The sequence below is a fragment of the Streptomyces sp. NPDC001002 genome, from assembly GCF_053599215.1.
In genome coordinates, this window is record NZ_JBSFLV010000014.1 from 1 (window position 1) to 55,735 (window position 55,735).

55 protein-coding genes (1 of these 55 cut by a window edge) are annotated in these 55,735 nt (G+C 71.0%); 28 read left to right on the top strand and 27 right to left on the bottom strand.

All coding sequences use genetic code 11. From position 1 onward, the window contains the following. Both ACWDR3_RS09430 and ACWDR3_RS09435 read right to left on the bottom strand, forming a co-directional pair. A partial coding sequence (locus ACWDR3_RS09430; RefSeq protein WP_450351964.1) for a VWA domain-containing protein occupies positions 1–1,017 on the bottom strand: 1,017 nt, incomplete at its 3' end. 59 nt (positions 1,018–1,076) lie between these two features. Beyond that, the gene (locus tag ACWDR3_RS09435) at positions 1,077–1,934 is read right to left on the bottom strand and encodes an AAA family ATPase (protein WP_450351965.1); all 858 of its coding nucleotides are present in this window, start codon (positions 1,932–1,934) and stop codon (positions 1,077–1,079) included. Between the two features lie 181 nt (positions 1,935–2,115). Here ACWDR3_RS09435 and ACWDR3_RS09440 point away from each other — a divergent pair, with 181 nt between their 5' ends. Next, on the top strand, positions 2,116–2,685 hold the full coding sequence (locus ACWDR3_RS09440) for a TetR/AcrR family transcriptional regulator (protein WP_450351966.1): 570 nt from the start codon (positions 2,116–2,118) through the stop codon (positions 2,683–2,685). Positions 2,686–2,819: 134 nt separating this feature from the next. On the opposite strand, the gene ACWDR3_RS09445 is transcribed toward ACWDR3_RS09440, so the two are convergent. Together ACWDR3_RS09445 and ACWDR3_RS09450 are read right to left on the bottom strand one after the other, a co-directional pair. Then, complete coding sequence (locus tag ACWDR3_RS09445; RefSeq protein ID WP_450351870.1) at positions 2,820–4,130, bottom strand: FtsX-like permease family protein; 1,311 nt, start codon at positions 4,128–4,130, stop codon at positions 2,820–2,822. A gap of 3 nt (positions 4,131–4,133) precedes the next feature. Further along, positions 4,134–4,919 (bottom strand): ABC transporter ATP-binding protein, encoded by a 786-nt coding sequence (locus ACWDR3_RS09450; RefSeq protein WP_450351871.1) that lies wholly within the window; start codon positions 4,917–4,919, stop codon positions 4,134–4,136. A 216-nt stretch (positions 4,920–5,135) separates the two neighbouring features. On the opposite strand from ACWDR3_RS09450, the gene ACWDR3_RS09455 reads away from it, so the two are divergent. From ACWDR3_RS09455 to ACWDR3_RS09475, 5 genes are all read left to right on the top strand, one after another. Beyond that, entirely contained in the window at positions 5,136–5,717 is a 582-nt protein-coding gene (locus ACWDR3_RS09455; RefSeq protein WP_450351872.1) for a DUF4232 domain-containing protein, read from the top strand. Beyond that, positions 5,714–6,082: a hypothetical protein gene (locus ACWDR3_RS09460; protein ID WP_450351873.1), complete on the top strand. Its 369-nt coding sequence runs from the start codon at positions 5,714–5,716 to the stop codon at positions 6,080–6,082. The genes ACWDR3_RS09455 and ACWDR3_RS09460 overlap by 4 nt, the downstream gene beginning before the upstream one ends. Positions 6,083–6,143: 61 nt before the next feature. Then, entirely contained in the window at positions 6,144–6,824 is a 681-nt protein-coding gene (locus tag ACWDR3_RS09465) for an ABC transporter permease (protein ID WP_450351874.1), read from the top strand. Then, on the top strand, positions 6,821–7,492 hold the full coding sequence (locus tag ACWDR3_RS09470; protein WP_450351875.1) for an ABC transporter permease: 672 nt from the start codon (positions 6,821–6,823) through the stop codon (positions 7,490–7,492). The genes ACWDR3_RS09465 and ACWDR3_RS09470 overlap by 4 nt, the downstream gene beginning before the upstream one ends. Next, on the top strand, positions 7,489–8,424 hold the full coding sequence (locus ACWDR3_RS09475) for an ABC transporter substrate-binding protein (protein WP_450351876.1): 936 nt from the start codon (positions 7,489–7,491) through the stop codon (positions 8,422–8,424). The genes ACWDR3_RS09470 and ACWDR3_RS09475 overlap by 4 nt, the downstream gene beginning before the upstream one ends. Before the next feature lie 56 nt (positions 8,425–8,480). Here ACWDR3_RS09475 and ACWDR3_RS09480 read toward each other — a convergent pair whose 3' ends face one another. The 7 genes from ACWDR3_RS09480 to ACWDR3_RS09510 all read right to left on the bottom strand — a co-directional run bounded on the left by ACWDR3_RS09480 (position 8,481) and on the right by ACWDR3_RS09510 (position 17,228). Further along, positions 8,481–9,635, bottom strand: a complete 1,155-nt coding sequence (locus ACWDR3_RS09480) for an ABC transporter ATP-binding protein (RefSeq protein ID WP_450351877.1) — start codon at positions 9,633–9,635, stop codon at positions 8,481–8,483. Between the two features lie 88 nt (positions 9,636–9,723). Next, entirely contained in the window at positions 9,724–10,392 is a 669-nt protein-coding gene (locus ACWDR3_RS09485) for a LutC/YkgG family protein (RefSeq protein ID WP_450351878.1), read from the bottom strand. Continuing rightward, the gene (locus ACWDR3_RS09490; RefSeq protein ID WP_450351879.1) at positions 10,389–11,867 is read right to left on the bottom strand and encodes a LutB/LldF family L-lactate oxidation iron-sulfur protein; all 1,479 of its coding nucleotides are present in this window, start codon (positions 11,865–11,867) and stop codon (positions 10,389–10,391) included. The genes ACWDR3_RS09485 and ACWDR3_RS09490 overlap by 4 nt, the downstream gene beginning before the upstream one ends. After that, complete coding sequence (locus tag ACWDR3_RS09495) at positions 11,864–12,619, bottom strand: (Fe-S)-binding protein (RefSeq protein WP_450351880.1); 756 nt, start codon at positions 12,617–12,619, stop codon at positions 11,864–11,866. Before ACWDR3_RS09495 ends, ACWDR3_RS09490 begins: the two co-directional genes overlap by 4 nt. Positions 12,620–12,689: 70 nt before the next feature. Continuing rightward, positions 12,690–14,159: a rhamnulokinase gene (locus tag ACWDR3_RS09500; RefSeq protein WP_450351881.1), complete on the bottom strand. Its 1,470-nt coding sequence runs from the start codon at positions 14,157–14,159 to the stop codon at positions 12,690–12,692. Between the two features lie 14 nt (positions 14,160–14,173). Further along, positions 14,174–16,228 carry a bifunctional aldolase/short-chain dehydrogenase gene (locus ACWDR3_RS09505; RefSeq protein WP_450351882.1) on the bottom strand — a complete coding sequence of 685 codons (2,055 nt, stop codon included), beginning with the start codon at positions 16,226–16,228 and terminating at the stop codon, positions 14,174–14,176. 124 nt (positions 16,229–16,352) lie between these two features. Then, entirely contained in the window at positions 16,353–17,228 is an 876-nt protein-coding gene (locus ACWDR3_RS09510; protein WP_450351883.1) for an NAD(P)H-binding protein, read from the bottom strand. A 183-nt stretch (positions 17,229–17,411) separates the two neighbouring features. Here ACWDR3_RS09510 and ACWDR3_RS09515 point away from each other — a divergent pair, with 183 nt between their 5' ends. The 4 genes from ACWDR3_RS09515 (at position 17,412) to ACWDR3_RS09530 (ending at position 21,097) form a co-directional block, all read left to right on the top strand. Beyond that, on the top strand, positions 17,412–18,257 hold the full coding sequence (locus ACWDR3_RS09515; protein ID WP_450351884.1) for a LysR family transcriptional regulator: 846 nt from the start codon (positions 17,412–17,414) through the stop codon (positions 18,255–18,257). Between the two features lie 20 nt (positions 18,258–18,277). Further along, a complete protein-coding gene (locus ACWDR3_RS09520; RefSeq protein WP_450351885.1) occupies positions 18,278–18,844 on the top strand; it encodes a DUF6817 domain-containing protein in 567 nt (188 codons plus the stop codon). A gap of 113 nt (positions 18,845–18,957) precedes the next feature. Beyond that, positions 18,958–20,148, top strand: a complete 1,191-nt coding sequence (locus ACWDR3_RS09525; RefSeq protein ID WP_450351886.1) for an NAD(P)/FAD-dependent oxidoreductase — start codon at positions 18,958–18,960, stop codon at positions 20,146–20,148. 10 nt (positions 20,149–20,158) lie between these two features. Beyond that, on the top strand, positions 20,159–21,097 hold the full coding sequence (locus tag ACWDR3_RS09530) for a sigma-70 family RNA polymerase sigma factor (RefSeq protein ID WP_450351887.1): 939 nt from the start codon (positions 20,159–20,161) through the stop codon (positions 21,095–21,097). Between the two features lie 118 nt (positions 21,098–21,215). Here the strand turns inward: ACWDR3_RS09530 and ACWDR3_RS09535 are convergent, their stop codons facing one another. Continuing rightward, on the bottom strand, positions 21,216–21,587 hold the full coding sequence (locus ACWDR3_RS09535) for a VOC family protein (protein ID WP_450351888.1): 372 nt from the start codon (positions 21,585–21,587) through the stop codon (positions 21,216–21,218). A 40-nt stretch (positions 21,588–21,627) separates the two neighbouring features. Then, positions 21,628–22,203: an ester cyclase gene (locus ACWDR3_RS09540; RefSeq protein ID WP_450351889.1), complete on the bottom strand. Its 576-nt coding sequence runs from the start codon at positions 22,201–22,203 to the stop codon at positions 21,628–21,630. A gap of 124 nt (positions 22,204–22,327) precedes the next feature. Here ACWDR3_RS09540 and ACWDR3_RS09545 point away from each other — a divergent pair, with 124 nt between their 5' ends. Beyond that, entirely contained in the window at positions 22,328–22,939 is a 612-nt protein-coding gene (locus tag ACWDR3_RS09545) for a TetR/AcrR family transcriptional regulator (RefSeq protein WP_450351890.1), read from the top strand. Between the two features lie 35 nt (positions 22,940–22,974). Here the strand turns inward: ACWDR3_RS09545 and ACWDR3_RS09550 are convergent, their stop codons facing one another. Genes ACWDR3_RS09550 through ACWDR3_RS09565 form a run of 4 tightly spaced genes read right to left on the bottom strand, consistent with a single transcriptional unit; the run spans position 22,975 to position 25,939 of the window. Further along, the gene (locus ACWDR3_RS09550; RefSeq protein WP_450351891.1) at positions 22,975–23,490 is read right to left on the bottom strand and encodes a putative immunity protein; all 516 of its coding nucleotides are present in this window, start codon (positions 23,488–23,490) and stop codon (positions 22,975–22,977) included. Between the two features lie 30 nt (positions 23,491–23,520). Next, the gene (locus tag ACWDR3_RS09555) at positions 23,521–24,582 is read right to left on the bottom strand and encodes a threonine aldolase family protein (protein ID WP_450351892.1); all 1,062 of its coding nucleotides are present in this window, start codon (positions 24,580–24,582) and stop codon (positions 23,521–23,523) included. 56 nt (positions 24,583–24,638) lie between these two features. Beyond that, positions 24,639–25,214, bottom strand: coding sequence for a helix-turn-helix domain-containing protein (locus ACWDR3_RS09560; RefSeq protein WP_266589777.1), 576 nt, complete (start codon positions 25,212–25,214; stop codon positions 24,639–24,641). Further along, entirely contained in the window at positions 25,214–25,939 is a 726-nt protein-coding gene (locus ACWDR3_RS09565) for a metal-dependent hydrolase (RefSeq protein WP_450351893.1), read from the bottom strand. Before ACWDR3_RS09565 ends, ACWDR3_RS09560 begins: the two co-directional genes overlap by 1 nt. Positions 25,940–26,113: 174 nt before the next feature. Between ACWDR3_RS09565 and tmpA the strand changes: the two genes are divergently transcribed. Beyond that, on the top strand, positions 26,114–27,748 hold the full coding sequence (gene tmpA, locus ACWDR3_RS09570; RefSeq protein ID WP_450351894.1) for a 2-trimethylaminoethylphosphonate dioxygenase: 1,635 nt from the start codon (positions 26,114–26,116) through the stop codon (positions 27,746–27,748). Positions 27,749–27,825: 77 nt separating this feature from the next. Here the strand turns inward: tmpA and ACWDR3_RS09575 are convergent, their stop codons facing one another. Beyond that, the gene (locus ACWDR3_RS09575; RefSeq protein WP_450351895.1) at positions 27,826–28,605 is read right to left on the bottom strand and encodes a GntR family transcriptional regulator; all 780 of its coding nucleotides are present in this window, start codon (positions 28,603–28,605) and stop codon (positions 27,826–27,828) included. Positions 28,606–28,987: 382 nt separating this feature from the next. Further along, a complete protein-coding gene (gene rhaI, locus ACWDR3_RS09580; protein ID WP_450351896.1) occupies positions 28,988–30,148 on the bottom strand; it encodes an L-rhamnose isomerase in 1,161 nt (386 codons plus the stop codon). Between the two features lie 285 nt (positions 30,149–30,433). On the opposite strand from rhaI, the gene ACWDR3_RS09585 reads away from it, so the two are divergent. The 10 genes from ACWDR3_RS09585 (at position 30,434) to sigJ (ending at position 41,124) form a co-directional block, all read left to right on the top strand. After that, entirely contained in the window at positions 30,434–31,951 is a 1,518-nt protein-coding gene (locus tag ACWDR3_RS09585) for a sugar ABC transporter ATP-binding protein (RefSeq protein WP_450351897.1), read from the top strand. Positions 31,952–32,087: 136 nt separating this feature from the next. Then, on the top strand, positions 32,088–33,128 hold the full coding sequence (locus ACWDR3_RS09590) for an ABC transporter permease (protein ID WP_450351898.1): 1,041 nt from the start codon (positions 32,088–32,090) through the stop codon (positions 33,126–33,128). Beyond that, a complete protein-coding gene (locus tag ACWDR3_RS09595; protein ID WP_450351899.1) occupies positions 33,121–34,110 on the top strand; it encodes an ABC transporter permease in 990 nt (329 codons plus the stop codon). Before ACWDR3_RS09590 ends, ACWDR3_RS09595 begins: the two co-directional genes overlap by 8 nt. 31 nt (positions 34,111–34,141) lie before the next feature. Beyond that, positions 34,142–35,221 (top strand): rhamnose ABC transporter substrate-binding protein, encoded by a 1,080-nt coding sequence (gene rhaS / locus ACWDR3_RS09600; RefSeq protein ID WP_450351900.1) that lies wholly within the window; start codon positions 34,142–34,144, stop codon positions 35,219–35,221. A 17-nt stretch (positions 35,222–35,238) separates the two neighbouring features. After that, positions 35,239–35,559 (top strand): L-rhamnose mutarotase, encoded by a 321-nt coding sequence (locus ACWDR3_RS09605; RefSeq protein WP_450351901.1) that lies wholly within the window; start codon positions 35,239–35,241, stop codon positions 35,557–35,559. Then, positions 35,556–36,917, top strand: coding sequence for a BNR repeat-containing protein (locus ACWDR3_RS09610; RefSeq protein ID WP_450351902.1), 1,362 nt, complete (start codon positions 35,556–35,558; stop codon positions 36,915–36,917). The genes ACWDR3_RS09605 and ACWDR3_RS09610 overlap by 4 nt, the downstream gene beginning before the upstream one ends. 82 nt (positions 36,918–36,999) lie before the next feature. Continuing rightward, positions 37,000–38,025 carry a LacI family DNA-binding transcriptional regulator gene (locus tag ACWDR3_RS09615; protein ID WP_450351903.1) on the top strand — a complete coding sequence of 342 codons (1,026 nt, stop codon included), beginning with the start codon at positions 37,000–37,002 and terminating at the stop codon, positions 38,023–38,025. 101 nt (positions 38,026–38,126) lie between these two features. Further along, positions 38,127–39,428, top strand: coding sequence for an alpha/beta fold hydrolase (locus ACWDR3_RS09620; protein ID WP_450351904.1), 1,302 nt, complete (start codon positions 38,127–38,129; stop codon positions 39,426–39,428). A 71-nt stretch (positions 39,429–39,499) separates the two neighbouring features. Next, on the top strand, positions 39,500–40,129 hold the full coding sequence (locus tag ACWDR3_RS09625; protein ID WP_450351905.1) for an FxLYD domain-containing protein: 630 nt from the start codon (positions 39,500–39,502) through the stop codon (positions 40,127–40,129). Between the two features lie 104 nt (positions 40,130–40,233). Then, complete coding sequence (gene sigJ / locus ACWDR3_RS09630; protein WP_450351906.1) at positions 40,234–41,124, top strand: RNA polymerase sigma factor SigJ; 891 nt, start codon at positions 40,234–40,236, stop codon at positions 41,122–41,124. Here sigJ and ACWDR3_RS09635 read toward each other — a convergent pair. Continuing rightward, positions 41,108–42,286, bottom strand: a complete 1,179-nt coding sequence (locus ACWDR3_RS09635) for a serine hydrolase domain-containing protein (RefSeq protein WP_450351907.1) — start codon at positions 42,284–42,286, stop codon at positions 41,108–41,110. The genes sigJ and ACWDR3_RS09635 overlap by 17 nt on opposite strands. Before the next feature lie 4 nt (positions 42,287–42,290). Next, on the bottom strand, positions 42,291–42,878 hold the full coding sequence (locus tag ACWDR3_RS09640) for a TetR/AcrR family transcriptional regulator (protein ID WP_450351908.1): 588 nt from the start codon (positions 42,876–42,878) through the stop codon (positions 42,291–42,293). Between the two features lie 68 nt (positions 42,879–42,946). Between ACWDR3_RS09640 and ACWDR3_RS09645 the strand changes: the two genes are divergently transcribed. After that, entirely contained in the window at positions 42,947–43,771 is an 825-nt protein-coding gene (locus ACWDR3_RS09645) for a pentapeptide repeat-containing protein (protein WP_450351909.1), read from the top strand. Here the strand turns inward: ACWDR3_RS09645 and ACWDR3_RS09650 are convergent. Further along, positions 43,739–45,280, bottom strand: coding sequence for a cytochrome P450 (locus tag ACWDR3_RS09650; RefSeq protein ID WP_450351910.1), 1,542 nt, complete (start codon positions 45,278–45,280; stop codon positions 43,739–43,741). The genes ACWDR3_RS09645 and ACWDR3_RS09650 overlap by 33 nt on opposite strands. Positions 45,281–45,388: 108 nt before the next feature. Here ACWDR3_RS09650 and ACWDR3_RS09655 point away from each other — a divergent pair, with 108 nt between their 5' ends. Next, the gene (locus tag ACWDR3_RS09655) at positions 45,389–45,994 is read left to right on the top strand and encodes a TetR/AcrR family transcriptional regulator (RefSeq protein WP_450351911.1); all 606 of its coding nucleotides are present in this window, start codon (positions 45,389–45,391) and stop codon (positions 45,992–45,994) included. A gap of 98 nt (positions 45,995–46,092) precedes the next feature. Beyond that, complete coding sequence (locus ACWDR3_RS09660; protein WP_450351912.1) at positions 46,093–46,818, top strand: DUF2470 domain-containing protein; 726 nt, start codon at positions 46,093–46,095, stop codon at positions 46,816–46,818. Here ACWDR3_RS09660 and ACWDR3_RS09665 read toward each other — a convergent pair. From ACWDR3_RS09665 to ACWDR3_RS09675, 3 genes are all read right to left on the bottom strand, one after another. After that, positions 46,786–48,033, bottom strand: coding sequence for a beta-propeller fold lactonase family protein (locus ACWDR3_RS09665; RefSeq protein WP_450351913.1), 1,248 nt, complete (start codon positions 48,031–48,033; stop codon positions 46,786–46,788). The genes ACWDR3_RS09660 and ACWDR3_RS09665 overlap by 33 nt on opposite strands. A 200-nt stretch (positions 48,034–48,233) precedes the next feature. Beyond that, a complete protein-coding gene (locus tag ACWDR3_RS09670) occupies positions 48,234–49,280 on the bottom strand; it encodes a hypothetical protein (RefSeq protein WP_450351914.1) in 1,047 nt (348 codons plus the stop codon). Between the two features lie 53 nt (positions 49,281–49,333). Then, positions 49,334–50,605, bottom strand: a complete 1,272-nt coding sequence (locus tag ACWDR3_RS09675; RefSeq protein WP_450351915.1) for an FUSC family protein — start codon at positions 50,603–50,605, stop codon at positions 49,334–49,336. Between the two features lie 192 nt (positions 50,606–50,797). Here ACWDR3_RS09675 and ACWDR3_RS09680 point away from each other — a divergent pair, with 192 nt between their 5' ends. Further along, a complete protein-coding gene (locus tag ACWDR3_RS09680; protein ID WP_450351916.1) occupies positions 50,798–52,138 on the top strand; it encodes an erythromycin esterase family protein in 1,341 nt (446 codons plus the stop codon). A 24-nt stretch (positions 52,139–52,162) separates the two neighbouring features. On the opposite strand, the gene ACWDR3_RS09685 is transcribed toward ACWDR3_RS09680, so the two are convergent. Next, entirely contained in the window at positions 52,163–52,657 is a 495-nt protein-coding gene (locus tag ACWDR3_RS09685) for an FBP domain-containing protein (protein WP_450351917.1), read from the bottom strand. A 96-nt stretch (positions 52,658–52,753) separates the two neighbouring features. Here ACWDR3_RS09685 and ACWDR3_RS09690 point away from each other — a divergent pair, with 96 nt between their 5' ends. Then, entirely contained in the window at positions 52,754–53,716 is a 963-nt protein-coding gene (locus ACWDR3_RS09690) for a DUF3626 domain-containing protein (protein WP_450351918.1), read from the top strand. On the opposite strand, the gene ACWDR3_RS09695 is transcribed toward ACWDR3_RS09690, so the two are convergent. Beyond that, a complete protein-coding gene (locus ACWDR3_RS09695; protein ID WP_450351919.1) occupies positions 53,713–54,360 on the bottom strand; it encodes a PAS domain S-box protein in 648 nt (215 codons plus the stop codon). The genes ACWDR3_RS09690 and ACWDR3_RS09695 overlap by 4 nt on opposite strands. A gap of 141 nt (positions 54,361–54,501) precedes the next feature. Between ACWDR3_RS09695 and ACWDR3_RS09700 the strand changes: the two genes are divergently transcribed. Then, positions 54,502–55,735: the 5' portion of a cytochrome P450 gene (locus ACWDR3_RS09700; protein ID WP_450351920.1), read on the top strand. It continues 1,961 nt past the right edge of the window; only the first 1,234 of its 3,195 coding nucleotides appear in the window; the start codon lies at positions 54,502–54,504; its stop codon lies off the right edge, out of view.

Genomic DNA, 55,735 nt, shown 5'->3' on the forward strand with positions numbered 1-55,735 from the left:
CAGGGCGACGCCGTAGTCGCTGCTCTCGTGCCAGCCGGTGAGGGTGGCCTGGGTCCTGATGTGGGCGCCCAGGCCCTCGGGGTCGGCCGTGCCGTGCGTCAGGAGGCCGGTCACCTCGTCGATCCGGTTGACGAAGGCGAACGTCCGCACCTTGCTGAACTGGTCGTGCAGCGCCTGCACCAGCAGCATCGTGAAGTCCGAGAAGCCGGACACCGACCCCGACACATCGCACAGCAGCACGAGTTCGGGCCGCACCGGACGTCGTCTGCGCAGCACCGGCTTCATCGGCACCCCGCCCGTCGACAGCGAGCCGCGCAGGGTGCGCCGCAGATCGATGGTGCCCCGCGCGGCCCGGCGCCGCCGCGCCGCGAGCCGGGTGGCGAGCTTGCGGGCCAACGGCTGTACGGTCCTGCGCAGTTCGGCGAGCCGGTCCTTGCCGGCGTACAGGAAGTCGACCCGGTCCGCCGTCGGCGCCACCGCGCGCCGGGCCAGCTCGTCCCGGTCCCGCCGCTCGGCCACCCGCCGCCGCGCCTCCGCCGCCACCTGCCGCCGGAACGTCTCGATGCGCCGCCGGATCTCGTCGTCGAGCAACCGGTCCGAGAACCCCGAACTCCCGTCCCGCGCACGGACGGTGTCACGCACCCGGGCGAACAGCGTCTGCGGCCGGATCCGTTCGAGAGTCTGGTACGAGGACCAGCCGTCCGACTGCGGTGAACTGCCGTATCCGCCGAAGCCGTCGACCGCCTCCGCCGCCAACTGGCCCATCAGGGCGAGGTCTTGGGTCGCCAGCGCGGCCGCGAGCCGGTCCCGCAGGTCGTCCCGCCCTGCGGACTCCGTCTCCGGGGCGCCGACGCCTCGCGGGAAGTACAGGTCGAAGACGGGGTCGAACACCTGGCGCTGCGCCGGACCGTGCAGCAGCGTCGCGGCCAGCCCCTCGCGCAGCAACTCGCGGTCGGCGAGGCCCAGTTCGGCCATCGCCTGGGCCGCGTCCACGGTCTCGCCGGTCCCGATGCGCATGCCGTGCGCGCGCAGCGCCCCGACCAGCGAGGTCAGCCGCTCGGCGACCCCGGGGGCGGTCACACGGCGTCCAGGTCGAGCTTGGCGGCGGCCTTGAGGACGTCGTCCTGGTGCTTGAGGAGAACGCCCAGGGTGTCCCGTACGACCGTCTCGTCGAGGGTGTCGGCGCCGAGGGCGAGCAGGGTGCGCGCCCAGTCGATGGTCTCGGCGACCGAGGGGACCTTGCGCAGGTCCATGGCGCGCAGCGCGCCGACCACCCGGACCACCGAGGCGGTCAGCGTCTCGTCCAGGGCGGGCACCTTCAGCCGTACGATCCGCCGCTCCAACTCCTCCTCGGGGAAGCCGATGTGGAGGAAGAGGCAGCGGCGGCGTAGGGCCTCGGACAGCTCGCGGCTCGCGTTCGAGGTGAGGACGACGAAGGGGCGGCGGGTCGCGGTGACCGTGCCGAGTTCGGGGACCGTGATCTGGAAGTCGCTGAGCACCTCCAGGAGGAGGCCCTCGACCTCGACGTCCGCCTTGTCGGTCTCGTCGATCAGCAGCACCTTGGGGTCGTCCCCGCGGATGGCCGTCAGCAGCGGGCGGGGGAGGAGGAACTCCTCGCTGAAGATGTCCGTGCGCGTCTCGTCCCAGGACTCGTCCCGTCCTGCGCTGATGCGCAGGAGCTGCTTGGCGTGGTTCCACTCGTACAGTGCCCGGGACTCGTCCACGCCCTCGTAGCACTGCAACCGGACCAGCCGCGCGTCCGCCACCTCGGCCACGGCCTTGGCCAGCTCGGTCTTGCCGACCCCGGCGGGCCCCTCCACCAGCAGCGGTTTGCCGAGACGGTCGGCCAGGAAGACGGTCGTGGCCACCGCGGGCGAGGCGAGATAGCCGGTCTCGGCCAGACGCGCGGAGACGTCGTCGACGGATGTGAACAGCAACGGGGCCTCCAGGTCGGCGCGGCGCGGAACCACTATCTAAGCGCTTGTTCACCCAGTCTGTCACGGGTGTCCTGGGTCTCCCCAGCGGTATACCGATCGGTTTACCAGCGGTATACCGATCGGTTTCCATACCGGCTTCCGCGGAGGTAACCTCGCTTGTATGACCACGACGGACAAGGTGTCGACGACGGACAAGGTGTCGACCAGGGACCGGCTGCTCGACGCGGCCGGGGAGCTCTTCTACCGTGACGGCGTCTCCATCGGCGTCGAGGCGCTGTGCCGGGCGGCCGGTGTCTCGAAGCGGTCGATGTACCAGCTCTTCACCAGCAAGGACGAGGTCCTCGCCGCGAGCCTGGAGCGGCGCGCTCCCGAGATCGCGGCCCAGCTCGCCGAGGGGCTGGAGCAGGTCGCCACTCCGCGGGAGCGCATCCTGCACGTCTTCGAGCGGTCTGAGTGGCTCTCGACAGGCCCCGACTACCAGGGCTGCCCCTTCCTGGCCGCACTGGTCGAACTGAAGGACCCCGAGCACCCGGCGAGCAAGGTCGCCGGCCTCGCCAAGCAACAGCTTCAGGACGGGTTCCGCGCCGAGGCGGAGCGCGGTGGCGCACCGGACCCGGAGTTCCTGGCCCGGCAGCTGATGCTGGTCTACGACGGCGCGAGCGCCCGCGCAGGCGCCCGGATCGAGACGCTGGACGGGCTGAGCATCGCGACAGCGGCGGCGCTGCTGGACGCGGCCGGCGTGAAGTAGACCCGCCGGGCGCGAAGCCCTCGAATGCCGGACGGGCACAGGCGAAGGGGCGGCCACCGAAGCAGCCGCCCCTTGCCCGAGGTCACGGAACCAGCCGGTCCCGAGGGCCGCCGAAGCCGCCGCCCCGAGACGGATCACGCGGCGACCGCCACCGCCCCCACCGCCGGGGCGCGCAGCACTCGCCGTGCCGTCGTCAGGGTCGTCCCCAGCGTCACCGCCGTCGCGATCGCGGCGACCGCGAGCCAGATCCCGAGCCACTGGTCCGGCAGCACCCCGTCGGTCCGGACGACCGTGAACGGGATGGTCCCCGCCAGCGCGGCCACTGTGCCGAAGACGACACCGACGACGGTCAGCAGCAGCCCTTCGACACCCACAACTCCGAGCACCTGCCCGGGAGTCGCGCCCGCCAGGCGCTGCTGCCCGAACTCCCGGCTGCGGTAAGTCGTCGCCGCGTACAGAGAGTTGACCAGCATCACGCAGACGAACACCACGATGATGCCGACGACCGTGAGGTTGAGCGTCTCCAGGTTCTTGTCGGCGACGGACTTCTTCAGCCCCGAGGCAGCCACCGCGTCGCTCTCCACCGCCTGCATCGTGAGGGTCGCCGAGGCCACCGCCGTGAACAGCACCAACGACGTGAGGATCCCGGCGAGTTGACCGGTCCGCTCCCGCAGGTTCCGCACGGCCAGCCACCCGGCCGCACCGGACAGCGGCAGCCGGTCGAGCACCGCCTTCAGCAACCGCGGCGCCAGCAGCGCGAACCCCACCGACAACAGGATCGCCCCGTATGCCGGAGCCGCCATCAGCGCCGGGTCCGTCGCCGAGAACGCGAACGTCGACAGCACCGACACCGCACCGACGGCCAGCGCCGCCCAGGCGAGGAACGTCCGTGCCCGGCCCCGCGGTTCACTCCGCCGCGTGGCCCGCCGTACGGCCAGGAACGCGGCGCCCGCCGCCGCGAGCAGGGTGATGTCCATGCCCGACATCAGCGCGACCGTGCCGAAGGAGTACTCGACCGACCCCGAGACCTGACCGCTGTCCTGGAACATGTCCAGCAGCCACCGCCCGCCGAGCATCGCGGGACCGATCGCCAGCACCGCGCCCACCAGGGCCACGACCGCCGCCTCACCCACGACCATCCGCTTCAGCTGCGCCGGAGTCGCTCCCGAACTGCGCAAGAGCTCCAACTCGGCAGCCCGCTGGCGCACGTTGACCGTGAGCGTGGAGGCGACCGCGAAGAACACCAGCAGCGTGCCGTAACCGCCGACGACGCTCGCGGTGGTGGTCAGCGTCTCCCGGCTCACCGAGTCGACACCGGTCCCCGCGGCCGTGTCGTGCAGGGAGTTGAACGTCATGATGATCGTCGCGCCCAGGAACGCCGACACCAATGTGGCGAGGAACCGCCCGGGCCGCTGTCGTATCGAGCGCATGGCCAGTACGAACATCGCTCACACCCCCACCGTCACGTCGTCGCCCAGGTGCGCGAGGCGCTCGGCCACCGCGTCCGCGGTCGGTGCGTCGAGGCGTCCGGCCAGCCGGCCGTCCGCGAGGAACAGCACGGAGTCGGCGTAGGAGGCGGCGACCGGGTCGTGCGTCACCATCACCACGGTCCGGCCGTGCACCTGGACCGCCTCCCGCAGCAGCCGCAGCACGTCCCTCGCGCTACGGGTGTCCAGCGCGCCGGTCGGCTCGTCCGCAAAGATCACCCGCGGCTCGGTCACCAACGCCCGGGCGATCGCGACCCGTTGGCGCTGACCGCCGGAGAGCTGGGCGGGCCGGTGCCCGAGCCGGTCGCCGAGACCGACCTGTTCGAGGACCTCCCGGGCCCGCCGCCGGTCGACGCGCCGGCCGGCCAACTTCAGCGGCAGCACCGTGTTCTGCGCCACCGTCAGCGTCTCCAGCAGGTTGTACTGCTGGAACACGAACCCGATCCGGCCGCGCCGGAACTTCGTCAACTCGGCCTCGCCGCCGCCCGTCAGCTCCGTGCCGTCCACCTGCACGATCCCGCTGTCCGGCCGGTCCAGTCCGGCCGCGCACTGCAGCAGCGTCGACTTGCCCGAACCCGACGGCCCCATCACCGCGGTGAAGGTGCCCCGGGCCAGCCCGAGCGTGACGCCGTCGAGCGCGGCCACGGCACCCTCGTCGCTGCCGTACGTCTTGCTCACCTTCACCAGTCGCAGTGCCTCGGCGGCGGGTCCCTTGTCGTGGCCGCGCCGCGATCCCGTGCGAAACATCGTCATCACTCCCCGTCCGGCACGCCCTGTGCCCTGCCAAAGAACCTACGGAGAGCGAGGTCGGAGCACATGGGGCGCAGAACCCGTATCGAGGGGTGTACTCAGCGACACCCCTCGGGTGGTCCTGCGGCTGTCGGGGGAGGCTGTGACAGGCCTGTGACCGGAGGTATGGCTTCCGTCACAGCCCTCCGGGCCCCGGCTTGATCGACTCTGCGGATGCGGAGAAGCGTGCGGGACGGCGTGCTGTGCGCCGGGGCGGGCCTGGTCGTCGGCGCGGTCATCTGGAACGTGACGACAGTGGCGTACGGCGATCCCCCGAAGGCGCCGGAGCCACCGGCCGCGGCCTGTCCGCGGGACGGCGTCCGGGTCACCCCGGGCCCGGTGGACGCGGCCCTGGGCCTGCGCGCGATGAACCTCGTGCTGGAGAACTGCGGCACCCGCACCTACCGGGTCAAGGGCTACCCCGGCCTCCGGCTGCTCGATCGGGACCAGCAGACGATGACCGGAATCTCCGTGATCCACGGCAGCGGCGGCATCGCGACGGTGACCGGATTCGACGAGCCGCCGAAGACCGTGACGCTGGCGCCAGGCGAGACCGCCTCCGCCGGCCTGGTGTGGCGCAACACCACCACCGGCTTCGACGGCGCCGACTTCGTGGCGTACCTGACCGTCGAGGCGAAGCCCGGCGGGTTCCCGGGCCTGGTGGCACCGGACGGCGGGCTCGACCTCGGCACCACCGGGAAACTCGGCGTCGGCCCGTGGCGCACCACCACCGCCGACGACGGAGGCACGCGATGACCGATCAGGGAACCGCGAGCGACCGATTCCCGCAGCGCATCCTGCGCCGCTCGCCCGAACACCGCCGGTCCGACGGCATTACCTGCGCGCTGTTCGTCACCCTCGACCTCCTCCTCGTCGCGGGGATCCTCCTGCTCGGCACCGAGGGCGTCTTCACCGAGGACTGGATGCCCTATCCCGGGATGATGGACTCCACGGGGTTCTCCTACCAGCACGACTGCGTCCTGTTCCTCTACCGGGTCGAGGCCGTGACCGTCGGCCTGGCGATCGCCTGCCGCCTCTGGATCACTGCGGGCGCGCAACTCGTCGTCCTCACCTCAGCGGCGGCCTTCATCGCCTCGCTCTCGACCTACTGGAACCCCTGACCGACGCCCGTACGGGCCACCACAACGAGCCGACGGCCGCCCCGCCGGATCCAATGGACCCGTGACCGCGCCCCCGGACGACTGCCTCGCGCGCAACGAGTGGATCTGCGGCGAGTATCTGAGCACCCGCCGCCACATCCTCCTCGACGCGGTCCTCCAGCATCTCCAGCTGACCACGATCTCGGTGCTCATCGGGCTCGCGCTCGCCCTCCCGCTGGCCGTCGTGGCCCGCCGCTGGGGCTGGGCGGCAGGCCCGGTCCTCGCCCTGACGACGATCCTCTACACGATCCCGTCCCTGGCGATGTTCTCGCTGCTCCTGCCGGTCTACGGCCTTTCGAAGAGCCTCGTCGTCGCCGGACTCGTGCTCTACTCGCTGACCCTGCTCGTGCGGAACATCCTGGCGGGCCTGCGCGCGGTCCCGGCGGAGACCCGGCAGGCCGCGCGTGGCATGGGCTACGGCCCGATCCGCCTTCTGCTCACCGTCGAACTGCCCCTCGCCCTGCCCGCCGCGATGGCCGGACTGCGCATCGCCACGGTCTCGGCGGTCTCCCTGGTCACGGTCGGCGCGATCGTCGGCTTCGGGGGGCTGGGCAACCTCATCTACGCCGGAATGAACACCTACTTCAAGGCACAGGTGCTCACCGCCTCCGTGCTCTGCGTGGTCATCGCGATCGTGGCCGATCTGCTCCTGCTCGGTGTGCAACGCCTGCTCACCCCGTGGACCAGGGCGGTGCGCGGGTGAAGACACTGACCGACGCCTGGGACTGGCTCACCGACTCCGCGCACTGGTCGGGCGACGACGGCATCTGGCACCGGCTCGCCCAGCACCTCGTCCTCACCGTCGTCTGCCTGGTCATCAGCTGCCTGATCGCCCTGCCCATCGCGCTGGTCCTGGGCCACCTCGGCAAGGGCGGAGCGCTCGCGGTGAACATCTCCAACATCGGCCGGGCCGTGCCGACCTTCGCCGTCCTTGTTCTCCTCCTGCTGACCCCCATCGGGAAGTGGGGCGAGGGCCCGACGGTCGTCGCCCTGGTGCTGTTCGCCGTACCGCCCCTGCTCACCAACGCCTACGTCGGCATGCGCGAGGTCGACCGCAGCGTCGTCCAGGCCGCGCGCGGCATGGGGATGACCGGTCGGCAGATGCTGTTCCGCGTCGAACTGCCCCTCTCCCTTCCGATGTTGATGAACGGCGTACGCATCGCCGCCGTCCAGCTGGTCGCCACCGCGACGATCGCCGCGCTGGCCGGCGGGGGCGGGCTCGGGCGGATCATCACGGCCGGGTTCAACCTGGCCAGTACGGCGCAGGTGGTGGCCGGGGCCGTGCTGGTCGCCGTGTTCGCGCTGATCGTCGAGGGCATCTTCGAGACGGTGGAACGGCTGTCGCCGCGCTGGGCCAGGGGCGAGCGGTGAGGCGGCCCCTGGCCCTGGCGGCCGTACTGCTGCTGGCCGGCTGCTCCACGGGTCCGTCCCTGGAGAACCAGAACGCGGTCACCGCGCCGCCCGGCGACAGCCACCATCTCACCATCGGCTCGGCCGGATTCACCGAGAGCGACCTGCTCGCCCAGATGTACTCGCTGCTCCTGAAGCAGGCCGGATACAAGACGTCCCTGCTGACCGTCGCCAACCGCGAACTGTACGAACCCGCCCTGGAATCAGGGCAGATCGACGTCGTCCCCGAGTACGCGGCGACCTTCGCCGACTGGCTCAACGCCAAGACCAACGGCGCCGACGCACCACCGGTCGGCTCGCCCGACCTCGACGCCACGATGAAGGCCCTGCGCCGACTGGCCACACCCCGCGGTCTCACGGTCCTGCCCGCCGGCCGGGCGGTCGACCAGAACGCGTTCGCCGTGAGCGCGTCGTACGCGAAGCAGCATGACCTGAAGACCCTCAGCGACCTGGGCGCGTCCGGGTTGAAGGTGCGGCTCGCCGCGGGTGACGAATGCGTCCAACGGCCGTACTGCGAGCCGGGGTTGAAGAAGACCTACGGCATCGACGTCACCGCCGTCGACCCCAAGGGCGTCGGCACCACCCAGGCCAAGCGGGCCGTGCAGAGCGGCCAGGACCAGATGGTCCTCACCACCACGACCGACGCCACTCTCTCCGAGTTCGGCCTCGTCCTGCTCACCGACGACAAGCACCTCCAGAACGCCGACTACGTCGTCCCGGTCGTCAACCGCTCCCGCGCGGGCGGCGCAGGAGTCACCAAGGCCCTGGGTAAACTGAACGACGTCCTCACGACGGCCGACCTCGCCGACATGAACCAACAGGTCGACAGCTGGCGGCGGTTGGCCGAGGACGTGGCCCGCACCTATCTCAAGGACAAGGGTCTGCTGGACTGAGCGCCTGCCGGATCGTCAATGGACCCCGGGTCCCGGAGCAACCGGTCCCGCAGGCGTCAGGCGTCCGCCACCGAGTCGAACGTCACCTGATCCCGGGGCACGCCCAGCGCGTCCGCGTCCACCGACCGGCGCAGCGCCTCGTGCAGCTTCGCCGGGGTCAGGACGCCCAGGAAGCGGGCCTCGTCCAGTACGGCGACCCAGCCGGCGTCGTGCTGGAGCATCACGCCGAACGCCTGCTTCAGGGGCGCGCCGACCGGCACCCAGGCGTTCATGCGCCGCGCGCGGTCGCCGACCGTGCCGTCCGTGTCGAGGTCCTCGATACCGACCCAGCCGTGCAGATCACCGTGCGTGTCCAGGACGACCGCCCAGCGCGCGCCGTCCGCTCGCAGCCGTGCCGCCGCCTGCCCGGCCGGTTCGTCGAGGCGGGCCACCGGCGGCTGCTCCAGGTCCTCGGCCTCGATCGCGGTGACCGACAGCCGCTTCAGCCCGCGGTCGGCGCCCACGAACTCGGCGACGTACGGCGTCGCGGGCGTGCCCAGCACCGCCCCTGGTGTGTCGTACTGCTCGATGCGCCCCTGCCCGTACACGGCGATACGGTCACCGAGCCGGACCGCCTCCTCGATGTCGTGCGTGACCAGCAGCACCGTCTTGCGCACCGCGGCCTGCATCCGCAGGAACTCGTCCTGCAACTGCTCCCGCACCACCGGGTCGACGGCCCCGAACGGTTCGTCCATCAGCAGCACCGGCGGATCGGCGGCCAACGCCCGCGCCACGCCGACCCGTTGGCGCTGACCGCCGGAGAGCTGGTCCGGATAGCGCGGCCCGTACAGCTTCGGGTCCAGGCCCACCAGGTCGAGCAACTCGGCCGCCCGCGCCCGGGCCTTCGCCCGCTTCCAGCCGATCAGCGCCGGCACGGTCGCCGTGTTGTCGAGGATCGTCCGGTGCGGGAAGAGCCCCACCTGCTGGATGACGTACCCGATGCGCCGCCGCAGCCGCACCGGATCGACGGCCGCGATGTCCTCGCCGTCCATGAGGATCCGGCCCGAGGTCGGCTCGATGAGCCGGTTGACCATCATCATGGTCGTCGTCTTGCCGCAGCCGGACGGTCCTACGAGCGTGACGAGCTCGCCGTCAGACACCTCGAAACTCAGGCCGTCCACCGCCGTCGTACCGTCCGGATACCGCTTGGTGACCTGTTCGAACCGGATCATGTCCTCACGCTAGCCGCGCGGCTTCCCGCCCGCGCCCCGGCAGGCGCCGGGGCCGGGCGAATGGCTGAAGCCGCAGCCGAACGGGGAGCTAGGCGTCGCCGCCGGCACTCGGCGGACCGCTCACCAGCACCACCTCCAGGGTGCGCGGACCGTGCACCCCCTCGACCCGGTCCAGCTCGATGTCACTGGTCGCCGACGGACCGGAGATCCACGTCAACGGGCGCGTCGGATCGAGGCGTTCGAGGGCCTGGGGGACGGAGGCGACGACCTGGTCCGGGACCCGTACGACACAGATGTGGTGGTCGGGGACGAGCGTGATCCGGCGACGGCCCTGGTCGGGTCCTGCGTCCAGGACGATGGTGCCGGTCTCGGCGATGGCGATCGCGCATCCCGTGACCACGCTCTCGACCTTGTCCAGCTCGTGCGGGGTGCTCACGGCGCGGTCGTGGACGCGGGTCGGATCGGCGGCCGACATCCACTCGGGTGGCAGCCCCGGGGGCACCAGCACCTGCTTGGATCCCCGCTCGGAGAGCAGCCGCATGATCAGGTACGGCAGCTCCTCCGGGTCCGTGCGGTGCACGATCGCCCGGTAGTCCGCCAGGTTCTCGGCCAGCAGATCGACCGTCGCCTCGACACTCAGACCGCCGTGCTCCCGCAGATACTCACGCGGAACCGCCTGCTCGTACGGCGTGTCGTCCCGCGGTACGTCGGCCAGCGCACGCCGCACCCGGCCCAACACCCGTTCCCTGCTGCTCACTTGGCGCCGTCCTTTCCACCGTTCGTACGCTGCCACCAGTCGCGGAACGGCTCGGCCGGCAGCGTCGGCAGATCCCGGCTGGCGCTCCACGCCCGGCCCGGGCCAGGCAGCGTCCGCGGATGGAAGCGGCGCGTGCGGGACGCGAGCCGCTGCCCGGTGCGCAGCGCGCCGGGGCGACCGAACGCCCAACGGGCCGCCCGCATCGCCGCCCGCTCGGCGGCATGCCCCTTCGCGGGCTTGAGCACCACCTTGTTGCCCTCGCTGATCACCTCCCCGCCCTCCACGATCCGTTCGCGCAGATGCACCAGCACCTCGGGGATGTCGATGGCGACCGGGCAGACCTCGTAGCAGGCACCGCACAAGGAGGAGGCGTACGGCAGTGAGGCGTCGATCTCGCTTTGCGTGCCCCGGAGTTGGGGGCTGAGGATGGCGCCGATCGGGCCCGGGTAGACCGAGCCGTAGGCGTGGCCGCCGGCCCGCTCGTACACCGGGCAGACGTTGAGACAGGCCGAGCAGCGGATGCAGCGCAGGGCCTGGCGGCCGACCTCGTCGGCGAGGGTGTCGGTGCGCCCGTTGTCGAGCAGCACCAGGTGGAAGGTCCGCGGCCCGTCCTCGTCCGTCGTGCCCGTCCACATCGACGTGTACGGGTTCATGCGCTCGGCCGTCGACGAGCGGGGGAGGGTCTGCAGGAACACCTCCAGGTCCCGCCAGGTCGGCAGGATCTTCTCGATGCCGACGACCGAGATCAGCGTCTCGGGCAGGGTCAGGCACATCCGGCCGTTGCCCTCGGACTCGACGACCACGAGCGTGCCGGTCTCGGCGATCATGAAGTTGGCGCCCGAGACGCCGACTTTGGCGCGCAGGAACTTCTCGCGCAGGTGCAGGCGCGCTGCCTCGGCGAGTTCGGCGGGTGTGTCGGTGAGGCCTTCGGGGGCGGGGCGCCCCCACTCGCTCATCTCCTTGCGGAAGATGTCGCGGATCTCGCCGCGGTTGCGGTGGATCGCCGGAACCAGGATGTGCGAGGGCCGGTCCTTGCCCAACTGCACGATCAGCTCGGCGAGATCGGTCTCGTAGGCGCGGATCCCCTCTTCCTCCAGCGCCTCGTTGAGCCCGATCTCCTGCGTGGCCATCGACTTGACCTTGACGACCTCCGACTCGCCGGTCTCCTTGACCAGTTGGACCACGATCCGGTTCGCCTCGTCGGCGTCCGCCGCCCAGTGGACAGTGCCGCCGGCCGCGGTGATCGCCTCCTCCAACTGCACGAGATAGCGGTCGAGATGAAGGAGGGTGTGGTCCTTGATCCGCTTGCCCGCCTCGCGCAGATCCGCCCAGTCGGAGACCTCGGCCACGGCCTTCGCGCGTTTGGCGCGAATGGTGTGGGTGGCATGACGCAGATTGCCGCGCAGGGTCTCGTTGCGCACCGCGTCGTGCGCGGCGACGGGAAAGGCCGGCATCCCCACAAAAGTCCCGCTCATACGGCCGGTTCCTCCTCCGTGCTCGCCAGGATCTCCGCGATGTGCACCGGCCGCATACCCGTGCCGAGGCGAGTCATCGTGCCGCCGATGTGCATCAGACAGGAGTTGTCGGCCGCGCACAGCACCTCCGCGCCCGTCGACTCGGCGTTGCGCACCTTGTCCGCGCCCATCGCCGCCGAGACATCGGAGTTCTTCAGGGCGAAGGTCCCGCCGAACCCGCAGCACTCGTCGGCACCGGGCAGCTCGACCAGCTCAAGTCCCTTGACGGACTGGAGCAGTCTGCGCGGCCGCTCGCCGAGGCCCAGGCTGCGCAGTCCGTGGCAGGTCGGGTGGTAGGTGACCGAGTGCGGGTAGTACGCGCCGACGTCCGTCACCCCCAGGACGTCCACGAGGAACTCCGTCAGCTCGTACGTCTTCGGCACCACCGGCGCCAGCGTGGCCGCGAGGGTGTCCCCGCGCCCCTCGGCCCGCGCCCGCTCGCCCATCCTCGGATACAGCTCCCGCACCATCGCCCCGCACGACCCGGACGGCGTCACGATCGCCTCGTACTCCCCGAATACATCGGAGAAATGCCGGGCCAGTGGCTCCGCCTCATGTCGGTACCCGGTGTTGTAGTGCGCCTGCCCGCAGCACGTCTGAGCCATCGGGAAGTCGACCTCGACGCCCAGCCTGGTCAGCAGTTTCACCACGGCACGCCCGGTGTCCGGATAGAGCGTGTCGTTGACACAGGTCAGGAACAGGGCGACACGCATCGCGGCTCCTTGCGATCGATCATCGGATGAGTGCAGCGTAATGCGGTGATGCGGTCTGGGGGAGCCCCCATCACCTTCCGGTGAGCCGGACCTGCGCCTCGTGCCACCGCGCCGTGTCGCCCCGCGGCTCGTAGCGGGTGAGCTTCTGGGTACGGGTGAGCAGGCGCCGCATGGCCGGGAGGTCGCCGACCAGCCCGTGCGCACGGGCCTGGACGAGGACGTTCCCGAGAGCCGCCGCCTCGGTCGGTCCCGCCACCACGGGCAGCCCGCAGGCGTCGGCGGTGAGCTGGCACAGCAGTGCGTTGCGGGTGCCGCCGCCGACGATGTGCACGACGTCGACGGGGTGGTCGGCCAGCCGCTGGGCGTCCTCCACGGCCCTGCGGTGGGCCAGGGCGAGCGAGTCGAGAATGCAGCGCGTGATCTCCGCGGGCGAGCCGGGCACCCGCTGTCCGGAGGCACGGCACGCCTCGGCGATCCGCTCCGGCATCCGGCCCGGCGCCAGGAACGCCTCGTCGCCCGCGTCCACGACCGACCGCAGCGCCGGCACGTCGGCCGCACTCCGCAGCAGCGCGTCCAACTCCGGTTCGCCCCAAGCCCGTACGCACTCCTGGAGCAGCCACAGGCCCATGATGTTCCGCAGATACCGGACCGTGCCGTCCAGCCCCAGCTCGTTGGTGAAGTTGGCGGCCCGGCTCTCCTCGGTCAGCACGGGCGCGGTGAGTTCGAGTCCGGCCAGCGACCACGTGCCGGTGGAGATGTACGCGAAGCGCTCGCCCCCGGCGGGTACGGCGGCCACGGCCGACGCGGTGTCGTGCGAGCCGACCGCCGTCACCGGCACCGGACCCTTGAGGCCGGTCTCCTCCAGCACCTCCGCGCGCAGCACGCCGGCCGGGTCCCCGGGCTGCCGCAGCGGCGCGAACAGACCGAGGTCGATGCCCAGCCGGGAGGCGACCTCGTGGGACCAGTCGCGGGTGCGGGGGTCGATGAGCTGGGTGGTGGAGGCGTTGGTGAGTTCGGTGCCCTGTTCGCCGGTGAGCCAGTAGGAGAGCAGGTCGGGGACGAGCAACAGGCGCCGGGCGCGCGCGAGTTGGTCCGTGGAGCGGGCGGCCACCAGTTGGTAGAGGGTGTTGAAGGGTGCGTACTGCAAACCCGTCGCCGCGTACAGCTCCTCGGCGGGCAGGGTCGCCCACACCTTCTCCGCGATGCCCTCGGTGCGCGGGTCCCGGTAGTGGACGGGGTTGCCGAGCAGGGCGCCGTCGGCGTCCAGCAGGCCGTAGTCCACGGCCCAGCTGTCGATGCCGACGGAGTCGAGGCGGCCACCGCAGTGGGCGCCCGCCGCCCGGAGCCCGTCCAGTACGCCCGCGTACAGCGCGAGGATGTCCCAGCGCAGCCCCTCGGGCACGCGTACGGGCCGGTTGGGGAAGCGGTGGGCCTCGGTCAGCTCCAGCCTGTCGGGCCCGACGCGGCCGACCATGACACGCCCGCTGGACGCGCCGAGGTCGACCGCGGCGTACGCGTGCGGGTCTTTCACCGCCGTCACTTGTGTCACCTCTGTCAACGAAGGAAGGCGGCGGCGACACCGGCGTCGACCGGGACGTGCAGGCCGGTGGTGTGCGTCAACTCCCCGCCGGTCAGCGCGAATACGGCGTTCGCCACATGCTCCGGCAGCACCTCGCGCTTCAGGATCGTCCGCTGCGCGTAGAACTCACCCAGCTTCTCCTCCGGCACGCCGTACACGGCCGCGCGCTGCGCGCCCCAGCCGCCCGCGAAGATTCCGGAACCGCGCACGACACCGTCCGGGTTGACGCCGTTGACGCGGATGCCGTGCTCGCCCAATTCGGCGGCCAGCAGCCGCACTTGATGGGCCTGGTCGGCCTTGGTCGCGGAGTAGGCGATGTTGTTCGGGCCGGCGAAGACGGCGTTCTTCGACGCGATGTAGACGATGTCACCGCCCAGCCCCTGCGCGATCATCACCCGCGCGGCCTCGCGCGAGACGAGGAAGGAGCCGCGGGCCATGATGTCGTGCTGTAGGTCCCAGTCCCTGGCCGAAGTCTCCAGCAGGGGCTTGGAGATGGAGATACCGGCGTTGTTGACCACCAGATCGACCCCGCCGAAGGCGAGCAGGGCGGCCCGGAACGCCTCGGTGATCTGCTCCTCCGAGGTCACGTCCACGGTCACCGCGACGGCCTTGTCGGACCCGCCCAACTCCTCCGCCACGGCAGCGGCGTTGGCCGCGTCGAGATCGGCGACCACGACACACGCGCCCTCGGCGGCCAGCCGCCGCGCGATGGCCTTGCCGATGCCGCTGCCCGCACCCGTCACCAGCGCCACCCGGGTCGCCAACGCCTTCGGCCTGGGCATCCGTTGGAGCTTGGCCTCCTCCAACGCCCAGTACTCGATACGGAACTTCTCCGACTCCTCGATCGGCGCGTACGTCGAGACGGCCTCGGCGCCCCGCATCACATTGATGGCGTTGACGTAGAACTCGCCCGCCACCCGCGCCGTCTGCTTGTCCTTGCCAAAGGAGAACATGCCGACGCCCGGCACCAGCACGATCGCCGGGTCGGCGCCGCGCATCGCGGGGGATTCGGGCAGGGCGTGCCGCGCGTAGTAGGCGGCGTACTCCTCGCGGTACTCGGCGTGCAGCTCCGTCAGCCGCGTGATCGCCTCCTCCAGCGGGGCGGTCGGCGGCAGGTCGAGGACGAGCGGGCGGACCTTGGTGCGCAGGAAGTGGTCCGGGCAGGAGGTGCCCAGGGCGGCGAGCCTCGGGTGCTCGGCCCGGGAGACGAAGTCCAGGACCACGTCCGCGTCGGTGAAGTGACCGACCTGCGGCCGGTCTTGAGAGGCGAGTGCACGCACGTGGGGTGCGAGCGCGGCGGCCAGCGCCCTGCGGTCCCCCTCCGCGAGACCCTCGTACCCCTCGATGACAGGACCGAAGGGCTCGGGTCGTCCCTTCTCTGCCAGGAAGACCTCGGCGGTGCGGATGATGTGCAGCGAGTTGCGCTCGCACTCCTCGGACGTGGCACCCCACGCCGTGATGCCGTGGCCGCCGAGCACGCACCCGATGGCCTGGGGGTTGGCATCCTTCATCGCCGCGATGTCCAGGCCCAGTTGGAAGCCGGGACGCCGCCACGGCACCCACACCACGGTGTCGCCGAAGCACTCGGCGGTCAGCTTCTCGCCGTCCGCCGCGCACGCCAGCGCGATCCCGGAGTCGGGGTGCAGATGATCGACGTGCGCGGCCTCGACCAGCCCGTGCATCGCGGTGTCGATGGACGGCGCCGCCCCGCCCTTGCCGTGCAGGCAGTAGTCGAACGCGGCGACCATCTCGTCCTCGCGCTCCACCCCGGGATACACGTCCTTCAGCCCGCGCAGCCGGTCGATCCGCAACGCGGCGAGCCCGGCCTCGGTGAGCGTTCCGAGGTCACCGCCGGACCCCTTCACCCACATCAACTCGACGTCCCCGCCGGTCGCGGGGTCGATGTCGGTGCCCTTCGCCGAGGTGTTGCCACCGGCGTAGTTGGTGTTGCGGGGGTCGGCGCCGAGGCGATGGGAGCGCGCGAGCAGGGCGGCGGCCTCGGGGTGGGCGGCTTCGGGCTGGGGTGCCATGTCCATTCAGTCCTTCGAGAAGAAACCCTGGGTGAAACGATGCGTGAACCTGGATTTGAATCGTTTCAGGGAAACTAGCCGCAGGGCTGTGAAGGAGTCAAGATGTCGGCGTGACCATCGGGGATCAGCCCAGGACGGCCGGCCTGAGCACCTCCTCGCACCACTGGCGGAAACCGGTGGGACCCGGTCGCGCGATGCGCTGCTCCTCGTCGTAGACACCGTTGCTCTGGGCCGTGGCCATCTCGGCGAAGCTCCGTGCCGAGCCCTCGGACGCACCGCGCTGGAGCATGGTCTGCCGGTACGCCTCGACGGGGATCGACTGGAAACGGACCGGCCGCTCCAGCGCCTCGGACATGATCCGGGCCATGTCGGCGGGGGTGAGCGCGTCGGGGCTGATCACCGGGACGCCTTCGTAGCCGGTCCACGAGTCGTCGCGGAGCAGTTCGGCGCCCTTGGCGGCGATGTCGCGGGTGGCGACTGTGGCGAGGACGCGGTCCGCGGGAGCCGGCAGGAAGAACGTGCCCTGGTTCCTGATCGGCTCGATCTGGCGCAGCAGGTTCTCCATGAATGTCGGCGGGCGCAGCGCCCGGTAGGCGACGCCCGTGCCGGCGATCAGTTCGTCGGTGGCGCGGGCGGCGGAGAGGTGGCCGGCGTTCTTCTCGACGCCGACGCCCATGGTCGAGACGGCGACCACCTGCCTCACACCGTGAGCCTCGATCGCCTCGCAGGCCGGGCGGGTGCTGTCCAGGTAGTAGGCCTCGACATCGGGCACGCCGTTGTCCGGGGGAACGACCCAGAAGACACGGTCCGCGCCGTCGAAGGCCTTCATGACGACATCGCGGTCGGTGTGCGAACCGGCGACGACCTCGGCGCGTTCGCGGACGCGTGGCGGGAGTTGGGAGGGATCACGTGCGATCACGCGGATCGCCTCCTCGCCGTCGACGATGCCGTCGAGGAGCTGTCGGCCGATGGAGCCGGTGGGAGTGGTGATGACGATCAAGGAGAACTCCGAAAACGTGGTCGAGGGAGGGTGACGCGGACGGGCTGAGGGCCGGAAAGGCGAAGCCGCGCCCGGTCGGTGGTGCTCTGTGCTTCGATCCTCGGATCCGCCCGGGTGGAACGGAAGGATCGAAAGGATCCGGCTTGTTACCCTGGAGGTAACACCGATCGGAGGTGCCCGGCTGTGGAATCCCGACCCCTGCGCTACTTCGTCGCCGTGGCCGAAGAGCTCAACTTCGCCCGTGCCGCGGAGCGCCTGGGCATCTCGGCCCCGCCCCTGTCCCGCGCGATCCGCAAACTCGAAGCGGATCTGGGCGTCACGCTCTTCGAGCGCACCACGCACAGCGTCTCGCTGACCCCGGCCGGCCGCATCCTCCTGACGGAGGCCCGGAGCGCCCTGGACGCCCTGCACGCGGCCGGGCGACGAGCCCAACGTGCGTCCAGCCCCGACGCGAAGCTGGTCCTGGCCGTGAAGGCCGACGGCGACGGGGGTCTGCTGGAGACCATCCTGACCCGTTTCGCGGCCGACCCGGCCGCCCTCCCCGTGTCGATCCGCCTCTCCGGCTGGGGCGAACAGGTCCGTCTGCTGCGGCAGGGCGAGGCGGACGCGGCCCTGCTCTACGACCCGTTCGACCGCGCCGGCCTCGACGCCGAGCCGATCTTCGCCGAACCGCGAACGGCGGTCCTCCCCGCCGCGCACCCCCTCGCCGCCCGCGACCGCCTCACCCTGGCCGACCTGGCACTCCCCGGGGTCGAACCCGGCGACCTCGTCGGTCTCGGCCGCTTCCTCGACTCGACGGTCGAAGAGCACGGCTTCATCGACCTCGCCCAACTGCTCGCACGCGTCGAACTGGGCGATCTGGTCACGCTGTTGCCGGAATCCGTGACGTTCCGCTATCCACGCCCGGGTGTGGCCTACCGCCCGGTCCTGGACGCCCCGCCCGCCACGTTGTGGGTCGCGTGGCCTCAGCAGTCCTGCTCGGTGGCGACGGCGGCGCTGGTGCGGGCGGCGACTTCGGCGGTGGCGTAGAAGTGGAAGGAGATCGCCCGGTGCCTGCTTCCCCTGCGTCCGACGATTGCTCGGCCTCTGCAGACCAAGCCGTCGCGCTGCTGCGCGAGTTGGGTGCCGCGGACATCCCCCACCCGGGAGGCACTCTCCTCGCACACCTCCAGCGCGTCCAGGGCCGACTCGCCGAGTGGGGAGCCCGTCCGGTCCTCCAACTCGCGGGCCTCTGCCACGCGTTCTACGGCACCGACGGCTTCCCCACGGCCTTGCTGCCCGTGGACCGCCGTGCCGAACTCGCCCTGGTGATCGGGGAGGAGGCCGAAGAGATCGTGTATCGCTATGCCGCGTGCGACCGCAAGGCCACGTACCCGACGCTCGCGGACGCCGACGGGCCCTTCCACGACCGGTTCACCGGCCGCAGCCACATTCCGGGGCTGCAACTGCGGCGGGATTTCGCGGAGTTGTCCGCCGCCAACGAACTGGACATCGCCCGCATCGATCCCGCCTTCCGCGAGAAGTGGGGTACCGAACTCCTCGCACTCTTCACCCCCTTCCGGCCCCTGCTGAGTCAACCTGCTTGGGCGGCTTGTGGGTTGGAGCTGAGTTCCTAAGGGCTGTCCCGCTCGCCGACCTTGGTTCGGTGACCCGCGTCACACTCGGCTCCTGTCAGCAATCGGGGCGCTGTCTCGTTCGAAGGGCACGCGAACGAGACAGGAGCAACGCCATGAAGCACCGCATTGTCGTACTCGGTGCCGGATATGCCGGGGCCTTCGCCGCCGGAAACCTGGTCCGCCGGCTCTCCCCTCTGGACGTCGAGATCACCGTCGTCAACGCCGTGCCCGACTTCGTCGAGCGGATGCGGCTCCACCAGCTCGCGATCGGCCAGGACCTCGCGTTCCGCAAGCTCGCCGACGTGTTCGAGGGCACCGGGGTAAGGCTGCGCCTGGCGCGCGTCACCGGTGTCGACCCCGAGCGCAAAGCCGTTGTCGTGACCGGCGAGGACGGCGATAGCGAGCTCGTGTACGACACGCTTCTCTACGCGCTGGGTAGCTCCGTGGCTCACCGTGGCGTCCCCGGCGTGGCCGAGTACGCCTTCGATGTGACCGGCCTGTCCTCGGCGCTGCGTCTGCGTGAGCGCCTGGCCGGCCTGGGTGAGGGCGGCACCGTGCTGGTCGTCGGTGAGGGGCTGACCGGCATCGAGACCGCCACCGAGTTCGCCGAGTCACGGCCCGACGTCTCGGTCGCGCTCGCTGCCCGCGGCGAGCTGGGCGCCTGGCTCTCGCCGAAGGCCCGCCGTCACCTGCGCCTTGCCTTCGACCGGCTCGGCATCACCGTCCACGAGTACACCGGCATCGAGGCCGTCGAGCCGACCCGGGCGATCGCCGCCGACGGTACGTCCGTCCCGGCCGACGTGACCGTGTGGTCGGCCGGGTTCGCCGTGCACCCCATCGCGGCTGCCAGCGGCCTGGAGGTCGCCGAGACCGGCCAGATCGTCGTCGACCGCACCATGCGCTCCGTCTCGCACCCGGATGTCTATGCCGCCGGTGACTGCGCCTACGCGATCGGCGAGAACGGCCGGCCGCTGCCCATGTCGTGCGCCTCGGCCGGCTTCACCAATATGCAGGCGACCGCTGCGATCATCGCGCGTCTGACGGCCCGTGACGTGCCGACCATCGGCCTGAAGTACTACGGCAACCACATCAGCCTCGGCCGGCGGGACGCGATCTTCCAGATGGTGGACGGGGACGCCCGATCGAAGCCCTGGTACCTGGGCGGCAGGGTTGCCGCGCGGCTCAAGTCGGGCGTGCTGAAGGGGGCCGGCTGGGGTATCGACCACCCGACCTTCGGCGTGCCGAGGCACAGCCGCCGCCTGGCCACCGCGCCTGACCGGGCCGGTGTGAGGGCCGCTGCGTAGGCTGCTGCGTATGGACAGCGCAGCCGTCGATCGGTTCGAGGCCAGCCGGGGCCGGCTGGCCTCGCTCGCGTACCGTCTGCTCGGCTCGGCCGCCGATGCCGAGGACGCCGTGCAGGACACGTTCCTGCGTTGGCAGTCGGCAGACCGCGAACGGGTCGTGGTGCCGGAAGCATGGCTGACCAAGGTCGTCACCCATCTCTGCCTCGACCGGCTCCGCTCGGCGCAGGCGCGCCACGAGCGAGCGGCCGGCGCCTGGTTGCCGGAGCCGCTTCTTGAGGGCGACCCCATGCTCGGCCCGGCCGATACCTTCGAGCAGCGCGAATCGGTGTCCCTCGCCGTCCTGACCCTGATGGAGCGGCTCTCGCCGGTCGAACGGGCCGTCTACGTCCTGCGTGAGGCCTTCTCGTACAGCCACGCCGAGATCGCCGGGATCCTCGACATCACCGAGTCCGCGAGCCAGCAGCATGTCCACCGGGCCCGGATCCGGGTCGCCGCCGAGCGCCGCCACAGCGGCGAGGCCGACCCCGCGTCCGCGCGCCGGGTCGTCGAGGAGTTCCTCGCCGCCGCGATGTCGGGGCGCACCGAACGGCTGGTGGCGCTCCTCACCGACGACGTGACCGCGGTCTCGGACGGCTACGGACTGGGCACCCGGCTGTTGCGGTACAGGACGCGCGAGCGGGTCGCCTCCTTCGTGCGGGCCGGCTTCAAGCCCACGCCGGCGAAGCGCCGGCTGGCCGGCGGCTCGCCCGCGATGCATATCGCGCTGCTCAACGGCTCCCCGGCCGTCCTCGCCGTGGTCGATGACCAGGTCGTGGGCGCTGTGGCGTTCGAAGTCACCGACGGCAAAGTCGCATCCCTGCGCGGCATCGCCGCCGCGGACCGGCTCGCGCGTCTCAATGAGGTCTGGCGGCAGCACGAACCCGACGCACCATTCATCAGCGCTTGGTGACCCAAGCCGCTGGAGCAGCTACCTACGAATCGTCACGGAGGGCTGACCAGGGCGGATCACAGCGCCCCTGGCCACCCATCGCCCGCAGTCACACCCGAAGCCGTTTGTGGGACAGCCCCTAGCTGATGAGGGTCGTCTTCGGGCGGACCACGCAGAACTCGTTCCCCTCGGGATCGGCCAGTACCGTCCACGACTCGTCGCCGCTCTGACCGACGTCCGCCCTGCGGGCGCCGAGCGCGAGGATGCGCTCGATCTCGGCCTCCCGGTCCTCCACGGCGGACGTCAGGTCGAGGTGCAGCCGGTTCTTGACGACCTTGCGGTCCGTCACCGGCATGAAGCAGATCCCTACAGGCGCGTTCTCGTCCGGCCCGATCACGACCTCCCGCTCCCGCTCGGAGAGGATCCGCCAGCCCAGCACCTCGGCCCAGAACCGGGCCAGGGCGGGCAGATCATGGGCGTCGATGACGATGTGATGCAGAGAGACAGGCATGTTCGTCAGTGTGCCCGGAGGATCGAATACGTCGCTCCCGTCAGGGAGTGAGGCCCGCGCGCTTCCTCACCGCTCCGGCCGCCGCCTCGGCGGCCTTGGCCGTGACGTCCGCGGCGGCACGCGCCGACCGTCCCGTCACCTTCCAGGCGAGCATGCTCAGCCCGACGGCAGGACTCGGCGGGAAGACACCGAGCTGTCCGAGCATGGTCACGTCGTCGCGCACCGCCTCGTGCCCGACCACCTTGCCGTCCTTGAGGTCGAGCACATGGATCTGCTCGAAGTCGATGTCGCGTCCGGTGGGCGGAATCGCCTGGTCAAGGGCGCCGTCACGGAAGCGGATGAAGGGCCCTGTGTGACGGCCGCGCATGCGCAGTCGTATCCATACCTGCTCGTCGTTGTGGGCGACAGCGAGGACGGGGAAGTTCAGGTCGGTGAAGGCGGAGCGCATCCACGCGCTGGAGGCGAGCACTCCGGCGGGGCCGGGAAGTGCGCAGGCCGAGGGCGAGACCGCCGCCTCTCGGTTGTGGAAGTCCTCGTGCACCACCTCGGCGGCCAGTGCGGGATCGCCGGTTTCGAGGATGCGGAAGAGCCCGTGGGCCAGTTCCGTGGCGTCCATGCCCATTGCGTGATCCCTTTCGCGGGAGGTGCGTGCTGAGGGGGTGCTGATGACCTGGGTGCAGGCACCCATAGTAATTGAGGTTACAGCACGCCTATTGAATTCCTCGCCGTAAGATGGCGCGATGCCTCCCAAGCGCCGTTACGTCTCTCCGCTGCGCGAGCAGGGCGCCGCTCGGACGCGTGCGCTGATCCTCGAACACGCCACGGAACTGTTCGCCGAGCGTGGATACGGGCGGGTCACCGTCGCCGACATCGCCTCGGCGACCGGCATTGCCTCGAAGACCGTCTTCGCGAGCGTCGGGAGCAAGGGCGACATCCTGAACCTGATCGTCGACCAGGGCGTGCTCGCCTCGGGCTACGAGCAGGCCATGAACGACCTGCTCGATCTGCGGACCCCGGAGGCGGTCCTCAAGGCCTTGGCCCACGGCACGCGGCTGGGCAACGAGGGGCAGTTCGCGGTGCACGAGGCGATCCGCAAGGCGCTGCCCGTGCATGAGAACGGCGAGGAGCTGTGGGAGCGCGCGACGGCCGCGTACCGGGAGGCACTGCACACCGCCGCGTGCCATCTGCACACCCTGACGCCCTCGCCGCCCCACTCGACGAAGGAGACCGGCGATCTCCTCTGGTACTGGTTCGGCCCCACGGGATGGCGCACACTCGTGGTCGAGAACGGCTGGTCATGGGACCGTGCCGAGGAAGTCCTCCGCGACATGGCCGTCACCGCCCTTCGCTGACGTCCGACGTCTGACGCTCGACGCCCGATGCGCGCTCAGCAGTCGAACACCGACCAGCAGATGTCGTTCCGCAGTCGCTGGTCGTCCAGTACCAACTCGCGGATCGGCTTCGGGAGTTGGTCGCGCTGCCACTGGCACTCAAGTCGACCCGCGGCCTCGCTCTCGCCCTTCGGTGCGGCTGCGCGTGCCGCCTTGATCGCGTAAGCGGCCGCACCGAGTTCGTGCGCGGCGACGTGTGCGACGGCTCCGGCCTGGCCGGCGGCGTACGCGGCATGCCGGGCCGCGCCCCGCAGGTCGCGGGCCGCGCCCATCGCATGGCCGCCGGCCGCGCGGGCCTCCATCATCTTGACCTCGCCCCGCACCCAGGCGCGGGCATGCTCGATCGCCTGGCGCGGCCGGGGGTCCTCGGGCTGAGCCGCCTCGAAGAGCCCGAGGACGTGCTCAGCGCAATCGGCCGCCCAAAGGGCAAGGAGATGGTGATCCGCATCGGTGAGCGTCCCACCACGTCGGATCGTCACGAAGCGCTGGTCCCTGACCTTGGGGAGGATCATGGCCGACATTCTCTCCCATGTGACGGTCCGTCAGATGGCGTGCCGGCGGACCGAGTCGAGGAGTTGGTCGATGTCGTCGGCACTGTGTGAGAAGGCGGTGACGAAGCGGACGATGCCCGGTTCCCAGCGGTCGTGGTAGAAGGCGTAGCCCTCGGCGAGGAGTCCTTCGGTGACCTGCTGGGGCAGTCGGCAGAAGAGGATGTTGGCCTGGGGTGTGGCCAACAGGCCCGCGCCGGCAATGGACTTGAGGCCGTCGCCGAGGCGGGTGGCCATCTCGTTGGCCTGGCGGGCGTTGCGCAGCCACAGGCCGTCGGTGAGGTACGCGTCGATCTGGGCCGTCTGGAAGCGCATTTTCGAGGTGAGTTGGCCGGCGCGCTTGGCGCGGAAGGCGAGTTCACCGGCGAGTGCGGGGTCGAAGGAGACGATGGCGTCGGCGGTCATCGCGCCGTTCTTGGTGGCGCCGAAGGACAGGACGTCGATACCGGCCTTCCAGGTCAACTCGGCCGGGGTGGCGCCGAGATGGTCCAGCGCGTTGGCGAAGCGCGCGCCGTCCATGTGGACGTGGAGCCCCGCCTCCTTGGCGATGGCGGACAGTCGGCGGATCTCCTCCAGGGTGTAGACGCTGCCGCTCTCGGTGGCCTGACTGATGCTCACCACGGACGGCTGCACGCTGTGCACGTCACCGGCCCGCCGACGCACCGCCACCCGCAGCGCCTCGGGGTCGATCTTGCTGTCGGGACCCGGTACGCCGACCAGCTTGGCGCCGTTGGTGAAGAACTCCGGAGCCCCGCACTCGTCGGTGTTGATGTGGCTGTCGGGGTGCGAGAGCACGCTGCCCCACGGCGGGGTGAGGGCCGCCAGGCTCAGACCGTTGGCGGCGGACCCGGTGGAGACCGGGAAGACGTCGACGTCCCGCTCGAAGATCTCACCGAGCCTGCGACGGGTGCTCTCGGTGAAGGGGTCGTTGCCGTACGGCAGAACCTGCCCGGCGGCCGCGTCGGCGACGGCCCGGGCTATCTGCGGGGACGCCCCGGCCATGTTGTCGCTGATGAAGGCACGGCTGGAGGGAGTGGTGGCGATCGCGGTGCTCATGAGGGGTCTTCCTGGGTTGCGGGAACGTCTCAGGTGTCTCAGATATCTCAGGTGTCTCAAGTACTGATGGGGGAGGCGAAGACGACGGTGATGTCCACTTCCTCGGCTCCGGTGCGGTAGAAGTGCGGGGCGTCCCCGGCGAAGGCGAGCATGTCGCCGGGCCCCAGGTCCTGCGGGGCGTCGACGGGTCCTGCCGTGACGTGCCCGGTGGCGATGAGCAGGTGCTCGATCGTGCCGGTCGCGTGCGGTACGCCCGCCAGCTCCGTCTCGGCCGGAATGCGCAGCCGCCAGATCTCCAGGCTGTTGCCGCTGCTGATCCGGCGTAGCAACTCCCTTGATACTTCGCCGGGTTCGACGTCCGTGCCCGGCCGGAAGACCGGCCCGGTGTCGGCATCGCGTGCCAGCAGATCGGCGATCGGGATGCGCAGGGCGATCGCGATCGCGTCGAGCGTGTCGATCGTCGGATTGCCGTTGCCGGCCTCCAACTGCGACAGCGTGGCCTTGCTCAACCCGGCGCGCCGCGCCATCTCCGCGGCACTCATTCCGCGTTGCTGCCGGCGCAGCCGGATCTTCGCACCGACGGCGGCCGCGGTACTGCTCACCGGCTGACGGCCGGACGGCGGGGGAGTCATCAGCGGCTCCTGTGGGTTGCGGTGTACGACACCCGGATACGGCCCTTCTTGACCTTCAACGTCGGCAGCTGCACGTCGGCCAGGTCCCCGAGGCTCCGCACGTGCGTGCCTCCGCAGGGCGCCGAGTGCAGCCCGTCGAGGTGCACCACGCGCCGCCCGTCGTCGACATACCGCGCGAACACAGGCAGGTCATCGGCGACCGCGACCGCCACCGCGGCACGCAGCACGGCCGTCACCTCCTCCCGCCCTTTCGGGTCGGCCAACCGCGCCTCCGCTTCTGGTACTTGGAACTCGATGCGTGCCTGACCGGGGAAGTGGTTGCTGGCGACCATCTCCCACCCCTGCGCCCGGCCGACCGCTTCGACGAGGTGCCCGGCCGTGTGCAGCGCGGCGTGCGCGGTCCGGATAGGGAGGTCGATCCTGGCTCGTACCTTCTGGCCCTCGGTGAGCGGCGGAAGGGAGCCGCCCTCGGCCGCGGTCGCCACGATCAGTCCTGACTCGCGATCCCGGACCGGCACGATCTCCGTGTCCTCCAGCCACCCTCGGTCGGCGGGCTGGCCCCCGCCCTGCGGATGGAAGAGACAGTGCTCGACGGCCGCCCATGGCGCACCGTCCCGCTCGCCGACCGCGATCACCCGCGTATCGACCTGCTCCAGGTAGGTGTCGTCGAGGTAGGCGCTGACCTGTGGCGTGCCCACCAGGGGAGCCGTAGCTGAATGAACCATGCGTTCACTATAACGAACATTCAGAGGCTTGGTGAACCTGTCGTTCGTTTTAATGAACGACCGACGCCTCGTTCATGTGCGGGCAATCGACGCGTCACCGCTCGCACACCCACTACTGAGACCTTCACCGTGACGCTAAAGTTGGCTATACAACTTTGAAAGTGAGTGATGGAGATGTCACTGTCAGTAGGAGATCTGCCGCTCGCGTGGCTGCGGGACAACTGCCCCTGCCCCCGCTGCCGGGACCCGCGCAACGGGCAGAAGCTGTTCCAGATCACCGAGCTGCCCGTCGACCTCGCGCTCGGTGCGGTGCGGCAGACCACCGACGGCGTTGAGGTGGACTGGGCACCCGACGGCCACCGATCCGCGTACTCCGCACGGTGGTTGACGGCCAACCGGCCCGACGCGGGCGACGGCTCGGGGGACCGGCGTGACGAGACCGGCAAGACCCTGTGGGCCGCCGCGGACCTGGGCGGCGGGCTCCCCGAGGCGGACTGGGCGGAGTACCTGGGCGACCCGGTCACCAAGGCGCGGGTGCTGGACTCGGTCCTCGGGCTCGGCTTCGCCCTGCTGCGGGACGTACCGTGCCGCGAGGGTCAGGTGCTGGAGGTGGCGGAGACCTTCGGCTACGTCCGCGAGACCAACTACGGTCGGCTCTTCGACGTACGGGTCGAGCCGGACCCCAACAACCTCGCCTTCACCGGCGCGCGGATCACCCCGCACACCGACAACCCGTACCGCGACCCGGTGCCCACGCTCCAGTTGCTGCACTGTCTGTCGAATGCGGCGGTCGGCGGCGACTCCGGCCTCGTGGACGGGTTCAAGGCAGCCGCGCTGTTGCGTGCCGAGGACCCGGAGGCGTTCGCGGTGCTGACGCGCACCCTCGTCCCGTTCCGCTTCAGCGATGCCCGTACGGTGCTGGCGGCCGACCGGCCGTTGATCGACGTGGACGGCCGCGGCCGGATCCGCGAGGTGCGCTTCAACAACCGCTCGATCTCCACGCTGCGGCTGCCCGCCGACGAACTGGACGCCTTCTACCGGGCCTACCGGACCTTCGCCGAGATCACCCTGCGCCCCGAACTCCAGCTGGACTTCCGGCTGTCGCCCGGCGACTGCCTGATCTTCGACAACGTCCGGCTGCTGCACGCCCGTACGGCTTTCGAGGAGAGCGGCGCCCGCCACCTGCAAGGCGCCTACGCCGACGTCGACGCGCTGGCCGGCACCTTGGCCGTCCTGCGGCGCCAACGGGCCCTGGCGGGCGAGGAGTTCCTCGACGGGCTCGCCGAACTCTTCGCGGGCGAGGGGGCGGGCGCCTACCTCGGCGAGGAGGTGACGATGGCGCAGCACATGCTGCAGGCCGCGGCGCGGGCCGAAGAGGCGGGCGCACCGGGCCCGTTGGTGGTGGCCGCGCTGCTGCACGACATCGGGCACTTCCAAGGGCCGGTCAGCGGCGAGGAGTTGATGGCCGGCACCGACAACCGGCACAGCCACACCGGGGCGGACCGGCTGGCCGACTGGTTCGGCCCCGAGGTCACCGGGCCGATCCGGCTGCACGTGGCGGCCAAGCGCTACCTGTGCGCGGTCGAACCCGAGTACTTCGACCTGCTCTCCGAGGCCTCGGTGTTCACGCTCCAGGTGCAGGGCGGTCCGATGTCTCCGGCCGAGGTCGCCGAGTACGAGGCGAACCCCTACGCGGCGGACGGGGTCGCGGTGCGTCGCTGGGACGACGAGGGCAAGGACCCCGAGGCGTCCGCCCCGGACTTCGCCCACTTCCGGCCGCTGCTCGCGAGCCTGCTGCGGACCGTTTGATCAAAGGCCCGTTCGATCAGGCGCGCGTTTGATCAGGCGTGCGGCTGATCAGAGGTCCGCCCCCCGGCGGCGTCGGGTCAGGCGTCACCGGCTGGGCGGCGGGCCAGTGAGCCGGCGGCCGCCGAGCTGTGCACGGTGAAGGCGACGGTCTCCGGCAGGTACCGGTCGTCGGACCATTCGATCGGCGTGCCGGTCGGATCGGTGCTGACCCGGCGTTCGCGCAGCAGTGGGTCGCCGGGCCGGCAGCCGAGCAGCCGGGCATCCTCGTCGTCGGCCCGGCACAGGTCGATGGTGTGCTGGGCGTCCGCGAACAGCACCCCCGAGTCCTCCAGCGCCACGGTGTACGAGACCGTGTCCGGCGGCAGTCCGTCGAGCAACTCACCCACGGCGGGCGGGTAGACGGTGCGCTCCAGCATCACCGGCCGCCCGGAGAGGGTGCGCAGTCGCCGTACCTGATAGACCTCGGCCCCTTCGGGGAGCCGCAGTTGGGCACGTTCGGTCGGGTCGGCCGGCCGGGTCTCCGTGGCGACGATGAGCCCGCCGGGCTCCTCGCCGGTCGAACGGGCCCAGCGGGTGAAGCTGAGCAGTTCACCGAAGCTCTGCGGCCGGGGCACCCCGATCACGACCCGCCGGGTGCCGCGCCGCGAGGCGATCAGCCCCTCGGTCCGCAGCAGAGCCATCGCCTGGCGGACCGTGCCCCGGGAGACGCCGTACCGCTCGGCGAGCTCGCCCTCGGTGGGCAGCCGCCCGCCGGAGTCGTATCGGCCCTCGCCGATCTCCCGACCCAGGTCCGCCGCGACCTTCCGGTACATGGCCTGCCCCCGCGCCCCACGCTCACCGGCCGCGCCGTCCGTCACGCTGTCCCTCACCGCCCTGCTCGGCCACGGCCCGTCCCGACCGGGCGCCGAATGTGCATTGAGCAGGGAGCCTAACGGGGTCGCCGACCACGGGTGATCGTGCCACGCACCCGAACCCTGTGCCTGCGGCGCGTCAGCAGACAATCGCCGCCCTTACCGAGCCGGCACGGGGGTCACCGGCCCCCGCTGCCCTGGTCGCCGTCCGTAACCGGCGCGAGCATGCCCCGTCCATCACAGGTCCGCCTCGGCCGCCACCGGCGTGGCCGAGCGAGCGCCGCCCACCGAGCACCTGCGGCCGGCACGGAACGCCGGCTCAGGCCGCCGGTCCCGCCCAGGCCGCCCCCACTGCCACCAACCACTCCGAGGGCGCGCCCAGCACCCTCTACGCCCCCCACCCTGCCTGCGTCCCCCCGACCCGCTCCGCCACGATCCGCTCCGCCCACCCCGACCGCCGATACGCATCCATCGGATCCGGGTCCAGCCCCAGTTCCTCCCGCACCTCACCCAGCAGCGGCCGCACATCCGTGTTGTACGCGTCCATCAACACGGCGTTGGCGCCCAGCACATCGCCCTCCCGCTGGGCCACGGCCAGCGCGTCCCGGTCCACCAGCAGTGCCTTCGCCGTGGCCTCCTGGACGTTCATCACGGAGCGGATGATCGCCGGGATCTTGGCCTCGATGTTGTGGCACTGGTCGAGCATGAAGGCGACGCCGGCACTGAACCCGCCGCCCCGCGAGACCTCGTAGAGGATGCGGAAGAGCTGGAAGGGATCGGCCGCGCCGACCATGAGGTCGTCGTCGGCGTAGAAGCGGGAATTGAAGTCGAAGCCGCCGAGCTTCCCCTCGCGCAGCAGCGTGGCGACGATGAACTCGATGTTCGTGCCGGGGGCGTGGTGGCCGGTGTCCACCACGACCTGCGCCTTGTCGCCGAGCTTGAGACAGTGGGCGTACGCCGTGCCCCAGTCGGGGACGTCGGTGGTGTAGAAGGCGGGCTCGAAGAGCTTGTACTCAAGGAGCATCCGCTGGTCGTCGCCGAGGCGGTCGTACACCTCGGTCAGGCCCTCCGCGAGCCGGTCCTGGCGTTCGCGGATGTCGTCCTGCCCGGGGTAGTTGGTGCCGTCGGCGAACCACAGCTTCAGGTCCCTGGACCCCGTCGCGTCCATGATGTCGACGCACTCCAGCAGATGGTCGAGCGCCTTGCGCCGCACCGCCGGATCCGCGTGGCAGATGCTGCCGAGCTTGAAGGCGTCGTCCTGGAAGGTGTTGGAGTTGATCGCCCCCAGCTTCAGTCCGCGCTCCTGCGCGTACTTCGCCAGCGCCCCGTAGTCCTCGACCTTGTCCCACGGGATATGCAGCGCGACCGTCGGGGCCACACCGGTGAACTCGTGCACCTTCGCCGCGTCCGCGAGCTTCTCGTAGGGATCGCGCGGTACGCCCTGCTGCGCGAACACCTTGAAACGGGTCCCCGAGTTCCCGTACGCCCATGACGGCGTCTCGACTGCCTGGGTCTTCAGCGCGGCCTTCACCGCGGCGAGCTCGGTCACTTCAGGGCTCCTGTGACGTCGGTACAGAACAGCTTCTGTATGAATCGATTCAGGATCGGAAGCTAAGAGGCTCCCGGAGGGGTGTCAAGCGTTTTGGCAGACCCTGTTGCCCATGGTCCACCCGTGGCCTGACCGTGACCTCTGGCTCTCGAAGGTCTGTCGAAACTTTTTCGATCCGGACCCATTGACGTGACATGGCCCACGCGCCTAACGTCCCGGCAACCAAGTTGAAACCTTTCACGACGCTGTGAGGGCCCGCCCCCGGGCGTCGTCGAGGAGCCCCTCATGACCCACCCGTCCGACACGGGGCCGGCCCCGGTGCTGGCACTGGAGGACATCTCCAAGTCCTTCGGCGCCGTGCGTGCCCTGCGGGACGTGTCCCTGGAACTGTTCCCCGGCGAGGTGCACGCGCTCGCCGGAGAGAACGGCGCGGGCAAGTCGACCCTCATCAAGACGCTCGCCGGAGTGCACCGCCCGGACGCCGGCCGGGTGCTGCTCGACGGCGCGCCCGTCGTCTTCCACGGACCCGGCGACGCCCGGGACGCCGGCATCGCCGTGATCTACCAGGAGCCCACCCTCTTCCCCGACCTTTCGATCGCCGAGAACATCTTCATGGGCCGCCAGCCCCGGCGGGCGCTCGGCCGCATCGACCACAAGGCCACCCACGCGGCGACCGCCGCCCTGATGAAACGCCTCGGCGTCGACCTCGACCCCGAGCGCCCGGCCCGCGGCCTGTCCATCGCGGACCAGCAGATCGTCGAGATCGCCAAGGCGCTCTCGTTCGAGGCGCGGGTACTGATCATGGACGAGCCGACGGCCGCCCTCACCGGCAGCGAGGTGGCCCGGCTCTTCGGGGTCGTGCGCACTCTGCGCGACCAAGGCGCCGCCGTGCTGTTCATCTCGCACCGGCTGGAGGAGATCTTCGAGATCTGCCGCCGCGTGACAACGTTGCGCGACGGCGCGTTGATCGCCAGCGAGCCGCTCGACGGCATGACCGAGGACGATCTCGTACGGCGCATGGTGGGCCGCGACCTCGACGAGCTGTACCCCAAGCAGGACGTCGAGCCAGGCGAAGTCGCCCTGAGCGTCAAGCGGTTGACCCGGGAGGGTGTCTTCACCGACGTCTCCTTCGACGTGCGGCGCGGCGAGATCGTGTGCCTCGCCGGGCTGGTCGGCGCCGGTCGTACCGAGGTGGCGCGTGCCGTCTTCGGCATCGACCGGTGGGACGCCGGCGCGGTGGAGGTGGACGGGAAGGGGCTGACCAACGGTGCCCCCTCCACGGCCATGGCCGCCGGGCTCGCCCTCGTCCCCGAGGACCGGCGCGCGCAGGGCCTGGTGATGGAGATGTCCATCGAGCGCAACATCGGCCTCACCGGGCTGCGTTCGACCGTGAAGGCCGGGCTGATGGACCGCGGCGCCGAGCGCAGCCGGTCCCTCGACTGGGCCGTCAAGCTGCACGTCAAGTACGCCCGGATCGCCGACGCCGTCTCCACGCTGTCCGGCGGCAACCAGCAGAAGGTCGTCCTCGCCAAGTGGCTCGCCACCGGGCCCAAGGTGCTGATCGTGGACGAGCCCACCCGGGGCATCGACGTCGGCACCAAGGCCGAAGTGCACCGCCTGCTCGGCGAGTTGGCCGCCGACGGGGTGGCCGTCCTGATGATCTCCTCCGACCTGCCCGAGGTGCTCGGCATGGCCGACCGCGTGCTGGTGATGCACGAGGGCCGGCTGGCCGCCGAGATCCCGCGCGCCGAGGCCACCGAGGAGACCGTGATGGCCGCCGCGACCGGGAGGGCCGCCGCATGACGACGACGTCCCGCGGGCCGGCGCGCCGCACGGCGAACTCTCACGCCGCGAACTCCCGCGCAACGAACTACCGCACGGCGCCGACCTGTTCGGCACGGACCCGCCGCACGACGACTGCCGTATGGAGGGCCGCCGTATGACGGTGACCGCGCCCAATCCCGCTCCCGCCGCCGAGGTGCCCAAGTCCAGTGGCACCCGGCTGGTCGACCGTGTCTTCAAGATGCGCGAACTCGCCATCCTGGCCGTCTTCCTGGTGATGATCGCCATCACCCAGATGGGCAACAGCGAGTTCCTGTCCGAACAGGGCATCAAGGACCTGCTCCTCAACGCGACCATCCTGGTCCTGGTCGCCACCGGCCAGTCCCTGGTCGTCATCACCCGCAACGTCGACCTGTCGGTCGGCTCCACCCTCGGCATCACCGCCTTCGCCGCCGGCGACTATCTCCAAGGCGGCGGCAACGGATTCGTCGCCGTAGTCCTGGCCGTCCTGCTCGGCATCGGCTGCGGACTGCTCAACGGGCTGCTCGTCAGCCTCGGCCAAGTCCCCGCGCTCGTCGTCACGTTGGGCACGCTCTACATCATCCGGGGCCTCGACTCCATCTGGGTGGGCTCCCGCCAGATCACCGCGGCCGATCTCCCGGGCGGCTTCGTGGACTTCGGCTCCGGTGGCGTCTCGGCGGTGCCGTGGCTGGCGCTCATCGCGCTCGCGGTGCTCGTGGCGACGGCGTACTACCTCAAACACTTCGGCAGTGGCCGGGAGTTGTACGCGCTCGGCTCCAACCCGGAGGCCGCGCGGCTGGCCGGCATCCCGGTGCGCAAGCGGATCCTGGCCGCCTACACCTTCTGCGGCGCCCTCGCCGGGCTCGCCGGCGCGATGTACCTGGCGCGGTTCGGCAACGTGGACTCAGGCACCGGCAACGGCTACGAACTCACCGTCGTCAGCGCGGTGGTGGTCGGCGGTGTCGTCTTCACCGGCGGCTCCGGCAGCGTCTACGGCGCGGCCCTCGGCGCCCTGCTGCTGACCTCCATCAACAGCGTGCTGCCGGCCCTCGGCGTCAGCTCCGTGTGGGTGCTCGCCATCAACGGCATCCTGCTGCTCCTCGCCATCGCGGTCGACCGGATCGTGGCGCTGCGGGTGGCCTCCGCCCTGAAGAAGAGGAACGCCCGCCATGCCTGACTCCCTGACGCGCGCGGTCCGTTGGGACACGGTCGTCGGCGCGCTCCTGGTCGTCCTGTTGCTGCTGTCGTTCGGTACGGTCGACGGCTTCGGCAACGCCCTCAACCTGTCCTTCCTGCTCGGCAACACCCTGCCGATCGCGCTGATCGCCCTGCCGATGACCCTCCTCGTGGTGGCCGGCGAGATCGACCTGTCCGTCGCCTCCACGGCCGGTCTGTCGGGCGCGGTGATGGGCAAGCTGTGGAACGACGGCATGGCCATCGAGACGATCATCCCGCTCTGCCTGCTCCTCGGCTTGGTGTGCGGGCTCGTCAACGGCCTGCTCGTCACCCGGCTCGGACTGCCCTCCCTCGCCGTCACCATCGGCACCCTCGCCGCCTACCGGGGCATCGCGCAGATCGTGCTCGGCTCGAACGCGGTCACCGACTTCCCCACCCAGTACCTGGACTTCGCGTCCGGACGCATCGGCGACAGCTTCCTCCCGCAGGCCTTCCTGCCCTTCCTCGTGCTGCTCGCCATCGCCGTGGTCGTCCTGCACGCCACGCCGTTCGGGCGGTCGCTGTTCGCGATCGGCGCGAGCGAGGAAGCTGCGCGGTTCGCGGGGATCCGGGTCAGGCGGCACAAGCTGATCCTGTTCACGGTGACCGGGCTGATGGCCTCGCTCACCGGCATCTTCTGGGCTCTGCACTACGCCAGCGCCCGCTACGACAACGCCACCGGCCTCGAACTCTCCGTCGTGGCCGCCGTGTTGCTCGGCGGCATCGACTTCGACGGCGGCAAAGGCACGTTGGGCGGTGCCATCGCGGGGGTGTTCCTGCTCGGGGCGCTGCAGAACGTGATGAGCCTGCTCAATGTCTCCGCGCAATCGCAGATCGTCGTCACCGGCGTCCTGCTCGTCGTCTCCGTGCTCGGCCCTCGGGTCGCCCGACAGATCTCCGTAGCGAGGGCAGGCCGCAGAGCCGCCTCGGCTCCGACCTCGTAACGTCCGCTCACCCTGGTAAAGGACCTCCCTCATGCGTAAGTCATCGATCCGCCGCTCCTGCGCCGCCCTCGCCGCCACCACCTCCCTCGCGCTCGCCCTGACCGCCTGCGGTGGCACCACGAAGAACGACGTCAAGGACGACGGGGGCTCCGCCGCCACCGCCGGCAAGGCGGACCCGAATGCCGCTCTCAAGAAGGGCCTGACCGTCGGCTTCCTGCCCAAGTCGGTCAACAACCCCTACTTCACCTCCGCCGACAAGGGCGGCGAGAAGGCGCTCACCGAACTGGGCTCCAAATACAAGGAAGTCGGCACCTCCAGCGCCACCGACACGGCCGGGCAGGTCTCCTACGTCAACACGCTCACCCAGCAGCAGGTGAACGCGATGGCCGTCTCCGCGCAGGACCCGGGCGCCCTGTGCACCGCGCTCAAGCAGGCCATGAAGAACGGCATCAAGGTCGTCACCTACGACTCCGACACCAAGGCCGACTGCCGCAGCGCCTTCGTCTCGCAGGCCAGCGCCGAGGACCTGGGCCGCACCGAGGTGCAGCTGCTCGCCGAACAGATCGGCTACAAGGGCGAGATCGCGATCCTGTCCGCCGCGCAGACCGCGACGAACCAGAACACCTGGATCGACTTCATGAAGGACGAGCTCAAGGACCCCAAGTACAAGGACGTCAAGCTGGTCAAGGTCGCGTACGGCAACGACGACGCCCAGCAGTCCTTCCAGCAGACCCAGGGCCTGCTCCAGGAGTACCCGAACCTGAAGGGGATCATCTCCCCGACCACCGTCGGCATCAAGGCCGCCGCCCAGTACCTGTCCGGCTCCAAGTACAAGGGCAAGGTCAAGCTGACCGGCCTCGGCACCCCGAACGACATGCGCAAGTACGTCAAGAACGGCACCGTCGAGGCCTTCGAGCTGTGGGACCCGGCCAAGCTCGGCGACCTCGCCGCCCGCACCGCCGTGGCGCTGGCCTCCGGCCAGATCACCGGCAAGGAGGGCGAGACCTTCAAGGCCGGCGACACCTCGTACACCATCGGCAAGGACGGCGTGATCAACCTCGGCAAGCCGGCCGTGTTCAATGCCAAGAACATCGACCAGTTCAACTTCTAGTGTCCGGAAGGTCGTTGATGCAGCGCGTGTGCTTCCTGCTGAAGGTGCGGGCGGACCGTCTCGACGAGTACCGCGAGCGGCACGCGGCCGTGTGGCCCGAGATGCTCGACGCGCTCTCGGCCACCGGCTGGCGCAACTACTCGCTCTTTCTTCGTGAAGACGGCCTGCTGGTCGGCTACTTGGAGACCGAGGACTTCGCCGCCGCCCAGGCCGGCATGGAGGCCACCGACGTCAACGCCCGCTGGCAGGCCGAGATGGCGCCGTTCTTCGAGTCACTGGACGGCGCCCGGCCCGACGAGGCGATGAAGCTCCTCACGGAGGTGTTCCACCTCGCATGACCGCCACCGGAAGCGGGCTCGCAACCCCCGCCCTCACCCTCCTCGACCGCACCCAACTGGACGCCACCGCCCTCTACTTCGTCTCCTACGACGGGCTGGTCAACAACAACTCGTTCCAGAAGAACGGGCTGTTCACGTACCAAGGCCACCAGTACGCGGCCTGGTACACGGCCACCCGCCACGCCGTCGTCGCCAGGCGCCCCCTGGGCGGCCCCAGTTGGTCCACCATCACCCTGCCCCACACCCTCAAGAGCGACGACTCCCACAACGTCATCTCCATGGGCGTCTCCCAGCTCGACGGCCGCCTCCACATCAACCTGGACTCCCACAGCGACGGCTTCTTCTACGTCAAGTCGATCGCGGGGCTCCTCGACAACCCAGCCTCCACCGCCTGGACTTCAGCCGTGCTCGGCCCTGTCCAGACCTCGCTCGACGGACTCGCGCTCACCTCGCAGTTCACGTATCCGCAGTTCATCGCCACCCCCGAGGGCCGGCTCCAGCTCAGCTACCGGGTCGGCATCTCTGGCGACGGCCGCAACGCCCTTGCGGAGTACGACAGTTCGGGGTGGACGGCACTGGGGGAGTGGACCAGTTCGACGGGCACGTACACGAGCGCGCACGGCTCCTCCACCGCCCGCAACATGTATCTGCACGGCATCGACTACGACGTCCACGGCCGCCTGCACGCCTTCTTCACCTGGCGCGAGCAGAACGCGGCCGTGCTGCGCGGCGGCGGCGGACTCACCAACCACGACACGGGTTACGTGTGTTCGACCGACCGCGGCCGCACCTGGCGCAACGACGCGGGCACCGTTGTGGGCACGACCGGCAGCTCCGACACCGTGGCCGTGACCGACAGCGGACTGGTCGTCGACTCCCTCGACCCGGACCACTCCCTGATGAACGAGGAGAGCCAGGCCACCGACTCCACCGGGCGCCCGCACGCGATCATCAGCTACGTCCCTGTCCACTTGCTCCCGCACACCACGCACTACGTCACCGACCGCATCGCGCACGGCCGCGCCTTCCACCTCCGCAAGAACTCCGCCGGCACCTGGCAGAAGACCGAGATCCCGGTCCCGCTCGCCTCCAGCCAGCGCACCAAGCTGGTCCTGGACCGGTACGACAACGCCTACGCGGTCTTCCCCTACGGGCGGATCGCCGGGGCCTCGAAGACCTCCGGGTACACCGACTGGACGCTGCTGCACGACGGCGGCGATCTGAACGCCTTCGGTGAGGTCGTCGTCGACGAGACGCGGGTGCGGGCCGACAATGTCCTGTCGTTCATGTACCAGGAGAAGTCGAGCGGTACGACACCCTCGGCGCTCCATGTCGTCGACTTCGCGTTGCCCGCGTGACCGGGCCGGATGTGCGCGGTGATGACGGTAATGTGAAGGTCTTCTTTCCGCCCTCCCGCGTACCCCTGGAGGTCCCTGCCTGATGGCCCAGTCGGTGGGTATCAAGGACGTCGCCCGTGTCGCCGGAGTCTCGGTCGGCACGGTCTCGAACGTCATCAACCGTCCGGACACGGTCGCGACCGAGACCCGGGCGCGCGTGCTGTCCGCGATCGACCGGCTCGGTTACGTCCGCAGCGAGTCCGCGCGCCAGTTGCGCGCGGGCCGCAGCCGCATCATGGGACTGCTCGTCCTGGACATGGGCAACCCGTTCTTCGTCGACGTGGCGCGCGGCGCCGAGCGCGCCGCCCGCGAGGCCGGTCTCGGCGTGATGGTCTGCAACAGCGCCCAGAGCGCGAGCGAGGAGGCCGAGTACCTGTCCCTCTTCGCCGAGCAGCGGGTGCGGGGCGTCCTGTTCACCCCCGCCGACGCGACCGGCCGCAACATCGAGTCGTTCCGGCGGCACAACATCCCCTTCGTACTGGTCGACCGCGTCGCCGAGGGCACCACCGAGTGCTCCGTCTCGGTGGACGACGTGGCGGGCGGCGCCCTTGCCGTACGTCACTTGGTCGACGCCGGACACCGCTCCATCGCCTATGTCAGCGGCCCGCCCGGCCTCAACCAGGTCCGCGACCGCCGTACGGGCGCCCTGAACGCGCTCGCCGAGGCGGGCCTCGGCCCCGAGAACCTGCGCGAGCTGCCCACCGAACGCCTCGACGTGGCCGCCGGACGGGACGCGGGCGCCCGGCTGCTCGGCCTCGCCGACCGCCCCACCGCCGTCTTCTGCGCCAACGACCTGCTCGCCCTCGGCGTCCTGCAGGCCATGTTCGCGGCCGGTGTCTCGGTCCCCGACGACCTCGCGATCGTCGGCTACGACGACATCGAGTTCGCCGCCGCCGCGGCCGTCCCGCTCACCTCCGTCCGCCAGCCCGCCGTCACTCTGGGCGCCCTCGCCGCCGAACTCCTCCTGGAGGAGACGGAGGCCGAGAACGGCACACTGCAGCACGAACACCGACGGGTCGTCCTCCAGCCCGAACTGGTCGTGCGCAGATCCAGTCTGTCCACCCGCTGATCGCGCGTTCAGTACGATTTCATGATCCCGGGGGATGTTGGCCGCAGGATCATGTGCTGAACTGGGACGCGGTCCACAACCCGTACGTCCCAGGAGCCCCGTTGACCGCCACGTACCGCCAGCCCGGCGTCGTCCTCACCGACCGCCGCTTCACCGTGCCCCTCGATCACGACGACCCGGCGGGGGAGACGATCGAGCTCTACGCCCGTGAGGTGGTCGGCAGCGACAAGGCGCACCAGAACCTGCCGTGGCTGGTGTACCTCCAGGGCGGCCCCGGCTTCGGGGCGAACCGTTTCGTCGGACGGCAGGCCTGGCTCGACCGGGCGCTGAAGGAGTTCCGGGTCCTGCTCCTGGACCAGCGCGGCACCGGCCACTCCACGCCCGCCACCCGCCAGACCCTCCCGCTGCGCGGCGGCCCCGCCGAGCAGGCCGACTACCTCACGCACTTCCGCGCCGACTCGATCGTCCGCGACTGCGAGGCGATCCGCGCCGAGGTCACTGGCGGCGCGCCCTGGACCGTCCTCGGCCAGAGCTTCGGCGGCTTCTGCGCGGTGCACTACCTCTCCAGCGCCCCCGAGGGCCTGACCGCCGCCGTGATCACCGGCGGCCTGCCCTCGCTGGACGCGCACGCCGACGACGTCTACCGGGCGGCCTACCCGCGTATCGAGCGCAAGGTCGCCGCGCACTACGCGCGTTACCCGCAGGACATCGAGCGGGCGCGCCGCATCGCCGACCACCTCCTCGCGCACGACGTGACCCTGCCCAACGGCTACCGCCTCACCGCCGAGGCCTTCCAGACCCTCGGCATCGTCCTCGGCGGCAGCGAGGGCAGCCACCGCCTGCACTACCTCCTGGAGCACGCCTTCGTCCGCACCCCGCAGGGCCCCGCCCTCTCGGACGCCTTCCAGGACGAGGTCCAGGCCCAGCTCTCGTACGCCGGACACCCCCTGTACGCCCTCGTCCACGAGTCGGTCTACGCCCAGGACGAGCGCCCCACCGCCTGGTCGGCCGAGCGCGTCCGCGCGGAGTACCCGCAGTTCGACGCGGCGAAGGCACTCGCGGGCGACGGCCCGCTGCTGTTCACCGGAGAAACGATCCACCCCTGGATGTTCGACAGCGACCCCGCCCTGCGCCCTCTGCGCGAGACCGCCGAACTCCTCGCCGCCCGCACCGACTGGACGCCCCTCTACGACCCCGCCCGCCTCGCCGCCAACGAGGTCCCGGTCGCGGCCGCCGTCTACCACGACGACATGTACGTCGACGCGACCCACTCCCTTCGGACCGCCCGCGCGATCCGCGGACTGCGCACCTGGGTCACCGACGAGTTCGAGCACGACGGCGTCCGGGCGGGCGGGCCGCGGGTCCTGGACCGGCTGCTGGCGCTGACGCGCGACGAGGTGTGACGACACCGAAACCGACATAAGGTTCATTTCGTCGGTCTGTCGTTCCCTGTCGCGCGAGAGGACACCACGCGATGCGTACGAGGTCAGCCCGCCCGGAACGCCGAACGGGACGAGCCCGAGCGATCGCCCTGGCCGTGGCAGCCACGCTGGCGGGCGCCGCTCTGGTGTCGTGCAGCAGTGACAGCGACGGCGGCGGCGATTCCTCGGCCACGCCGACGGCACCCGACACGGCCTCCTTCTCGGGCAACACGCCCTCCGCCCTGGAGTCGAAGGCCGCGTCGGCCGTCGCGTCGGCCCGCGCCTCCGCCTCGGCCCGGGCGGCGTCCGCCTCCGCTGCCGCGTCCTCCTTCGAAGCCTCCGTCTCGGCCGAGGTCGAGCGCGCCAACAAGGCGGCCGAGAACGAGCTCAAGGACGTGAAGGGACAGGGCAACGCGCTGTCCGAGGTCGCGATGACCGGCAAGGCGCGCGCCAGCACGGATGGCCTGCTCGCCGTCATCGTCTCCATCACCAACAAGACCGACCACAAGGCCTCGTACGCGGTCCAGGTCGACTTCCTCGACTCCGCCGGCAAGACGGTCGAGACCCGTTACGTCGGCGCGGAGAACCTCGACCCGGGGGAGCGGGCCCAGCCCATCGCCATCAGCCGCAAGCCGCCCGAGCCGGTGCTGACGCCGAAGCTGGTCAAGGCGCAGCGCTACTGAGGCCGTGCCGGGGCCGCGGGGCGGGCGCTGTTCCGCGCCGCGGGCGTCGTGATTGGATTGGATGATCACATCGTCCGTACGATCCGGACCGCGACGGGGGCGGAATGAACGAGACGGAACTGCTGGCCGACCGCTTCGAGGAGCACCGCGGTCGGCTGAGGGCGGTCGCCTACCGCATGCTCGGCTCGACGGCCGAGGCGGAGGACGCCGTCCAGGAGACGTGGGTGAAGCTGAGCCGCACCGAGGCGGACGACATCCGCAACCTCGGCGGCTGGCTGACCACCGTGGTCGGCCGGGTCTGCCTGGACCTGCTGCGCTCGCGGAGCCTGCGGCGGGAGGAGCCGATCGACGAGACGTTCGTCCCGGATCCGGTGATCAGGCCGCTGTCGCAGATCGACCCGGAGCAGGAGGTGCTCCAGGCGGACTCGGTGGGTCTTGCCCTCCTGGTGGTGCTGGAGACCCTGGAACCGGCCGAGCGGCTGGCGTTCGTGCTGCACGACATGTTCGCCGTGCCCTTCGACGACATCGCGCCGATCGTGGAGCGGAGTTCGGCGGCCACCCGGCAGTTGGCGAGCCGGGCCAGGCGCCGGGTGCGGGGCGCCACACCGTCCGCGGAACCCGACCTCGGCCGCCAGCGACAGATCGTGGACGCCTTCATGGCGGCCGCTCACGCCGGTGACTTCGAGGCGCTGGTCACGGTCCTCGATCCGGACATCGTGCTCCGCGTCGACTCCGGCGCCCTGGTGGGCGGCGCGGCCGCCTCCAAGCTGGTGCGCGGCGCCAAGAGCGTGGCCGAACAGGCCCTGACCTTCCGGCAGTTCGCTCCGCAGGTCCGGACGGTCCTCGTCAACGGCACGGTCGGCCTAATCAACGTCGTCGAGGGTCAGGCGCTCGCCGTCATGGGCGTCACCGTCGTCGACGGCCGGATCACCGAGATGTACATCCTGGCCGACCCGGACCGCCTCGCCCGCCTCGACCTCACCGCGCTGGACTGAGCGTCACGGCATCGTGCAACGCTCCCAGCAGATCCAACGGCCGCCGGTCGGGGAACTCCGCCCGGACCACATTCATCGCGTACGAGAATCCGACGCGCTCTCCCGGCCAGGCACCGTGCCGGGAGCCGCCGAACCCCGCGTGCCCGAAGGTGTCCCGCGGCGGCCCGAACAGGGCCAGGTCGGTGCGGAGTTCGTAGCCCGCGCCGTACGCCATCGGGCTGCCCCACAGCGGTGAGGTCCCGCGCCGCAGCTCCCGCCGGCCGAGGTCGACGGTCGCCTCCTTGAGCACGCGGACGCCGTCCAACTCACCGCCCCGCGCGAGACAGGCGTAGAAGCGGGCCATCGAACGGGCCGTCACATGTGCGCCGACGGCGGGGAGTTGGGCGCGTCGGAACGCGGCGCTGTTCCAGAGGGCCGGCGCGTCAGGGACGGTGAGGGGATTGCGGGTCAGGACGCGCAACGGATCGTCGTCGTCACCGACGTGCGGCACCAGGACGCCCGGGCCCGCCAGCGTCGTCGCGGCCCGGCCGTGCTCCTCGTCCGGCAGGCCGAGCCAGACGTCCAGACCGAGCGGACCGGCGAACTCCTCGGCGAAGAAGGCCCCCACCGCCCGTCCGTCGACCCGGCGCACCAACTCGCCGGTCAACCACCCCCACGTCAGCGCGTGGTAGATGAACCCGGCCCGCGGATCGTCGGACGGCGCCTGCGCGGCGAGCAGCTTCGCCATGTGCTCGGGATCCAGCAACTCCGTGTTGCTGTAGGCCTGTTGAACCCCCGGCAGCCGGGCCTGGTGGGAGAGGATCTCGCCGACTGTGATCCGGTCCTTGCCGGCGGCGGCGAACTCCGGCCAGTAGTGGGCCGCAGGGGTATCCAGGTCCAGTTGCCCGCGCTCGACGAGCAGCAGGACGCAGGCGGCGGTCAGCCCCTTGGCGCCCGAGAAGACCAGCTGCAAGGTATCGGCACGCCAGGGGCGGCCCGTCGCCGGATCTGCGGTGCCGCCCCACAGGTCGACGACGAGTTCGCCGTCCCGGTATGCGGCGAAAGCGGCGCCTGTCTCGCCGTACCGCTCGAAGTTCCCGGCGAAGACCTCGGCCACGGGCTCGAATCCGGGTGCCGTCCATCCTTCGATGCCGTCAGGCACGGCGAGAGCCTCGCTCGTCATCGCCTCACACCCCCTCGGCCGCGAGCAGGGTGAGCGCCGCCCGCTTGGCGTCCTGGGCCGCGAGGCCGTCCGGGTCGTGGTGGTCCGCGACGACCGTGGCGCCCTCCAGCAGGATCAGCAACTGCCGTCCCAGGCGCGCCGGTTCGGGTGCTCCGGCTCGCTCGGCGATGGTCGTAAGGAGGTCCCGGTAGCGGCCCAGATGGCGGTCGGCGACCGGGCCTGCGGGCGGTGCGTGGTGCTGGGTCGCGGCGTTGACGATCGCGCAGCCGCGGAAGCCGGGTCGGCGGTACCAGTCGCCCAACGCGTCGAAGAGGGCCGCCAGTTGGGCGCGCGGGTCGGCGCCCGCCTCCTCGACCGTGGCCGTGAGCCACTGCACGACTCGGTCGCTGCGTGCCGTGAGGACGGCCTCCACGAGGCCGTCCTTGGAGCCGAAGTGGCGGTAGAGCGTCTCTTTGGACGCGCCCACCGCGCGGCACAGCTCGGCCACGCCGACGCCGTCGAGACCGCGCTCGTAGAAGATCTCGGTCGCCGAGGCGAGGAGCGCCGCGCGGGTGCGCTCCGGATCGAGGGTCGTGCCTTTCGGTACGGGCATGGATGAGATGGTACCGATCGGTTCGATGATGGTCCAGGGAGTGGGCCTGCCTCGATAAACTGGGCGTCGTGCCAGATCAGACAGCGGAACCGACCGAACTGCGCGCCGACTGCGGGCGGTGCTTCGGGCTGTGCTGTGTCGCGCTGCCCTTCGCCCGCTCCTCGGACTTCGCGATCGACAAGAAGGCCGGCAGCCCGTGCCGGAACCTGCGGGAGGACCACCGGTGCGGTATCCACTCCCGGCTGCGGCAGGAAGGCTTCAACGGCTGCACGGTCTACGACTGCTTCGGCGCCGGGCAGAAGATCTCCCAGGTCACCTTCGGCGGGCGCGACTGGCGTGAGGGGTCGAAGGAGGACGCCCGGCAGATGTTCGACGTCTTCCCGGTCGTCCGGCAACTGCACGAACTGCTCTGGTACCTCATCGAAGCGCTGACCCTCCCGGCCGCCCGCCCGGTCCACGCCGATCTGCGCCGGCTGCTGGAGCGGACCGAGGAGCACACTCGCCGCCCGCCGGAGGAACTGACCGCACTGGACGTGGGCGCGCACCGGCAGGAGGTCAACGTCCTGCTGCTCAAGACCAGCGAGCTGGTGCGGGCGGGCATCGGTGGTCGCAAAAAGGAGCGCCGGGGCGCCGACCTGATCGGGGCCAAGCTCAAGGGCGCCGATCTGCGCGGCGCGAACCTCCGCGGCGCCTACCTCATCGCCGCCGACCTGACCGGCGCCGATCTGCGCGAGGCGGACATGATCGGCGCCGACCTGCGCGACGCCGACCTCACCGACGCGGACCTGACCGGCGCCTTCTTCCTCACCCAGCCGCAGGTCAACGCGGCCCGGGGGAGTGCGGGGACCCGGCTGCCGGGCTCAGTCACCCGTCCCGTGCACTGGACAACGTAGGTCCTGCGAAGGGGAGTTGTCCGGGGCGGGTGCGGCCGACGCGCTCGCCGTCCGTCGCTCCAGGTGCAGGCGCAGGCCGTCCGGCATCAGCGTGAGCCGCTCGGTCACGCGCAGCCGGTAGTCCGGATCGGGCCGCAGTTCGTAACGGCGCAGCAGCAGGCCGAGCACCAGCGTGGCCTCGTGCAGTGCGAACTGTCGCCCGATGCACGCCCGCGCGCCCGTTCCGAACGGCTTGAAGGTGTGAGCGGCCCGGGAGCGTACGGACTTCGGGTCGAAGCGGTCGGGGTCGAAGTGCTCGGCGTCGGCGCCCCACACCTCCGGGTCGCGGTGCAGCATCGCGGTGAGGACCAGCGCCCACGCGCCGCGCCGCATCGGATGGCCGCCCGCAAGGACCGTGTCCTCGCGGGCCTCCCGGGCGAAGGCCGGCGCCGTCGGCCACAACCGCAACGCCTCGTCCAACACCCGCCGCACATAACGCAACTTGGCGACCTGGTCGTACCCCGGCACCTCGGCGTCGCCCCAGACGCCGTCCACCTCGGCGCGCGCCCGGGCCGCGACCTCGGGGTGCAGGGAGAGGTAGTGCAGGGCGAAGGAGAGCGCGCCCGAGGTCGTCTCGTGCCCGGCCACCAGGAACGTGATGACCTGGCGCCGGACGTTCTCCGCGGACAGTCGCTCGCCGGTCTCCGGATGCGCCGTCTCCAGCATCCGGTCGAGCAGATCCCCGTCACCGTCGGCGTCCGAGGCGCGCCGGGCCCGGACGAGTTCGTCGACCGTGTTGTTGAGATACGAGATGTCGGCCGCGTTGCGCCGCGAGGCGCCCCGCAGCAGGTACGGCGCCAGCGGCGAGGGCACCGTGTTGAGTCGTTGCGCGTAGGTGAGCGTGCCGACCATCGCGGAGACGAAGGGGTGCGGCCGGGTGCGCTCGAAGGACCCGAAGTCGTGCCCGAACCCGGTGCGCGCGATGGTCTCAAGGGTCAGCTTGGTCATGTCGCCGGGCACGTCCACCGCTCGCCCCGACGTCAGCTCGCGGTCCCAGTGGTCGGTGAGCCGCCCGGCCACCGCCAGCATCATCGGGTGGTAGGCCTCCATGGCCTCCCGGCTGAAGCCCGGCGCCAGGACGTCGTGCGCCAACTGCCAGTTCGGCTCGTGGTTGTAGGCCGTGAACAGCCCGTCGCCCGCCACCGGCCGCAGATTGGCGATCCCAAGACCCACGTGCTTGGCGAAGCGCGACTCGTCCGCCATGTCGGCCGCGGGCTCGGCGCCCCACACGAACACGAACTCCTTGCCGAACGCCTTGCGCCGGAACACCGGGCCCAGCTGCCGGGCGTAGCGCAGGGTGTCCTGGAGCGGGGTGCGCCGACTGGCGCCGATCACGTCACCGAGGAAGGGGACCCGGTGCGGCGGATGCGGGATGCGGCGCAGCTCCGGCCAGCCCTGCTCGGCGCTGCGGAAACCCTTCGGCAGTCCGTTCCCGCCCGTCGGCCTCGTCTCCGTGTCCGTCTCCGCCATGACGCGATCTCCCTTGATGCAGCGGCAGGTTGAGCATGTTGTACGTGGGTTCAATAGCGAGATTCAGTCTGATCCCCTTATTGAACTCGCGTCAAGTAAAGTGCGGGGATGGTCGCGAACCAGGGCGAGCGCACGCGCCGCCGACTCAGCACCGAGGCGCGCAGGGAGCAGCTGCTGTCGGTGGGAGCGCGGCTGTTCTCGGAGAGCCCGTACGACGAGGTGTGGATCGAGCAGGTCGCCGAGATCGCCGGGGTCTCCCGTGGCCTGCTCTACCACTACTTCCCGACGAAGCGGGACTTCTTCGCGGCGGTGGTCGAGCGCGAGAGCGAGCGCATGCTGCACATGACGGCGGCCGTGCCCGGGGTGCCGGCGCGTGAGCAGCTCACCGCCGGTCTCGACACCTATCTGGCGTACGTGGAGACGCACGCCCACGGCTTCCGGGCCTTCCATCGCGCCGACGCGGCCGGTGACCAGGCCGTGCGGCGGGTCTATCAGCGGGCGTTGGCGGCCGAGGAGCGGCAGATCCTGCTGGCCCTCGCCGCGGACCCGGAGTTCGGCCCGCTTTTCGGGGAGCGTCCCGATGTCCGTCTCGCGGTCCGTGGCTGGCTGGCGTTCACGACCGCCGTGTGCCTGGAGTGGCTGCGGGACTCGGAGTTGACGCGGGAGCAGGTGCGGGACCTGTGCGCCCGGGCCCTGCTGGGAGTCATCGCCTGAAGGGAATCGCCCTGGGGGACGCGCCGAGCGCGCCCGCGTGGTTGGCGTGCGCCTCGATCTTCGGTAAGTTAGGCAAGGCTTACCTAAGGAGGTTCGGAATGGGTGACAGCCAGGCCTGGACGGCCGCGCCCCCCGCCGCGGAACGCGCCCGCTCGGTGCTCGCCGCCGCGTGGTCCTGCGCGGTGACGGGGGAGGGCGGCCGCGAGGAGTTCGTCGGCGCGCACACCGTGACCGACGACGGCCGGGTGCTGGTGCAGGTGCCCGAGGACAGCGCGCTCAACGCGGCCGCGATCTGCGCGCCCCGCGGCGAGCCGTCCGCCGTCCTGGAGTTCGCCGACGTCGCGCCCGTCCCGGTCCGCAACCGCATCCGGGCCAGGCTCTGGCTCGCGGGGTACTTCGCCCCCGAGGACGGCCAACTCGCCTTCCAGGCAACCCGCGTGGTGCTGCGCCCGCCCACCGGCGCGGTCGTCGTCGCCCTCGACGAGTTCGCCTCCGCCGCACCCGACCCGCTCGCCGGCGCCGAGGCCCGGCTGCTGACGCACCTCGCCGACTGCCACGCCGACGCCGTCGAGCGGCTCACCCGGCTCGTCGATCGCGACAGTCTGCACGGCGCGGTCCGCGTCCAGCCCCTCGCCGTGGACCGGCACGGACTGACGCTGCGCATCGAGCGCAACCGCACCCACGGCGACGTACGACTGCCCTTCCACAAGCCCGCCGACGACGTCGGACAGCTCACGGAGCGCATGCACGTCCTGCTCACGCAGGCGAGCAGCGCGTCCTGCCCGCGCCCGCTACAGCGGCAGCGCACAGACGGCGACGGGTGAGGCGAACGGCTCGCCGGTGAGCCGGAGTTCACCGCTGGCCTCGTCCACGTGGAAGACGCTGACCGTGCCGGACTTCTGGTTCGCCGCGAACAGCAGTGTCCCGTCCGGTGAGAGGGCGATCTGGCGCGGGAAGTCACCGGACACCGGGACCGTGTCGAGCAGTCGCAGCCGCGCGCCGTCCGCCTCCACGGCGTAGCGCGCCAGGCTGTTGTGACCCCGGTTGGCCAGGTAGGCGAAGGCGCCGTTCGGCGTGACCACGATCTGCGCCGGGTAGTTGGTGCCGGAACCCGAGCCGGTGGCCTGCGGCGCGCCGATCGTGAGGCGGCCGGTGGACGGGTCGTAGGCGCAGACCGCGACCGTGTCGTCGACCTCGTTCGCCAAGTAGGCGTACCGGCCGCCGGGATGGAACGTCAGATGGCGCGGACCGGCACCCGCGCGGGTCTGCGCGCGGGACGTCTCGGTGAGCTTGCCGGTGCCCTCGTCCAGTCGGTAGGTGTAGACGGTGTCGGTGCCCAGGTCGACGGCGAGCACGTGGCCGCCGTCCGGGCTGGTGATGAACTGGTGGGCGTGCGGGCCCTGTTGACCCGGTCCGGGCGCCGGGCTGGAGTGCGTCACCAGGTCGGTGCGCTCGCCGATCGCGCCCGAGCCGTCGATCGGATGCACGGCCACGCTGCCCGAGGTGTAGTTCGCGCTCAGCAGCCACTTGCCGCTCGGGTGCACGGAGAGATGGCAGGGACCCGCCCCGCCCGTGCTGCGGCTGCCCAGGACCTTGCGGTCGGCGATGCGCACTGCGGTCACGGCGCCGGCCTCGCGCTCGTTCACCGCGTACAGGGTGCGGCCGTCGGGGTGCACCGCGAGGTACGACGGGTCGCCGACGCCGGTGACCGTGCCCGTACCGGTGATCTCTCCGGTCGCGGAGTCGTAGGTGGCGAGGCCGATGCCCTTTCCGCCGCCGTCGACGGAGGTGTAGGTGCCGAGGTAGAGGGGGCGGGGGCCGGTGGGCTCCGGCGCGGGCCGCTGTCCGGTGGCGGGCTGGTCCTTCTGGGCCACCGCCTGGTCGGGAGCGGTCGCGGAAGACGTCTGCGTGGCGGACGTCGGCGTGGATCTGGGCGGGGCCGGCGCGGGCAGCGCCGTCACGGCGGCCGCTCCCGCGAGCGCACCCACGAAACGGCGCCTGCTCCAGCCGCCGTTCTTCGCTCCAGTCCCACTGCTCATGTCCGCACCTCAGGTGATCGGTCGCCCCGGTCGTGACAGCCACCTTGACGTGGACCACCCGGCACATGCAAGAACGGCACCGGGCGTTGCGGGGAGTGCAACGCCCGGACGTGCCGCAGGAGTGTCCCTGCCGTGCGAGAAGCCGTGCTTCACGAAACGGCGTGACCTACCAGTCGCTGTGCTCCGCGAAACGGCGTGACCTACCAGTCGCCGTCCTCGACCGGCTTGCCCGGCGCGTCGCCCAGCGGCTTGACCTGGTGCGGAGCGGGCGGCTCCCAGGGCTCGTGGTCGTCACCGAGCCAGTCGCCGACCGGCTTCACGCCCTCCAGCGTGTCCGTGGGGGCGAGATCCTGCGCGTCCTGGTCGTAGTAGTCGTACCAAGGCAGCCCCGCGCGCGTGTACGCGGCCCGGTCCACCGGCGACGGCGGGGGAGCCTCGCCGGTGATGCGGCGCCACTCCGGAGGCGTCACCAGGTGGACGAAGACGCGCCCGGCGGGCTCCTCGGCCCAGTCCTTGAGCGGCCGGTCGTCCGTGTAGACCTCCTGCCGCATCGAGCCGCCGACACCGAGGCCCATCTCAAGCGTGGGCTTCCGCCGGGCCGCCGCCGGAACCGGCCCGCCACTCGGAGCGGGGGGCGCCATGGACATCGCCGCGCCGTAACCCCCGGCCGCCATGGGCATCGCCGGCGGCCGCTCGGCCCGGCGCCGCTCCTCCGCCCGCCACTCGGCCAGCTTCCGTTCCTTGAGCGGGAAGGACTGAAGCTGTACGCCGCCCCAGACCTCCTCGCCGGTGACCTGGCCCTCGACGGTCGCGCCCAGGCCCAGCGGCACCGCCACGAACTGGCGGACCGTGCCCTTGCCGGAGTTGATCCCGTCCAGCCAGGGCTGGCGGGGCAGCACCACGTAGTTCTGCGGCTTCCGTGCGAGCCGGTCGCTCCACGGCTTCCCGGACACCGCGCACACCTTGCCGACCCCGACCTGGAGCGCGGCCGGCTCCGTCGTCCCGCCGAAGCTCAGCCACATCGCCTCGCGCAGGTACACCGGCAGCATCACACCACCGCGCGCACGCCACTTCTCGGGCACCGTGTCGGGAAAGTCGGCGACCCGCCGGACCGGGAACTCACCGAGCCCCGGCGGCAGCGGATGCGTGCCCGTCTCGGGCAGCCGCAGGGTACGGATGAACCGCACCGCCACTCCGCCCGTCAGCCGCAGTGTGTTCCCGTCGATCCGCACGCTGCTGTCGGTCATCCGCCGCCCCCTCGTAGCCGGTGCCGGAAACGTACGCCGCCCCGGTGACTTCGTCACCTAGAACGACGGTCGGTGCCGGGACGGTTCCTGCGCAGGGCATCCGGGACACGCGGCAGGTCGGATTCGTGGAGGGCCTCCTGGAGCCGGGTCAGCCGCGGCATGCGCTCGCGCTGCTCCTGGGAGACGCGGTCCAGCTCCTCAAGGAGCCGGCGCGAGCGGTGCTCGGTGTCCAGCTCGTCGAGGGTGCGGTTGACCTCGGTCAGCACGGCGCCGTAGAGCTGCCAGGTCCGGGCGTCGCGCTGGACCTCCTCCAGGAGCAGCAGGGCCAGCTTGTCCCGGGTGGCCGCGGCCTGCCGCAGCTCGGCGGCGAGCCGGGCCTCCGCCGACTCCGCGCTCTTGCTGACGTCGGAGGTGACCAGCACGGCGAAGCTGACCACGGCGTCCGCGACCTCCGACAGCAGCCGCTCCACCACGCTCCCCGTGTCGGCCGGGAACAGCGGCTCGGGGTCCCGTTCCTTCGCGAGGTCGGTGAAGGTGCGCGCGAGCACCCGCAGGACCACCGTGCAGATCTCCAGCGTGTCCAGCCCCGTCCGCAGGACCACCCTGTGCAGCAGCCCCTCACGCACGCGTGGATTGAGCCGCAGACTGTCCTCGGCCTGCCGCAGCGCCGCGTCCACGTCGATGATGTCGTGGTCGAGCCGGCGCGCCTCGTACAGCCGCTGGGTCGCGTGTTCCACCGGCGTACGCCCCGCGGCCTCCTCGCCCATCCGCAGCATCAGCCGCCGCACCCGCCGGGCCAGCCCCTCGATCGACTCGCCCGCCTCCTCCACCCACACCGGTGGCGCGAGGAGCAGATTGCAGCCGAGCCCGACGACCGCGCCGATCAGTGTCTCCACCACCCGCGCCCAGGCGGTGTCCCCGACGGTCGTCACCCCGAGCACCAGCATCGCGCTGATCGCCACCTCGGGCACGTACTCGTTGACCCGCACCAGCCGCCCCACGACCAGCGAGGCCAGGATCAGCAGCGCGAGACTCCACCAGGTCAGGCCGACCAGCAGGCTGAAGGCGATGGCGACCAGCACGCCGGCCACGACGGCGTTCACGCGGCGGATGCCGTTGGTGAGGGTGGCGTACAGGGTGACCTGGACGACCAGCAGGGCCGTCAGCGGGGCGGTGAGCGGCGCGGGCTCGGGGCTCAGGCGCAGGGCGATGACATAGGCGACCGTCGCCGCGACCGCCGATCGCAGCGTCTGCACGACCACGGGGTCCCTGCGACGCTTCACGAAGCGCACGAGGGACGCCCTCCACTCACGTACATCACGCATCCTCGGGCCCTTCCCCTTCTACCTTCGCATCGAACCCGTGATCGCGACCGGACATCGGGACCGGGCCGCGGGACGGGACGTCGAAGTCCGTGAGCGGAGGAGAACCCCCGTCGTCGACCCCGGGTTCTCCGCACCCTGGGACGGAGGACTGCCGGATGGTCGAGATCGTGCCCGCCACGCGAGCCTCGGTTCATGACAAGGCATCGGACCGCGATCGTCCTGACCCTGCTCCTGGGCCTCGGAGCCACCGCCACCGTCACACCGGCCGTCGCTGCGGCGCCACCTCGACCGGGCCCGACCGTCGTCGACGCGCTCGACCGCGCCGCCCACCCCCTGCGGACCGTCGAACCGGGCGGCGACACCCGGGACTTGAGCCCCCTCGACCGGATGATCGGCGGTGCACGGGTCGTCGGCCTGGGCGAGGCCACCCACAGTTCGCACGACTTCTTCGCCCTCAAGGACCGAGTCTTCCGGCACCTGGTGGCGGAGAAGGGCTTCCGTACCTTCGCCCTGGAGGCGAGTTGGAGCACCGGACTGCGCCTCGACGACTACGTGGTGCACGGCAAGGGCGACCCCCGGCGCATCATGCGGGAGGAGTTCCAGCGCGACTACCTGTGGTGGAACAACGCGGAATACCTCCAACTCGTCGAGTGGATGCGGTCGTACAACATCCACCACCCCGACGACCCGGTCCGCTTCATGGGCGACGACCTCGCCTGGACGGGCGCCGAGGTGTACGACGAGGTCGCGGACTTCGTGGCCGCGACGCACCCCGCGTCGAGCGCACGGCTCGCCGCGCTCTACCGCGGCCTGCGGCCCGATGTGCCGACGGGGGCATACATCGAGCGGTACCTGAACAAGCCCTACGCCGAGCGCATGGACATGGCGCGGCGCACGGTCGAGGCCCTTGACCTGGTGCGACGGCAGGCGCCGGGCGCGGACCGGGAGGCCTACGAGTGGGCCGTGCAGCAGGCCACGGCGATCGACCGGACGGCCCGGCAGTACGCCTTCGACTTCGAGGACCCGGCCCAGATCGCCGGGGCGATGCGCTACCGCGACGAGGCCATGGCCGCCAACACCGTCTGGTGGCAGCGGCACACCGGCACCAAGGTGCTGCTGTCCGCGCACGACGCGCACATCGGCTATGTGTCGAGCGATCCCGCCCATTACCCCAAGATGCAGGGCGCGTTCCTGCGTGACCGTCTCGGCGCGGGCTATGTGAGCGTCGGACTGACCTTCGACCGGGGCTCGTTCAACGCCACCGGACCCGACGGGGCCATCCACCATTGGACGTTGGGACCGGCGCCCGCGGGCAGCAACGAGGAGACCCTCGACCGGGCCAGGGCCCGTGACTACGTCGTCGACCTGAGGTCCGTCGGATCACCGGCCCGCGAATGGCTCGCCGGCGCCCGGCCGACCCGCACCATCGGCACCGACTACCCCGACGGCCCGTACGACATCGCCCTCGCCCGCACCCACGACGTCCTGATCCACCTGCACCGGGTGTCGGCGGCCCGGCTGCGCGACCGGTAGCCGGCCGCCATCGACGCGGCGGCGTCAGACGTACAACTTGTCGATGAAGGAGGACAAGTTGCCCGTGGTCCGGGCGATCTGCTCGGTCAGGGTCAGGCTCTCCTCGAAGCGGGCGCCGCTCTGGGAGATCTTCTTGCCGCGTACGTAGAGGGAACAGGCCAGGTCGGCGCACATGTACAGGCCGACGGAGTTGCCGTCGCGGCCCGCCTGGCCGGCCTTCCGCGCGGTCATGAGCGAGACGCCACCGCGCGGGTGGGTCGTCAGGCACAGCGAGCACATGCTGCGGTGCATGTAGCCGTGCTGCGCGGGCGGGAAGCGCAGGGTCACGCCCACGAGTCCCGTCTCCCGCTCCATGACGAGATAGCTGCGATCGGGGGCCCCGGGATCGCGCCAGCCGAGGAAGTCCAGGTCGTCCCAAGGATGTTGGTCGAGGTCGCGGGGGACCGCGAGGCGTTTGGCCTCTCCCTTCGAGCAGTTCACAAATGAGTTGCGGATGTCGTGCTCGGTGAGTGATCTCATGAAGGGGCTCCTGGGTCGGCCGACGGGTCCCGCCGGGGGAAACCTAGGGTTCCTAGGTTCTGGGCGATGGTATATAGCTTAAGCGAGGGGAAGCCAATGGATTTCGGGCACGTCGGGTCGCCGCCGGCTCGCCGGGCGCTGAGGCATGTCGCGGCCCGGTCCGCGGGCCCGGCTGTCTCCCCGGACCTCCGGATCACCTTGAATTTCCATCCGGACCGGTTCGCGGCCGACCTCCCTGTCCTCCTACGGCTGGTTCAGGACGGCGCCTACCACTCGCAGTTCGTCACGGGCACCAGCAACGGCGGCCTCACCGCGCACCCCGGTGGCGACCGCTGGCGCTGGGAGAGCCGGATCTTCGGCGGTGCCTACGACGATGCCGTCGCGCACGACAGACCCGTCTACGGCGCCCTGAACTTCCGGCACCAAGTGGTGGGCGCCGCCCCGCGGTTCGGCTCCTCGCACTTCCGGCTCGCACCGGCCGCACTGGCCCGCGCCACCTTCTGCTACCCCGACAGCGCGGCCGAGCCGACCGACTTCGGCGTCGCCGCCGGCATGTCCCTCATCGCCCAGGCCGAGGCCGACGAGCAGGACGCCCTCGACGACTACATCGAGGCACAGGTGCACGGCGGTGTCGGGCTGGCCGAGGACGTGGAGGCCCTGGTCCTGGACGCCTGCTACCGGGGCACACCGGTCGAGACCGCGGCCCGGCGCCTGCCCTGCGCGGTCGAGTGGCACCCGGGGTACGTCCTGTCCGTCCCGGACCTGCTCCGGCACGCCGACTACCGCGGGCAGGAGTACGTCGACCTCGGCGCCCGGATCGCCGAGGACGGCCGGATCGACCCACGGATCATCGGCGACGCGGCCCGCACCGGCCGCTACGAGCTGCAGGACCTGAAGAAGGTGTGGCACACACTGGCTCGATTCGGGGCACCGGAGGGCGCGGGGACGGCGAACGGGGTGGTCGCACCGGTCGGGCTCACGGAGGGCCGGTCAGGGCCGGTAGCGAACCCGCCGGAGGGGATGGCGAGCCTTCCGCAGGAGACCGCGAGCCCGCGCTAGCCGGCGTCCGAGCCCCCACCCGCCGGCACCGGCGGCCACACCCCCGCCGCGAGCACCCCCGTCGCATACGCCCGCGCCACCAGCTCCGTCCGATTCGCCGCGCCCCACCGGGCCGACAGCCGCCGCAGGTGATAGGTGACGCCGTCCGTGGTGAGCCCGGTCTCGCGGGCCGCCCTGGCGGTGGTGGCGCCCCCGGCGAGCAGCGCCAGGATCCGGGCCTCCACCGGCGTGACCCGCTCCGGTGACTCCACGCTGGGCTCGCGCTCGCCGAGGACGCGCAGCATCACCAGCAGGGCGGGAGTGTCCTCCACGGTGTCGCTCACCGGATCGGCGGTGAGCTCCCCGTACCGCTCGGCCCCGTCCTCGGCCCGCCACCGCACCGACACCTGGTAGCGCGACCGGTGCCGCAGTCGCAGCGCCTCCGCGATCCGCTCGACCTGTGTCGTCTCCTGCGGCCGGAACAGCTCCAGCACATCGCGGCCGCGCAGCCGCCCCGGAGTCGTACCGCACTCCGCAGCCATCGCCGGATTGGCCAGCTGGACCATGCCGTACACATCGCACACCGCGACCGGCACCGCGACCCGGTCGAAGACCATGAGGGCACGGTTGCGCCACACCACCGCCTCGGGCCGGGTCCAGTCCATTCGCATCTCCTCGGGTTCAGCGCAAGGGCCACGCGTGTTTGGCCACTACACAATCATGTAGTGCGGCAGCGCAGAGCCCCGCCCCACCTGGACCAACCTGGATCGCAGTACTCCCGTACCGCGAAAGGCAGTTGTCGCGCCATGCCCCCCACCGCGCTGCACCCCCACACGCCCCGATCCACCGACACCCACCCGGACGTCCCCGTCGTCGACATCACCGCCACCGGACCCGGACACACGCCGATCCAGCAGGTCATGGACCTCATGCGGGAGCACGGGCCGGTGCTCGTGCGGCGGTTGCACGGGCGGGACGTGCTGTTCGTGAGCGATCTGGATCTGGTGGCGGACCTCGCCGACGAGAAGCGGTTCGCCAAGCATGTCGGGCCGGCCCTGGAGAACGTCCGGGAGTTCGCCGCCGACGGGCTGTTCACGGCGTACAACGACGAGCCCAACTGGGCCAAGGCGCACGACATTCTGATGCCCGCCTTCGCGCTGGGCTCGATGCGGACCTATCACCCCGTGATGCTGGACGTGGCCCGTCGGCTCATCGGCTCCTGGGACCGCGCCGCCGGTGCCGGGCAGGCGGTGAACGTACCCGACGACATGACGCGGATGACCCTCGACACCATCGGGCTCGCCGGGTTCGGCTATGACTTCGGGTCGTTCGGGCGGGACGAGCCACACCCGTTCGTCGAGGCGATGGTCCGCTGCCTGGAGTGGAGCATGAACCGGCTCGCCCGCACCCCGGGCCAGGACCACTCCGCCGCCGACGCGGCCTTCCGGGACGATGCCGACTACCTGGCCCAGGTCGTCGACGACGTCATCGCCTCCCGCACCGGCGCCGACCGGCTCGATGCCGAGGACCTGCTCGGGCTGATGCTCACCGCCCGCCACCCCGCCGACGGCAGCACGCTCGACACCGCCAACATCCGCAACCAGGTCATCACCTTCCTGATCGCCGGGCACGAGACGACCTCCGGCGCGATGTCCTTCGCGCTGTACCACCTCGCCAAGGACCCCAGCGCGCTGCGACTCGTCCAGCGCGAGGTCGACGCGCTCTGGGGCGACCAGGCGGACCCCGAGCCGACGTACGAGGAGGTCGGCAGGCTGACGTACACCCGGCAGGTGCTCAATGAGGCGCTGCGGCTGTGGCCGACGGCCGCCGCCTTCAGCCGGCACGCACTGGCCGACACGCTGCTGGGCGGCCGGATCCCGCTGCGCGCCGGACAGGCCGTGACCGTGCTGGCGCCGATGCTGCACCGGCAGCCCGTCTGGGGCGACAACCCCGAGCTGTTCGACCCCGCCCGCTTCACCCCGGAGGCGGAGGAAGCACGCCCGGTACACGCCTTCAAGCCCTTCGGTACCGGTGAACGCG

Excerpts from the sequence above, each read along its gene's own strand:
- ACWDR3_RS09445 (WP_450351870.1), bottom strand. The coding sequence starts at position 4,130 with ATGTTCGTACTGGCCATGCGCTCGATACGACAGCGGCCCGGGCGGTTC.
- ACWDR3_RS09450 (WP_450351871.1), bottom strand. The coding sequence starts at position 4,919 with ATGTTTCGCACGGGATCGCGGCGCGGCCACGACAAGGGACCCGCCGCC.
- ACWDR3_RS09455 (WP_450351872.1), top strand. The coding sequence starts at position 5,136 with ATGCGGAGAAGCGTGCGGGACGGCGTGCTGTGCGCCGGGGCGGGCCTG.
- ACWDR3_RS09460 (WP_450351873.1), top strand. The coding sequence starts at position 5,714 with ATGACCGATCAGGGAACCGCGAGCGACCGATTCCCGCAGCGCATCCTG.
- ACWDR3_RS09480 (WP_450351877.1), bottom strand. The coding sequence starts at position 9,635 with ATGATCCGGTTCGAACAGGTCACCAAGCGGTATCCGGACGGTACGACG.
- ACWDR3_RS09490 (WP_450351879.1), bottom strand. The coding sequence starts at position 11,867 with ATGAGCGGGACTTTTGTGGGGATGCCGGCCTTTCCCGTCGCCGCGCAC.
- ACWDR3_RS09495 (WP_450351880.1), bottom strand. The coding sequence starts at position 12,619 with ATGCGTGTCGCCCTGTTCCTGACCTGTGTCAACGACACGCTCTATCCG.
- ACWDR3_RS09505 (WP_450351882.1), bottom strand. The coding sequence starts at position 16,228 with ATGGCACCCCAGCCCGAAGCCGCCCACCCCGAGGCCGCCGCCCTGCTC.
- ACWDR3_RS09525 (WP_450351886.1), top strand. The coding sequence starts at position 18,958 with ATGAAGCACCGCATTGTCGTACTCGGTGCCGGATATGCCGGGGCCTTC.
- ACWDR3_RS09530 (WP_450351887.1), top strand. The coding sequence starts at position 20,159 with ATGGACAGCGCAGCCGTCGATCGGTTCGAGGCCAGCCGGGGCCGGCTG.
- ACWDR3_RS09535 (WP_450351888.1), bottom strand. The coding sequence starts at position 21,587 with ATGCCTGTCTCTCTGCATCACATCGTCATCGACGCCCATGATCTGCCC.
- ACWDR3_RS09540 (WP_450351889.1), bottom strand. The coding sequence starts at position 22,203 with ATGGACGCCACGGAACTGGCCCACGGGCTCTTCCGCATCCTCGAAACC.
- ACWDR3_RS09545 (WP_450351890.1), top strand. The coding sequence starts at position 22,328 with ATGCCTCCCAAGCGCCGTTACGTCTCTCCGCTGCGCGAGCAGGGCGCC.
- ACWDR3_RS09550 (WP_450351891.1), bottom strand. The coding sequence starts at position 23,490 with ATGATCCTCCCCAAGGTCAGGGACCAGCGCTTCGTGACGATCCGACGT.
- ACWDR3_RS09555 (WP_450351892.1), bottom strand. The coding sequence starts at position 24,582 with ATGAGCACCGCGATCGCCACCACTCCCTCCAGCCGTGCCTTCATCAGC.
- ACWDR3_RS09560 (WP_266589777.1), bottom strand. The coding sequence starts at position 25,214 with ATGACTCCCCCGCCGTCCGGCCGTCAGCCGGTGAGCAGTACCGCGGCC.
- ACWDR3_RS09565 (WP_450351893.1), bottom strand. The coding sequence starts at position 25,939 with ATGGTTCATTCAGCTACGGCTCCCCTGGTGGGCACGCCACAGGTCAGC.
- tmpA (WP_450351894.1), top strand. The coding sequence starts at position 26,114 with ATGTCACTGTCAGTAGGAGATCTGCCGCTCGCGTGGCTGCGGGACAAC.
- ACWDR3_RS09585 (WP_450351897.1), top strand. The coding sequence starts at position 30,434 with ATGACCCACCCGTCCGACACGGGGCCGGCCCCGGTGCTGGCACTGGAG.
- ACWDR3_RS09590 (WP_450351898.1), top strand. The coding sequence starts at position 32,088 with ATGACGGTGACCGCGCCCAATCCCGCTCCCGCCGCCGAGGTGCCCAAG.
- ACWDR3_RS09595 (WP_450351899.1), top strand. The coding sequence starts at position 33,121 with ATGCCTGACTCCCTGACGCGCGCGGTCCGTTGGGACACGGTCGTCGGC.
- rhaS (WP_450351900.1), top strand. The coding sequence starts at position 34,142 with ATGCGTAAGTCATCGATCCGCCGCTCCTGCGCCGCCCTCGCCGCCACC.
- ACWDR3_RS09605 (WP_450351901.1), top strand. The coding sequence starts at position 35,239 with ATGCAGCGCGTGTGCTTCCTGCTGAAGGTGCGGGCGGACCGTCTCGAC.
- ACWDR3_RS09610 (WP_450351902.1), top strand. The coding sequence starts at position 35,556 with ATGACCGCCACCGGAAGCGGGCTCGCAACCCCCGCCCTCACCCTCCTC.
- ACWDR3_RS09615 (WP_450351903.1), top strand. The coding sequence starts at position 37,000 with ATGGCCCAGTCGGTGGGTATCAAGGACGTCGCCCGTGTCGCCGGAGTC.
- ACWDR3_RS09625 (WP_450351905.1), top strand. The coding sequence starts at position 39,500 with ATGCGTACGAGGTCAGCCCGCCCGGAACGCCGAACGGGACGAGCCCGA.
- sigJ (WP_450351906.1), top strand. The coding sequence starts at position 40,234 with ATGAACGAGACGGAACTGCTGGCCGACCGCTTCGAGGAGCACCGCGGT.
- ACWDR3_RS09635 (WP_450351907.1), bottom strand. The coding sequence starts at position 42,286 with ATGACGAGCGAGGCTCTCGCCGTGCCTGACGGCATCGAAGGATGGACG.
- ACWDR3_RS09640 (WP_450351908.1), bottom strand. The coding sequence starts at position 42,878 with ATGCCCGTACCGAAAGGCACGACCCTCGATCCGGAGCGCACCCGCGCG.
- ACWDR3_RS09650 (WP_450351910.1), bottom strand. The coding sequence starts at position 45,280 with ATGGCGGAGACGGACACGGAGACGAGGCCGACGGGCGGGAACGGACTG.
- ACWDR3_RS09655 (WP_450351911.1), top strand. The coding sequence starts at position 45,389 with ATGGTCGCGAACCAGGGCGAGCGCACGCGCCGCCGACTCAGCACCGAG.
- ACWDR3_RS09660 (WP_450351912.1), top strand. The coding sequence starts at position 46,093 with ATGGGTGACAGCCAGGCCTGGACGGCCGCGCCCCCCGCCGCGGAACGC.
- ACWDR3_RS09665 (WP_450351913.1), bottom strand. The coding sequence starts at position 48,033 with ATGAGCAGTGGGACTGGAGCGAAGAACGGCGGCTGGAGCAGGCGCCGT.
- ACWDR3_RS09670 (WP_450351914.1), bottom strand. The coding sequence starts at position 49,280 with ATGACCGACAGCAGCGTGCGGATCGACGGGAACACACTGCGGCTGACG.
- ACWDR3_RS09675 (WP_450351915.1), bottom strand. The coding sequence starts at position 50,605 with ATGCGTGATGTACGTGAGTGGAGGGCGTCCCTCGTGCGCTTCGTGAAG.
- ACWDR3_RS09680 (WP_450351916.1), top strand. The coding sequence starts at position 50,798 with ATGACAAGGCATCGGACCGCGATCGTCCTGACCCTGCTCCTGGGCCTC.
- ACWDR3_RS09685 (WP_450351917.1), bottom strand. The coding sequence starts at position 52,657 with ATGAGATCACTCACCGAGCACGACATCCGCAACTCATTTGTGAACTGC.
- ACWDR3_RS09690 (WP_450351918.1), top strand. The coding sequence starts at position 52,754 with ATGGATTTCGGGCACGTCGGGTCGCCGCCGGCTCGCCGGGCGCTGAGG.
- ACWDR3_RS09695 (WP_450351919.1), bottom strand. The coding sequence starts at position 54,360 with ATGGACTGGACCCGGCCCGAGGCGGTGGTGTGGCGCAACCGTGCCCTC.